The organism is Actinacidiphila sp. bgisy160 (genome assembly GCF_057707815.1).
In genome coordinates, this window is the sequence record NZ_JBYIQW010000044.1 from 1 (window position 1) to 54665 (window position 54665).

The 54665-nt window shown below is 72.7% G+C and carries 52 protein-coding genes and 3 pseudogenes (1 of these 55 running past the window's edge); 30 read left to right on the forward strand and 25 right to left on the reverse strand.

Annotated elements, in window-relative coordinates:
- On the reverse strand, positions 1-356 hold a 356-nt coding region (locus tag AC3EUJ_RS27610), incomplete at its 3' end, for a hypothetical protein (RefSeq protein WP_431965949.1).
- A gap of 131 nt (positions 357-487) precedes the next feature.
- Between AC3EUJ_RS27610 and AC3EUJ_RS27615 the strand changes: the two genes are divergently transcribed.
- The 3 genes from AC3EUJ_RS27615 to tpg are packed head-to-tail and all read left to right on the forward strand — an operon-like array spanning position 488 to position 3487.
- A complete protein-coding gene (locus AC3EUJ_RS27615) occupies positions 488-844 on the forward strand; it encodes a hypothetical protein (protein ID WP_431965951.1) in 357 nt (118 codons plus the stop codon).
- 24 nt (positions 845-868) lie between these two features.
- Positions 869-2923 carry a telomere-associated protein Tap gene (gene tap, locus AC3EUJ_RS27620; protein ID WP_431965953.1) on the forward strand — a complete coding sequence of 685 codons (2055 nt, stop codon included), beginning with the start codon at positions 869-871 and terminating at the stop codon, positions 2921-2923.
- 15 nt (positions 2924-2938) lie between these two features.
- On the forward strand, positions 2939-3487 hold the full coding sequence (tpg, locus tag AC3EUJ_RS27625; protein WP_431966057.1) for a telomere-protecting terminal protein Tpg: 549 nt from the start codon (positions 2939-2941) through the stop codon (positions 3485-3487).
- Positions 3488-3533: 46 nt separating this feature from the next.
- On the opposite strand, the gene AC3EUJ_RS27630 is transcribed toward tpg, so the two are convergent.
- The 3 genes from AC3EUJ_RS27630 to AC3EUJ_RS27640 form a co-directional block, all read right to left on the reverse strand.
- Complete coding sequence (locus AC3EUJ_RS27630) at positions 3534-5432, reverse strand: TnsA-like heteromeric transposase endonuclease subunit (RefSeq protein WP_431965955.1); 1899 nt, start codon at positions 5430-5432, stop codon at positions 3534-3536.
- 82 nt (positions 5433-5514) lie between these two features.
- Entirely contained in the window at positions 5515-6009 is a 495-nt protein-coding gene (locus AC3EUJ_RS27635) for a hypothetical protein (RefSeq protein ID WP_431965957.1), read from the reverse strand.
- The gene (locus tag AC3EUJ_RS27640) at positions 6006-6659 is read right to left on the reverse strand and encodes an SMI1/KNR4 family protein (RefSeq protein ID WP_431965959.1); all 654 of its coding nucleotides are present in this window, start codon (positions 6657-6659) and stop codon (positions 6006-6008) included. Before AC3EUJ_RS27640 ends, AC3EUJ_RS27635 begins: the two co-directional genes overlap by 4 nt.
- 298 nt (positions 6660-6957) lie before the next feature.
- Between AC3EUJ_RS27640 and AC3EUJ_RS27645 the strand changes: the two genes are divergently transcribed.
- Positions 6958-7479 carry an AAA family ATPase gene (locus AC3EUJ_RS27645; RefSeq protein ID WP_431965961.1) on the forward strand — a complete coding sequence of 174 codons (522 nt, stop codon included), beginning with the start codon at positions 6958-6960 and terminating at the stop codon, positions 7477-7479.
- A gap of 486 nt (positions 7480-7965) precedes the next feature.
- Here the strand turns inward: AC3EUJ_RS27645 and AC3EUJ_RS27650 are convergent, their stop codons facing one another.
- Both AC3EUJ_RS27650 and AC3EUJ_RS27655 read right to left on the reverse strand, forming a co-directional pair.
- Positions 7966-8535: a GNAT family N-acetyltransferase gene (locus AC3EUJ_RS27650; RefSeq protein WP_431965963.1), complete on the reverse strand. Its 570-nt coding sequence runs from the start codon at positions 8533-8535 to the stop codon at positions 7966-7968.
- Positions 8536-8692: 157 nt separating this feature from the next.
- Positions 8693-9796, reverse strand: a complete 1104-nt coding sequence (locus AC3EUJ_RS27655) for an NADH:flavin oxidoreductase/NADH oxidase (RefSeq protein ID WP_431965965.1) — start codon at positions 9794-9796, stop codon at positions 8693-8695.
- Between the two features lie 355 nt (positions 9797-10151).
- On the opposite strand from AC3EUJ_RS27655, the gene AC3EUJ_RS27660 reads away from it, so the two are divergent.
- Together AC3EUJ_RS27660 and AC3EUJ_RS27665 are read left to right on the forward strand one after the other, a co-directional pair.
- Positions 10152-11162 (forward strand): aldo/keto reductase, encoded by a 1011-nt coding sequence (locus AC3EUJ_RS27660; protein ID WP_431965967.1) that lies wholly within the window; start codon positions 10152-10154, stop codon positions 11160-11162.
- Between the two features lie 49 nt (positions 11163-11211).
- Positions 11212-11631, forward strand: coding sequence for an SRPBCC family protein (locus AC3EUJ_RS27665; RefSeq protein ID WP_431965969.1), 420 nt, complete (start codon positions 11212-11214; stop codon positions 11629-11631).
- Between the two features lie 276 nt (positions 11632-11907).
- Here the strand turns inward: AC3EUJ_RS27665 and AC3EUJ_RS27670 are convergent, their stop codons facing one another.
- Together AC3EUJ_RS27670 and AC3EUJ_RS27675 are read right to left on the reverse strand one after the other, a co-directional pair.
- Positions 11908-12732, reverse strand: a complete 825-nt coding sequence (locus tag AC3EUJ_RS27670) for an aldo/keto reductase (RefSeq protein ID WP_431965971.1) — start codon at positions 12730-12732, stop codon at positions 11908-11910.
- A gap of 168 nt (positions 12733-12900) precedes the next feature.
- Positions 12901-13371: a MarR family winged helix-turn-helix transcriptional regulator gene (locus AC3EUJ_RS27675; protein WP_431965973.1), complete on the reverse strand. Its 471-nt coding sequence runs from the start codon at positions 13369-13371 to the stop codon at positions 12901-12903.
- 160 nt (positions 13372-13531) lie between these two features.
- Here AC3EUJ_RS27675 and AC3EUJ_RS27680 point away from each other — a divergent pair, with 160 nt between their 5' ends.
- Complete coding sequence (locus AC3EUJ_RS27680) at positions 13532-14746, forward strand: MFS transporter (protein WP_431965975.1); 1215 nt, start codon at positions 13532-13534, stop codon at positions 14744-14746.
- Positions 14747-14955: 209 nt separating this feature from the next.
- On the opposite strand, the gene AC3EUJ_RS27685 is transcribed toward AC3EUJ_RS27680, so the two are convergent.
- A complete protein-coding gene (locus AC3EUJ_RS27685) occupies positions 14956-17295 on the reverse strand; it encodes a glycoside hydrolase family 65 protein (RefSeq protein WP_431965977.1) in 2340 nt (779 codons plus the stop codon).
- Positions 17292-18035, reverse strand: coding sequence for an HAD family hydrolase (locus AC3EUJ_RS27690; protein ID WP_431965979.1), 744 nt, complete (start codon positions 18033-18035; stop codon positions 17292-17294). The genes AC3EUJ_RS27685 and AC3EUJ_RS27690 overlap by 4 nt, the downstream gene beginning before the upstream one ends.
- Positions 18036-18268: 233 nt before the next feature.
- Between AC3EUJ_RS27690 and AC3EUJ_RS27695 the strand changes: the two genes are divergently transcribed.
- Positions 18269-18727, forward strand: a complete 459-nt coding sequence (locus AC3EUJ_RS27695) for an SDR family NAD(P)-dependent oxidoreductase (RefSeq protein WP_431965981.1) — start codon at positions 18269-18271, stop codon at positions 18725-18727.
- Here AC3EUJ_RS27695 and AC3EUJ_RS27700 read toward each other — a convergent pair.
- On the reverse strand, positions 18699-19388 hold the full coding sequence (locus AC3EUJ_RS27700; protein WP_431965983.1) for a FadR/GntR family transcriptional regulator: 690 nt from the start codon (positions 19386-19388) through the stop codon (positions 18699-18701). The two genes, AC3EUJ_RS27695 and AC3EUJ_RS27700, sit on opposite strands and share 29 nt — an antisense overlap.
- Positions 19389-19583: 195 nt before the next feature.
- On the opposite strand from AC3EUJ_RS27700, the gene AC3EUJ_RS27705 reads away from it, so the two are divergent.
- From AC3EUJ_RS27705 to AC3EUJ_RS27735, 7 genes and pseudogenes are all read left to right on the forward strand, one after another.
- On the forward strand, positions 19584-20177 hold the full coding sequence (locus AC3EUJ_RS27705; RefSeq protein WP_431965985.1) for a hypothetical protein: 594 nt from the start codon (positions 19584-19586) through the stop codon (positions 20175-20177).
- Positions 20178-20179: 2 nt separating this feature from the next.
- Positions 20180-20842: a DUF5987 family protein gene (locus tag AC3EUJ_RS27710; protein ID WP_431965987.1), complete on the forward strand. Its 663-nt coding sequence runs from the start codon at positions 20180-20182 to the stop codon at positions 20840-20842.
- On the forward strand, positions 20839-22488 hold the full coding sequence (locus AC3EUJ_RS27715; protein WP_431965989.1) for an FAD-dependent oxidoreductase: 1650 nt from the start codon (positions 20839-20841) through the stop codon (positions 22486-22488). The genes AC3EUJ_RS27710 and AC3EUJ_RS27715 overlap by 4 nt, the downstream gene beginning before the upstream one ends.
- Positions 22489-22545: 57 nt before the next feature.
- A complete protein-coding gene (locus AC3EUJ_RS27720) occupies positions 22546-23496 on the forward strand; it encodes a MerR family transcriptional regulator (protein ID WP_431966059.1) in 951 nt (316 codons plus the stop codon).
- Between the two features lie 174 nt (positions 23497-23670).
- Positions 23671-24648, forward strand: coding sequence for an ABC-2 transporter permease (locus AC3EUJ_RS27725; RefSeq protein ID WP_431965991.1), 978 nt, complete (start codon positions 23671-23673; stop codon positions 24646-24648).
- A 147-nt stretch (positions 24649-24795) separates the two neighbouring features.
- Positions 24796-25872: pseudogene (locus tag AC3EUJ_RS27730) on the forward strand (amidase); the annotation flags it as partial.
- Between the two features lie 5 nt (positions 25873-25877).
- Entirely contained in the window at positions 25878-26447 is a 570-nt protein-coding gene (locus AC3EUJ_RS27735) for a TetR/AcrR family transcriptional regulator (protein WP_431965993.1), read from the forward strand.
- A 48-nt stretch (positions 26448-26495) separates the two neighbouring features.
- On the opposite strand, the gene AC3EUJ_RS27740 is transcribed toward AC3EUJ_RS27735, so the two are convergent.
- Positions 26496-27056 carry an ester cyclase gene (locus AC3EUJ_RS27740; protein WP_431965995.1) on the reverse strand — a complete coding sequence of 187 codons (561 nt, stop codon included), beginning with the start codon at positions 27054-27056 and terminating at the stop codon, positions 26496-26498.
- A 131-nt stretch (positions 27057-27187) separates the two neighbouring features.
- On the opposite strand from AC3EUJ_RS27740, the gene AC3EUJ_RS27745 reads away from it, so the two are divergent.
- From AC3EUJ_RS27745 to AC3EUJ_RS27760, 4 genes are all read left to right on the forward strand, one after another.
- Positions 27188-27802, forward strand: coding sequence for a TetR/AcrR family transcriptional regulator (locus tag AC3EUJ_RS27745; protein ID WP_431965997.1), 615 nt, complete (start codon positions 27188-27190; stop codon positions 27800-27802).
- A gap of 148 nt (positions 27803-27950) precedes the next feature.
- Positions 27951-28220, forward strand: a complete 270-nt coding sequence (locus tag AC3EUJ_RS27750; protein ID WP_431965999.1) for a hypothetical protein — start codon at positions 27951-27953, stop codon at positions 28218-28220.
- A gap of 207 nt (positions 28221-28427) precedes the next feature.
- Positions 28428-28571, forward strand: a complete 144-nt coding sequence (locus tag AC3EUJ_RS27755; RefSeq protein ID WP_431966001.1) for a hypothetical protein — start codon at positions 28428-28430, stop codon at positions 28569-28571.
- 49 nt (positions 28572-28620) lie between these two features.
- A complete protein-coding gene (locus tag AC3EUJ_RS27760) occupies positions 28621-29199 on the forward strand; it encodes a chloramphenicol phosphotransferase CPT family protein (protein ID WP_431966003.1) in 579 nt (192 codons plus the stop codon).
- On the opposite strand, the pseudogene AC3EUJ_RS27765 reads toward AC3EUJ_RS27760, so the two are convergent.
- A pseudogene (locus AC3EUJ_RS27765) lies at positions 29189-29353 on the reverse strand (transcriptional regulator); the annotation flags it as partial. The gene AC3EUJ_RS27760 and the pseudogene AC3EUJ_RS27765 sit on opposite strands and share 11 nt — an antisense overlap.
- Before the next feature lie 228 nt (positions 29354-29581).
- On the reverse strand, positions 29582-29836 hold the full coding sequence (locus AC3EUJ_RS27770; protein WP_431966005.1) for a hypothetical protein: 255 nt from the start codon (positions 29834-29836) through the stop codon (positions 29582-29584).
- A 319-nt stretch (positions 29837-30155) separates the two neighbouring features.
- Between AC3EUJ_RS27770 and AC3EUJ_RS27775 the strand changes: the two genes are divergently transcribed.
- Positions 30156-31130: a D-cysteine desulfhydrase family protein gene (locus AC3EUJ_RS27775; RefSeq protein WP_431966007.1), complete on the forward strand. Its 975-nt coding sequence runs from the start codon at positions 30156-30158 to the stop codon at positions 31128-31130.
- Positions 31131-31363: 233 nt separating this feature from the next.
- Here AC3EUJ_RS27775 and AC3EUJ_RS27780 read toward each other — a convergent pair whose 3' ends face one another.
- Complete coding sequence (locus AC3EUJ_RS27780; protein WP_431966009.1) at positions 31364-31801, reverse strand: Fur family transcriptional regulator; 438 nt, start codon at positions 31799-31801, stop codon at positions 31364-31366.
- Positions 31802-32113: 312 nt separating this feature from the next.
- On the reverse strand, positions 32114-32740 hold the full coding sequence (locus AC3EUJ_RS27785; RefSeq protein WP_431966011.1) for a TetR/AcrR family transcriptional regulator: 627 nt from the start codon (positions 32738-32740) through the stop codon (positions 32114-32116).
- A gap of 172 nt (positions 32741-32912) precedes the next feature.
- On the opposite strand from AC3EUJ_RS27785, the gene AC3EUJ_RS27790 reads away from it, so the two are divergent.
- The gene (locus AC3EUJ_RS27790; protein WP_431966013.1) at positions 32913-33935 is read left to right on the forward strand and encodes an aldo/keto reductase; all 1023 of its coding nucleotides are present in this window, start codon (positions 32913-32915) and stop codon (positions 33933-33935) included.
- A gap of 74 nt (positions 33936-34009) precedes the next feature.
- Here AC3EUJ_RS27790 and AC3EUJ_RS27795 read toward each other — a convergent pair whose 3' ends face one another.
- A complete protein-coding gene (locus AC3EUJ_RS27795; protein WP_431966015.1) occupies positions 34010-34498 on the reverse strand; it encodes a carboxymuconolactone decarboxylase family protein in 489 nt (162 codons plus the stop codon).
- A 125-nt stretch (positions 34499-34623) separates the two neighbouring features.
- Between AC3EUJ_RS27795 and AC3EUJ_RS27800 the strand changes: the two genes are divergently transcribed.
- Both AC3EUJ_RS27800 and AC3EUJ_RS27805 read left to right on the forward strand, forming a co-directional pair.
- A complete protein-coding gene (locus AC3EUJ_RS27800; protein ID WP_431966017.1) occupies positions 34624-35550 on the forward strand; it encodes a pirin family protein in 927 nt (308 codons plus the stop codon).
- A gap of 612 nt (positions 35551-36162) precedes the next feature.
- Positions 36163-36999: an IclR family transcriptional regulator domain-containing protein gene (locus tag AC3EUJ_RS27805; protein ID WP_431966019.1), complete on the forward strand. Its 837-nt coding sequence runs from the start codon at positions 36163-36165 to the stop codon at positions 36997-36999.
- Between the two features lie 19 nt (positions 37000-37018).
- Here AC3EUJ_RS27805 and AC3EUJ_RS27810 read toward each other — a convergent pair whose 3' ends face one another.
- Genes AC3EUJ_RS27810 through AC3EUJ_RS27820 form a run of 3 tightly spaced genes read right to left on the reverse strand, consistent with a single transcriptional unit; the run spans position 37019 to position 39892 of the window.
- Positions 37019-37876: a dioxygenase family protein gene (locus tag AC3EUJ_RS27810; RefSeq protein WP_431966021.1), complete on the reverse strand. Its 858-nt coding sequence runs from the start codon at positions 37874-37876 to the stop codon at positions 37019-37021.
- A gap of 2 nt (positions 37877-37878) precedes the next feature.
- Positions 37879-38709 (reverse strand): citryl-CoA lyase, encoded by an 831-nt coding sequence (locus AC3EUJ_RS27815; RefSeq protein WP_431966023.1) that lies wholly within the window; start codon positions 38707-38709, stop codon positions 37879-37881.
- Complete coding sequence (locus AC3EUJ_RS27820) at positions 38702-39892, reverse strand: CaiB/BaiF CoA transferase family protein (RefSeq protein WP_431966025.1); 1191 nt, start codon at positions 39890-39892, stop codon at positions 38702-38704. Before AC3EUJ_RS27820 ends, AC3EUJ_RS27815 begins: the two co-directional genes overlap by 8 nt.
- A gap of 255 nt (positions 39893-40147) precedes the next feature.
- Between AC3EUJ_RS27820 and AC3EUJ_RS27825 the strand changes: the two genes are divergently transcribed.
- The 4 genes and pseudogenes from AC3EUJ_RS27825 to AC3EUJ_RS27840 all read left to right on the forward strand — a co-directional run bounded on the left by AC3EUJ_RS27825 (position 40148) and on the right by AC3EUJ_RS27840 (position 44759).
- Positions 40148-41599, forward strand: a complete 1452-nt coding sequence (locus AC3EUJ_RS27825; RefSeq protein WP_431966027.1) for an amidohydrolase family protein — start codon at positions 40148-40150, stop codon at positions 41597-41599.
- A gap of 54 nt (positions 41600-41653) precedes the next feature.
- Positions 41654-42181, forward strand: coding sequence for a DoxX family protein (locus tag AC3EUJ_RS27830; protein WP_431966029.1), 528 nt, complete (start codon positions 41654-41656; stop codon positions 42179-42181).
- 105 nt (positions 42182-42286) lie between these two features.
- A pseudogene (locus AC3EUJ_RS27835) lies at positions 42287-43503 on the forward strand (phospholipase D-like domain-containing protein).
- A 221-nt stretch (positions 43504-43724) separates the two neighbouring features.
- On the forward strand, positions 43725-44759 hold the full coding sequence (locus AC3EUJ_RS27840) for a serine/threonine-protein kinase (RefSeq protein ID WP_431966031.1): 1035 nt from the start codon (positions 43725-43727) through the stop codon (positions 44757-44759).
- A 3-nt stretch (positions 44760-44762) separates the two neighbouring features.
- On the opposite strand, the gene AC3EUJ_RS27845 is transcribed toward AC3EUJ_RS27840, so the two are convergent.
- Both AC3EUJ_RS27845 and AC3EUJ_RS27850 read right to left on the reverse strand, forming a co-directional pair.
- Positions 44763-45914: a right-handed parallel beta-helix repeat-containing protein gene (locus AC3EUJ_RS27845; protein WP_431966033.1), complete on the reverse strand. Its 1152-nt coding sequence runs from the start codon at positions 45912-45914 to the stop codon at positions 44763-44765.
- A 453-nt stretch (positions 45915-46367) separates the two neighbouring features.
- A complete protein-coding gene (locus tag AC3EUJ_RS27850; RefSeq protein WP_431966035.1) occupies positions 46368-47087 on the reverse strand; it encodes an SDR family oxidoreductase in 720 nt (239 codons plus the stop codon).
- Positions 47088-47207: 120 nt separating this feature from the next.
- On the opposite strand from AC3EUJ_RS27850, the gene AC3EUJ_RS27855 reads away from it, so the two are divergent.
- The 3 genes from AC3EUJ_RS27855 (at position 47208) to AC3EUJ_RS27865 (ending at position 51222) form a co-directional block, all read left to right on the forward strand.
- A complete protein-coding gene (locus tag AC3EUJ_RS27855; protein WP_431966037.1) occupies positions 47208-47756 on the forward strand; it encodes a GNAT family N-acetyltransferase in 549 nt (182 codons plus the stop codon).
- A gap of 59 nt (positions 47757-47815) precedes the next feature.
- On the forward strand, positions 47816-48778 hold the full coding sequence (locus AC3EUJ_RS27860) for a WGR domain-containing protein (protein ID WP_431966039.1): 963 nt from the start codon (positions 47816-47818) through the stop codon (positions 48776-48778).
- Between the two features lie 74 nt (positions 48779-48852).
- Entirely contained in the window at positions 48853-51222 is a 2370-nt protein-coding gene (locus AC3EUJ_RS27865; RefSeq protein ID WP_431966041.1) for a SpoIIE family protein phosphatase, read from the forward strand.
- 333 nt (positions 51223-51555) lie between these two features.
- Here the strand turns inward: AC3EUJ_RS27865 and AC3EUJ_RS27870 are convergent, their stop codons facing one another.
- The 3 genes in view from AC3EUJ_RS27870 to AC3EUJ_RS27880 are tightly spaced (each overlapping or abutting the next) and all read right to left on the reverse strand, a layout consistent with a single transcriptional unit that may run on beyond the window.
- Positions 51556-53223, reverse strand: coding sequence for a glycoside hydrolase family 13 protein (locus tag AC3EUJ_RS27870; RefSeq protein WP_431966043.1), 1668 nt, complete (start codon positions 53221-53223; stop codon positions 51556-51558).
- On the reverse strand, positions 53220-54416 hold the full coding sequence (locus AC3EUJ_RS27875) for a Gfo/Idh/MocA family protein (protein ID WP_431966045.1): 1197 nt from the start codon (positions 54414-54416) through the stop codon (positions 53220-53222). Before AC3EUJ_RS27875 ends, AC3EUJ_RS27870 begins: the two co-directional genes overlap by 4 nt.
- A protein-coding gene (locus AC3EUJ_RS27880; protein WP_431966061.1) for a glycoside hydrolase family 130 protein crosses the window boundary here: on the reverse strand, positions 54413-54665 show its end. The gene runs 764 nt beyond the window's last position; only the last 253 of its 1017 coding nucleotides appear in the window; its start codon lies beyond the right edge, outside the window — the gene reads right to left on this strand; its stop codon occupies positions 54413-54415. The genes AC3EUJ_RS27875 and AC3EUJ_RS27880 overlap by 4 nt, the downstream gene beginning before the upstream one ends.

The window sequence follows — 54665 nt, forward strand, 5'->3', positions numbered from 1 at the left end:
CCCCCCCCGCCCCCCCCCCCCCCCCCCCCCCCCCCCCCCCGCCGCCGCAGTCGGCGGACCCAGGTACGCGGCCCTCGTGCCGGGCGTGCGTCCGGGCGGGCCGGGAGGGCCGCCCGAGCCGGGCGCCACGGCTCGTCCGGCGACTCGAAGGGCAGCCTGCGTTCGGCCTGGACGCGGGTCTCCTGATGCGCTTCGTAGGAGGTGACGCGAAACGCCTCCTCGTAGGAGGCCAGGGCGGCGGCGACCGCGTGCCCGGCGACACCGCGGCGCCGGATCACACGAGCCAGCCAGCCGAACGCGCCCATGATCGCGGCCAGTACGGCCGCCAGGATCAGGCAGCCCAGCACGTCATCCACGGACCACACCCTACGATGGGGCCCTTCCGGGCGCGTCGCTGTCCACGGACCGCTTTATCGGCCGATAAAGTCAGTCGAAGCGGGCTTGGAACGGGCCCGGGGCCGGACGCGACGGCGGAGGGAGGGCCGGGATGCTGGCGGTGGACGTGCGGCAGGCACTGCGCGACGGGCGCACCGTCGAGGAGAGCGCGGCCCGGGCCTGGCGCTTCTCGTCCCGGACGGTCGCCCAGCACGGGGACTTCTTGCTGGCGTTCGTCGACGGAGGGGTCTGCGTCGGAGCGTTCGAGATCCGCGGCAGCCGCACCGACGACCGGAGCGGCGGCAAGTACGTGTTCGACCTGGCACCCGCGGGACGCTTCCGGTGGGCGCTGGGCCGCAGGCTTCCGCTGCCCCCGGGGCGCAACCCGGCCCGTATCCTCACGGGGCAGCACCTGCGCGAGTTCCTCGACGCGGAACCCCGTCGTGTCCCCGGAACCGGCCAGGACTGAAGCAGTGAAGGAGCCCACCGCCGCATGGCCAGCACGTCCGATCCCGTCGATGCCCTCCTCAAGCCGGGGCCGCGGCGGACCCGCCTGCCCGAGCCCGCCGAACGCTCCCGGCTGCGCACCGAGTACGGCCTGACCCAGGCGGAGGTCGCCGAGGCGCTCGACGTGACCCGGACGACCGTGGCCGGCTGGGAGGCCGGCCGCAGCGAGCCGCAGGGTGCCACCCGTGCCGCGTACGCCAAGCTCCTGGACGGGATCGCAGCGCAGCTCGGCGCCACGGCTCCCACACCCGTGCCCAAGTCCGCACCCGTGCCCAAGTCCGCGCCTGTTCCGGAGTGCGCGCCTGTTCCGGCGGCCGTCACCAGGCCCGCCCCTGCCGTCGCGCGGAGGGAAGCGGCACCCGCGCCCGCCGCGGCGGATCCGCGCTTCGCCCACGGCCCCCTCGCCGTGCTGGACGGTGACGGCACCGCCTACTGCGCCGGCGGCCTCGTGCTGCCGTGCCCGGCGACCGACGTCCCGTCGCTCGTCGAGTGGACCCTCACCAAGGCGAAGCTCGGTGCGCCGCGCCTGCACCGCAACGGCAAGGACGCCGACCCGCTGATCGTCCTGACCGCCGCGGCCGCCGAACGCCTCGGCCTGCCCGCCGTCCTGGAGGACCGCAGGGCCCTGCGGCTGCCCGCGGACCACGACGTCGTACGGCGGATCGCCCGCGCCAAGTGGCAGCTCACCCGGCGCGGATTCGGCCCCTGGGCCCGCGTCTACCGCCCGGCGCAGGACGGCAGGCGCCAGTGCGTGCAACTCGCCGTCCTGTCGTGGGGCGCCCTCGACACCCGTTCCTGGGGCGACGCCGAACACCTGCCGCCCCCCGAACTCGCCCAGTTGCTCGCGGACTACGCGCAACGCGTCATCACCCCGCGCGGCTCCACCGCCGTGAGCGGTCTGGAGCTGATGACCGCCCTGCGTCCGCCGACCCGCGCCGTCAGGGACGAGGCGACCGGCGCCTGGGTCTCCGGACCGAACCCCGGCGCCCTCACACAGCCCGTGGACCCGGCACCCCCCGAGGCCCCCGACGAACACCCCGTCGTGGCCTCGCTGTTCGCACGCGGACACCGCCGCACCCCGGACGAGGTCCTCGACGAGGAGGCCTTCGAGTGGATCCGGGACCCGCAACTGCTCACCGACCACGAGTGCGCCCGGAAGTTCGCGGTCGGGATCGACGTCAACATGGCCTTCGCCGCCGCGGCGAACCGCCTCAACGTCGGCCTCGGCGCCGCGGTCCACGTCCGCGCACCGCAGTTCGACAAGGCGCTGCCCGGGTCCTGGCTCGTCGACCTCTCGCACATCGACGTCGACCCGCGCCTGCCGAACCCCTTCACCCCCGACGGCGCCCGCCCCGAGGGCCCGGCCTGGTACGCCACCCCCACCGTGGCCTATGCCGTCGAACTCGGCCACGAGGTGCGCCCGACGGAGGCGTACGTCCGTCCCGAGCACGGTGCGTACCTCGACGCCTGGTACGGCCGCCTGCGCGACGCCTACATGACCACCATGGCCGAACTCGGCGTCGTCCCCGGCATGCCCGAGGCCGACTTCATCGCGGCGATGGAACAGCACAAGCAGGCCGACCCGGCGCGCGCCGCCCTCCTCTCGGCCGTCAAGGCCACCGTCAAGGGCGGCATCGGCAAGCTCCGCGAACGCCCCCAGGGCGCCGGCTACCGTCCGGGGGAACGCTGGCCCGCCCTCGACCGCCCCACCTGGCGCCCCGACATCCGCGCCGCCGTCATCGCCACCGCGCGCGTCAACATGCACCGCAAGATGGTCAGGTTCGCCGGCGCGGGCCTCTTCCCGGTGGCTGTGCTCTCCGACTGCGCCGTGTACCTGTCGGACGGTCCCGGTCCGCTGGACTTCCTGCCGCGCACCCCGGAGGGCAAGCCGCTGCCCGGCGGTTTCCGGCTCGGCGTCTCGCCCGGGATGGTCAAGCACGAAGGCACGCAGTCCCTCATGTGGGCCGTGGAGTTGCTCGAGGACGGCCACAACCCCGCCCGCCACATCAAGGGCGGCGACGCCGCACTCGACGGAGAGTAGGAGAGCCCGGTGGGCATGCTCGGCGACGGCCTCGACAAGGCCACGGCGAAGACCCTCACACGGCCCGTGCCCAAGTCGGCGCAGGCCCAGATGCGGTTCCTGGTCAAGCAGGAGAAAGGCACCAGGGCCGTCGCCGCCCTGCTCGGCGTCTCGCAGCGCACCGTCGAGCGCTACCTGACCGGCCAGATCAAACGGCCCCGCAAGGACCTCGCCGGCCGCCTCGAGGACGAGGTCCGCAGGCGGTGGCAGCCCCGGGTCCGCGAGCGCGCCCGCCGACGCGCCGCCACCACCGGCGGCATCGTCATCGAGACCCGTGCCCGCTTCGGCTTCACGGCCGCCCCGGGCTCCACCGACGACGCCCGCGTCCGCCTCGTCACCCAGGCCCTGCCCCCCGACTTCGCCGCCCGCCTCTTCGCCGCCCAGTCCACGGGCGCCGGCGAGGACCAACTGCGCGCCATCGCGGCGGAGGGCCTCCAGGAGATCTACTTCAAGGACCGTGGCCGACGCGCCCAGGGATTGCAGGTCGACTTCACCGACATCGACTACGTCGAGTTCGAGTTCTGATCCCGCGTCCCGAACGCTGACGCACCGCCTCTTATGACTGAGCGCTTTATTTGGCGAGTGAGCGTGTGAGTTGGCGAGTTGAGTGGGCGGCGTCGGCGGCTCGGGTGAGCCGGGCGGCGTAGGCGTCGAGAAGCGGCTTCATCTGCTGGTAGAAGGGGACCTTGTTCTGCCGGAACCAGCGACCGATGGTGAACCGGTCCTGGTCCATGCAGCGTCGAGCTCGGGGTCGTTTCGGGCTTCGGCCGGTTGTGGGGCAAATTGGGTTTCGCCGTGTGTGACCTGGGTCCAGATGCCGGCGACGGCCGTGGATCTTGACGAAGTGAGCGGGCAGAAGGCGATGGTAGAGGCTCGCGTCCGGGATCTGCAGAGCGATCCCGTCGCGGGCCGCCGCTGTGGCGAACAGAGTGTTCGGGCTGTGCCGACCGTCGGGGTCCCAGGCGGGCGCATACTGGTCCAACCTGCGGTTTTGCCAGATCCCCACGATCCAGGTAGCCAGCAGATGCTCCATCTCGTCCAGGGTCCAGACCGCGTCGCCCTCCGGGTCGGCACCCCGGTCGGCAACATCCCGCCCGCGGTAGCCGAGAAGCAGTTCCAGCAGCAGCGACTGGATCCCCAAGAACGCGCGTTCGCAGGCCGCCTTGTCCTGAGCTCGCATCGCCCTCGCCGGCAGCACCACCGTCCCCAGCGTGCGGGCGACCTGCACCAGGTGGTGGTTCTTGTAGACGCTGCCGTGATCGCTGGTCACCGTCTCGGGCGCGAAGAACGGCCGTCCGGCGACCGGATGGCCGGCGATCTTGTGGTGCCCCCGCAGCACCGGGGTGAGGCGGCCGTCCGCCAGCCCCATGATTCCCTGCTCAGGCCAGGCGGCAGACCACCGTTGCAGCGTGCGCTCGCTGACCTGCCCCGGACCCAGCTGACGGGCGTCGTGCGGGTGCAGAGCCTTCAGCTCGGCCACCTTCGGCCGCCGCCGCTCGGTCAGCGTGGTCCGCTCCGGTTCGTACTCGGGCCGGGGCTCACCCTCCTGGGGCCAGTGCCGGCTGCCGCTGCGGAAGCCGCTCTCGGCCTCCAGGAAGTGGGCCACCCTTAGCCGGAGCCGCCTCTGGTCATCCATCACGGCCTCCCGCCGGATAGACCCAGGCCGCATCCCGAACGGCAGAGCCAGGTCGACGGCCATCCGCCGGTGCCAGAGGAGATGGACCGCGTGCGTGCGGGCCACCGCCGGAACGTGTGTCTGATCCACCAGCTCCGCGAACCGCCACGGACGCTGGCCAACCGCAGCCAGCAGATGCCGCTCAAGCCCGAGCGGATCGGCCATCGGACGGCGCCGCACCGACAACGCGTCGATCCCCACCAGCACCTGCCGGCGCCAGCCGGTCACCACCATGTAGCGCCAGCCTGCGGCGGCCGCCACCTGCGCTCCCGCCGCGAACCGCACCTCGTCCTCCTCGACGATCAGGCCCCCGGGACGCACGTCCACCAGCCACGAGGCTCCCGCCGCGAGCATGAGGAAGTCCGGAATATGCGAGCCCTTGCCCTGCGAGGAGAGAAACCGCAGACGGAACGGCTGGGACAGCACCTCGTCGAACCCGCCGACGAAGTCCAGGACCAGCAGCAGCCAGCGTTCGGCCAGACTCTCGAAGCCGTGCTGCCGACCGGTCGTCACCAGGCACTCCAAACCGGGCCGGTGACGCTGACCGGTCCGCCAGGAGAACCGCCGCACCGGCACCGATGCCATCGCCGGCCCTGCCGACAGGTCCTTCACCGGGACGATGACATCGGACTTCCCGACCTTCCACGTCACCGTCCACGTACGCGACCATCCCGGCCCCAGATCCAGGCACTCGGTGGCCCGCTCGGGCAGCGCGTATGGCAGCGCAAGGTCGTCCAGCCGGCAGGCATGGGACCACACCGGCACCGGAATCTCGACGACCTGTACGTCACCCATGACGAGAGCACACCGCAGAGCACGCGCCGTACGCGGGGAAAGCCAAAACAACATCAACAACTGGGCCGTACCAGTACCCTGCTCAACAGCTCCGGTCTTGCGCGTACTGAGCCGCGTACCAACTGGAGTCGATGGCGGGGTTGCGCAGCGCCCCCCAGAATCGGTCGTCAGGTATCGGTGGCAGTGGCGGATTACCTAGGTCCGCATGCAGATCCGCACGCCAGTCGACAGTGAAGTGACTCCGGATCTCCGCGCTCTCGCACACGGACCTGTAGGGGGACCCCCAGATCCCGAGGGCTATCTTCTCCGCGGCCCACCTACGAATGCTGTCTCGGTCGGTGTCGGCCTGCGCGAGCACCGCGCGGAGTCGCAAGGCGAGCGGGCCGGTCTGGTCCGGCTGTGGCGGGGCCACACCGCGCTCCCAAGCGTCCAGGGCTGCCTTGACCTCCGGGTAGTTGTTCAGGCCCGTTTCGACCGCCAGTCTGCGCAGCTGCTTCCGCGCGGCGTCGACCACCCGCTCATGCGGCAGGATCGCGATCAGCGCACCGAGTTCCTCATGCCCGTCCAGGTGGCTCACGTGGAGCAGGTCGGTGGGACTGTAGGACAGGTCCAGCTCAGCTGCTCATCCGGTCCGGGAAGGGGCTCGTCGGCACTGCACTGTGGCCTGGCAGGCAGAGGCCCCTCCCAGAACAGCCGGCCGTTGAACGTGACGACACCAGCGTCCTGGCCGCGCTCAAGCTTGCCGGCCAATTCGGCCAGATACTCACCCAGCGAGTCGGCCTCCCCGAAACTGGTGCCGGTCTCGTCGAAGAACCGCCCGATCGCACCGAAGGAGTCCCGCCCAATACGGCAATCCATCAGAAGACCGTCCGACGTCACGTCGTATGAACCGAACTTCACGTAGTCGTGAAGCCAGTAGCCCTCGGTCTCCCCGTCGAGGCCTTGGTCGATGCCGCGCATGAACCCGGTGTCCCCGAGGATTCCGCTCACTCCGAGCAGCCGGTCGCCCGTGCTGAACCGGAAAGCCTCAGGTCCCTCCAACGCCCCGTTGTGCCGGAGGAGTGAAGCGACCAGGTCCGGAGGAAAGGTGACACCGAGTTTCTCTTGCGCTGCCGCGATCTCGTCGTCCCCTGCGGGCGGCCGTAGCGTGGCGAAAGTGCGGGGTGCGTGCTCGCGCAGCCACGCGTCGATGCGAGTCCATGAGGCCTGGACCAGGTCTGCTGTCATAGGGCTGACCCTAAAGTCCGCCACTGACAGTTTGATCGTCGCTCATACGTCTTGTCCGCCGTGGTGGCGTTCAGGCCAGCAAATGCGAGTGGCCCCTTGTCCCGGCTCACCAAGCCGTCGACACCGGATGTTCCGGTCACCGACTCACGTGCTCACTCGCCAGGTGAAGCGCTCAGTCACACCTCTGTGACGGGGTAATCAGGCAGGCGAGTCGACGCCATGCCGAGAATCGCCCAGGCCGTACCGGATGCCCGCTGCGCCCGTTTCCGTGGCCCGCGTAGCGCTAGCATCAAGCCCCATGATCGTATGGCTCAACGGCACCCATGGCGCGGGCAAGACGACGACCAGTGCGCTCGTACAACAGCTGATCCCGGATTCACGGGTGTTCGACGCCGAGAAGGTCGGCGAGACGCTCATGGACATCGCGCCAGGGCTGCCAGGGACGGACAACTTCCAGCACTGGCCGCCGTGGCGGCCGCTCGTCGTCGAGACCGCCCGCCGCGTACTCGACTACACCGGCGGCACCCTGGTGATGCCCATGACCGTCCTGGTCGAGCAGTACTGGCGCGAGATCACCGCGGGCCTGGCCCAATATGCCATCCCGGTACGGCACTTCGTCCTCCACGCCGACCAGGACACCCTCCGCGGGCGCATCGAGGGGGACACCGTGATGGGCCCCTCCCCGTTCCGGTTCAAGTACCTTGAGCCCTACGCCGAGGCGGCCCGTACCTGGTTGCACGCCGAGGCCGAGGTCGTCGACACCACGCACCTCACGCCCGCCCAGGCCGCTCTGCGGATCGCGGAGGCCGTCAAGAGCTGAGGCGCCGGCGCACCTGTTCGTCGGGCGCACTCGCACGCGACGGACGTGCCATCGCCGCCGGCGACCGGGACGGACCGGCGGCCGCCGCGCTCGTCATCTGCCGGTCCTCGTCCGCGCGGAGTTCGGCGACGACCGAGGGCGGCAGCGCCGGATGGCCCGCCGCAGCGCGCCTTGCCCGTTCGTCAGCCAGGCATGTGATCGACGCCGCGGCCGTCGTGTGCCGGTGCCGGGCGATCAGGCGCAGCGCCTCGCCGGCCGTCGCCGGGCCGGGAGCCTCCGTACGGCCGGGTTCGGCGAGGCGAGGAGTTCCGCGATCTCGATGGGGGCGGCCGAGGCGATGTGCGGCGGCTCGCCCGGACCGATCCGGGCGTCGGCCGATGCCGGACGTCCGGGGGTGGCCGGGTGCTGCGCGAGCCGTCGCCGGACGTCATGGTCGCTGTCGACGGCCGGGCTCAGGACCGGCGGGCGTCGTTGGTCGCCGGGGTCTCATGTCGCCATGGAGAAGCGCCGGCACACGTGCACCCGGCTGAACTCCGTGCGCAGGCGGGCCTCGTCCTCCAGCTTCGCGTGCAGGAAGGCGGCCATGAGGCGCAGGCCGGGGCGCGGGGTGAGGATCGCGCGGTCCGGTTCGCCGGGTGCGGTGTACTGGTGGGCGTGGACGTGCAGGTAGTGGTCGCCCTCCGCGAAGCCCATGGCGCGGTACCAGGCGAGGGTGCCCGGGTCGTCACGGGTCCAGGCGTCGAGGGTCGTCGCGCCGCGTTCGCGGGCCTCGGCGCGGGTGCGGTGCAGCAGGGCGCGGCCGAGGCCGCGGTGCTGGTGGTCGGGGTGGACGGCGACGGTGTCGATCGTCGCCAGGGCGGCGTCGACAACGGTGTCCATGATGCCGACGACCGTCCCCGAGGTGTCGACGGCGACGAGTTCCAGGCCGGGGGCCGGGATCGGTGGTTTGGCGCGGTCGACGTCGTCGTAGTAGGCGGTGCCAAGGAACGAGAGCACCCTGCAGCGCAGCCAGGAGGTCTCGTCGGCCGGGGTGTACTCACGCAGCGTGTAGGTCACGTACCGGAACCTCGTGTGCCGTGGACGGATGACGCACGTGATGGTGTCCGGCCGGGCGACGCCGTGCAAGGCGTTTTCGTGCCCACACACGCCGTCCCCGTCGCACGACGGTGCGACGGGGACGGCGCGGTCCGGGGGACGGGGTGTGTTACGCCGGTCAGGCGCGGTGGTACTGAACCGGGGTGTCGACCTTGCCCCCCAGCGCGGTGGCCGCGTGGCGCGCCCAGTACGGGTCGCGCAGCAGCTCGCGGCCGAGGAGGACGGCGTCGGCGCTGCCGGAGCCGACGATGGCCTGCGCCTGGTCCGGCTCGGTGATGAGGCCGACGGCGGCGACGGGCATACCGGTCTCGTTGCGGACGCGCTCGGCGAACGGCACCTGGTAGTCGGGCACGGCGACGATCTTGGCGTTCGGGGCGTTGCCGCCCGTGGAGACGTCCATCAGGTCCACGCCGCGGGCCTGCAGCTCCTTGGCGAGGCGAACGGTGTCGTCGGCGGTCCAGCCCTCGCGGTCGTCGTCGGCGTTCTCGCTCAGCCAGTCGGTCGCGGAGATGCGGAAGAAGACCGGGAGGTCCTGCGGCCACACGGCACGGACCGCGTCGACGACCTCCAGCGCGAAGCGGGTGCGGCCCGCGAAGTCCCCGCCGTAGCCGTCGGTGCGGTGGTTGCTGTGCGGGGAAAGGAACTGGTTGATGAGGTATCCGTGGGCCCCGTGGATCTCGGCGACCTGGAAGCCGGCGTCAAGGGCGCGCCGGGCGGCGTCGGCGAAGGCGGCCACGACGCGGCCGATCTGCTCGGTGCTGAGCTCCTCCGGCGTGGTGGAGCCGGTGTCGAACGGGACGGCGCTCGGGCCGGCGGGCGTCCAGCCGTGCTGCTCGCCTGGGGCGATGGGGGCGCCGCGGTCGACCCAGGTCCGCTCGGTGGAGGCCTTGCGCCCGGCGTGGGCGAGCTGGATGCCGGGCACGGTGCCCTGGGACTTCAGGAACGCGGTGATCCGCCGGAAGGCCTCGACCTGCGTGTCGTTCCAGATACCGAGGTCGTACGGGCTGATCCGGCCCTCCGGGACGACCGCGGTCGCCTCGGTGATGATCAGTCCGGTGCCGCCGGTGGCCCGCGCCGCGAGGTGCGCGAAGTGCCAGTCGTTCGGGACGCCCGCCTGCTCGCCGTCCGGCGCGGCGCTGTACTGGCACATGGCGGCCATCCAGATGCGGTTCGGAATGGTCAGCGACCGGAGGGTGAAGGGCTCGAACAGGGTGGTGGTCACGAAGCTGTCTCCTCTGGGGGCGGTCGGGGCCGGGCCGCGCGGCGTCGAGTCGGTTCATCGTTCATGCGCCTGCGCCTTACAGGCTGAGTCAATAATTGCACACGCGGATTAATTCCCGCACGCCGAACGGTCGGCGATTCATGGAAGGCGCCGATATTAAGCGTTTGCATTAGCCAGCGTCTGCAAGTAATATAAGTTCCCGCAAGGCGCTCCGGCGTGGCGCACGCCTCGCCCGGGCGCACCTCCCGCGGACACCGGGGCCGGCCCCGGCATCCCGGAGGCAATCCCCTCACAGCGCGGCCACGCGGCGGAGTACCCCGCGCACCCCCGCGCACGGTCGTCGAAAGGCACCATCATGTCGCTCAAGGAACTCATCCCCGGCCGTCTCGGCTTCGGTACCGCCCCCCTCGGTAACATGTTCCGCGCCATCCCCGAGGAGGAGGTGAGCGCGACCCTGGAGGCCGCCTGGGACCAGGGCATCCGCTTCTACGACACGGCGCCCTTCTACGGCGCGGGTCTCGCGGAGCTGCGGCTCGGCGAGCTGCTCTCGCGGCGGCCCCGCGACGAGTATGTGCTGGCCACCAAGGTCGGGCGGGTCGTCCTGGACGAGCCCGAGCCGGGCGCCCGCGACCTCGGCGAGAAGGGCGGGCTGTTCGAGCACGGCCGTCCGAACGCGATGCTCCACGAGTGGACCGCCGACGCCACCGAGCGGTCGATCGAGGGCAGCCTCAAGCGCCTCGGCGTGGACCGCCTGGACATCGTCTGGGTGCACGACATCGCCCAGGACTTCCACGGCGACCTCTGGCTGAGCAAGTTCGAGGAGGCCCGCACCGGTGCCTTCCGCGTGCTGTCCCGGCTCCGCGACGAGGGCGTCATCAAGGCCTGGGGCCTCGGCGTGAACCGGGTCGAGCCCATCGAGCTGACGCTCGACCTGGACGAGCCGCGGCCCGACGGCTTCCTGCTCGCCGGCCGCTACACGCTGCTGGACCACGCGCGCCCGCTGGAGCGGCTGCTGCCCGAGGCGCAGGAGCAGGGCGTCGGCATGGTCGTCGGCGGCCCATACAGCTCCGGCGTCCTCGCCGGCGGCACCCACTTCGAGTACCAGGACGCGCCCCCGGAGATCGTCGAGCGCGTACGGCGCATCAGGGAGCTCACCGAGCGTCACGGGGTGAGCGTCAAGGCCGCGGCCCTGCAGTTCTCCCTCGCGCACCCGGTGGCCGTCGCGGCCGTCCCCGGCGCGACCAAGCCGGGCCGCATCGCCGAGGACATCGCCGCGCTGCAGGAGGACGTCCCGGCCGCCTTCTGGGCCGATCTGCGTGCCTCCGGCCTCGTCAGCCCCGCCGCGCCGCTCCCGAACGGCGCCTGAACCGCTCCCGCCCCACCCCGCCCCCCACCACAAGCCAAGGAGGAAGACCATGGCGTCCACTTCGATCAGCCGTGTCGTACCCGCGTCGCCCGAACGTGTCTGGAACCTGATCGGCGGCTTCCACGCGCTGCCCGACTGGCTCCCGTTCATCCCCGAGAGCACCCCGCTGGAGGGCGGACGGGCGCGCGGCCTCCGCACTCCCGAAGGCGACGTGATCGTGGAACGCATGGTGGCGTTCAGCGAAGCCGAGCGCCACTACGCGTACGCGATCCTGGAGGCGCCCTTCCCCGTGACCGGGTACGTCTCCGACCTTCGGGTCCACGCCGTACCCGGGCAGCCTGAGGTCTCGGAAGTCGTGTGGAGCGGCCGGTTCGTTCCCGACGGCGCCGACGAGGCGGAGGTGGTCGAGCTGTTCTCCGGCATCTACCGCGACGGCCTCGAAGCGCTCCACGCCACGCTCACGGGCTGAACGCGTGCCGGCGCTCCCCCCTACCTGACCACGCCCGAGGACGGGGCCCGTACCGCGAAGCAGATCCGCGGCGCCGAGTTCATCGAGATGAAGGAGATCGGGCACTTCCCGATGAGCGAGAACTACCCGCGCTTCGCCGGATACCTCAAGCAGGCGCTCAGGCGGATCGAGGAGCGCACCGCTTCGTGAGCCCCGCAGGCCGCCCGCCGGACCGCCCGCCGGGCCGCGGGGTGCGGTCGGCGGCCCGGCCGACGGGACGGCCCCGGCCTTTGACGGTCAGTTGAAGGCGTCGGGGTCCGGGCCGATGCGGGTGCCGTTGTCAAGGGCGGTGATCGCCGCGACGTCGGCGTCGGAGAGCGCGAAGTCGAAGACGTCGATGTTCTGGCGGATTCGCTCGGGGGTCACCGACTTGGGGATGACCACGTTGCCGAGCTGCAGGTGCCAGCGCAGGATCACCTGGGCCGGGGTCCTGCCCAGGCGGCCCGCGATGCCGGTGATGACCGGGTCCTTCAGGACGGCGCCCTGGGCGAGCGGGCTCCACGCCTCCGTGGCGATGCCGTGCCGGGCGTGGAAGGCGCGCAGCTCGGCCTGCTGGAGCTGGGGGTGCAGCTCCACCTGGTTGACGGCGGGCACGACGTCGCTGTTGTCGATGAGGCGCTGCAGGTGCGCGGGCCGGAAGTTGGAGACGCCGATGGCGCGGGCCCGGCCCTCGGCGTGGATCTTCTCGAAGGCGCGCCAGGTGTCCAGGTACGTGTCGCGGGCCGGGGCCGGCCAGTGGATCAGGTAGAGGTCCACGTGGTCGAGGCCGAGCTTGGCGAGGGAGGCGTCGAAGGCGGCGAGGGTGCTGTCGTAGCCCTGGTCGCCGTTCCACAGCTTGGTGGTGACGAAGAGTTCGTCGCGGGCGATGCCGGAGGCGGCGAGGGCCTGGCCGACGCCGGCCTCGTTGCCGTAGATCGCCGCGGTGTCGATGCTGCGGTAACCGCTCTCCAGGGCCGAGGTGACGGCGGCCGCGGTCTCGGCGTCGGGCACCTGGAAGACGCCGAAGCCGAGCTGCGGCATGGTGACGCCGTTGTTCAGCGTGATGTCCGGGGGGGTGGTCATGGTGCTGATCCTTTCGCGTCGCGGTCGGCGACGGGCGCCGGTGCGAGTGCGTACGGGTGAACGTCCCGGGAGGGGCGGGGACGCGCCCTTCCCGTGCTCCACGGCCACGCTAATTGCATGCGCAGTTAATTGCAAGCGCCGTATAGCTTCGTGCGCGGATGGTCCGCGTCAGGAAGCCGGGACCTTCGCGCCCTGCAGGTCCTCCACCGCCTTGACCAGAGGGGCGAGCTCCGGGACGAGTGCCGCCTCGTCCATCGCGGCACGCAGGGCGGTGTTGTTCGTCGGTCGTGCCTCCTCCAGCAGCTTCAGGCCGGCCTCGGTCACGTCCGTGTAGATGCCGCGCCGGTCGGTGGGGCAGAGGTAGCGGGCCAGCAGGCCGCGGTCCTCCAGCCGGGTGACCAGGCGGGTCGTGGCCGACTGGCTGAGCACCACCGCGTCGGCGACCTGGCGCATCTGCAGGTGGCCGCCCTCGCCGTCGTGCTGCCGGCTCAGGACGTCGAGCAGGGAGTACTCGCGCACGCTCAGGTCGTGGTGGGTCTGCAACTGCTTCTCGATCCGCCCCTCGATCCGTCCGTGCAGCAGTGACAGGGCGTGCCACCCCTGGGCGAGGGCGGTCAGAGCCGGATCGGTGGCGGTCATCGAAGTCCCCTTCGTGTGGCGGCTGCGGGCGAAGGCTGTTCGCCGTCACTGGCCATGGTAAGCCGCCACCCGAAGATGTCCAGCGTTTGACGTTATCGCGCGTATGCAATTATTGTTTGCGCCTGTTAGATGCCGCTGCAACATCTGGAAGGTCTCTGCCATGCCTCTCGCGCTCCTGGCCCTCGCCATCGGGGCCTTCGGGATCGGAACCACCGAATTCGTGATCATGGGTCTGCTGCCGGAGGTCGCCACCGACTTCGGGGTCTCCGTCCCTACCGCCGGCCTGCTCGTGACCGGCTATGGTCTCGGTGTGATGACCGGCGCGCCGATCATGACGCTGCTCGGCACCAAGGTGTCCCGCAAGAACATGCTGATGCTGCTCATGGGCCTGTTCGTGCTCGGCAACCTGGCCTCCGCCCTGGCGCCCTCCTTCGCCGTGATGATGGCGGGGCGGATCCTCGCGTCCTTCACCCACGGCGCCTTCTTCGGCATCGGCTCGGTCGTCGCCGCCGAACTGGTGGCCCCGGAGAAGAAGGCGCGCGCGATCTCGATGATGTTCGCCGGCCTCACCGTGGCCAATGTGATCGGTGTCCCTTTGGGCACCTTCATCGGTCAGAGCGCCGGGTGGCGTGTGACCTTCTTCGTCGTCGCGGGCCTCGGAGTCGTCGGCCTGGCCGGCATCCTCAAGCTGGTGCCCGACGTGCCGAAGCCGCAGGGTGTGCGCCTCCGCCACGAACTGGGCGCCTTCCGCAACGTCCAGGTCCTGCTGGCCATGGCGATGACGGTGCTCGGCTTCGGCGGCGTCTTCGCGGCCATCACGTACATCGCGCCGATGATGACCGAGGTGACCGGGTTCGCCGACTCCTCCATCACCTGGCTGCTGGTCCTCTTCGGCGTCGGCATGGTCGTCGGCAACCTGGTCGGCGGCAGGTACGCCGACCGTGCCCTGATGCCGATGCTCTACACGGCGCTGGGCGCCCTGGCCGCGGTGCTGGCGCTGTTCACCCTCACCGCGCACAACGAGGTCACGGCGGGCGCGACGATCCTCCTCATCGGCGCCCTGGGCTTCGCGACCGTGCCGCCGCTGCAGAAGCGGGTCCTGGACCAGGCGTCCGGTGCCCCCACCCTGGCCTCGGCCGTCAACATCGGTGCCTTCAACCTGGGCAACGCCCTGTCCGCCTGGCTCGGCGGGGTCGTCATCGCCGCGGGTTTCGGCTACACCTCGCCGAACCTCGTCGGGGCGGTCCTGACCGCCTCCGCGCTCGTGCTCGCGGTCCTCTCCGCGGCACTGGAGAAGGGCCGCGGCGGCCGGCGCAGCCGCGTCGTCACCGGGGCCGCGCCCGCCGGGGAGCCGGCCCTCACCTCCCGGCACTGACCGCGGGGGCGGGGACGCCGGCAATGCCGGTCCCCGCCCACACCGCACCCGACGACGGTCCCCGCCATGACCAGCACCGCCCTCACCCGCCTCACCGGGCCGCACCGGCGGCTCACCTGCCCCGCTTCCCCGGCCGCTGACCCGGCGCCGCGCCTGTCGCCGGCGCGCGACGCCGGTGAGCCGGTGGGCCCGGTCGGCGAGCGCGGCGGTCAGCGGCGCCGGGGACTGCGGCCCGGCGGTTGCTCCGGGGCCGTACGCGGGGGCAGGGCCGGCACCTTGCGCGTCTGAGGGCGGTCGATGGCGACGGTGAACAGGTCGTCGTAGTGGCGCAACTCCAGCGGCTCCCCTTCCAGCAGGGTGTACGTCGCCGCGGCACCGGTGATCTCCACCTTGAGCCGCCGCCCCAGCACCTGCACCGTGAAGGCGAGCCGTCGCAGCTTCTCCGGCAGCCGGGGGGCGAAGGCGGCGCAGCCGTAGCGGTACCGCATGCCGCCGAAGCCGCCGACCAGGGCGGCCCAGGTGCCGGCGAGGGAGGCGATGTGCAGGCCGTCGCGGGTGTTGTTCTCCAGGTCGTGCAGGTCCATGAGCGCCGCCTCGCCCAGGTAGTCGTAGGCGAGGCGCAGGTGCCCGACCTCGGCGGCCATGATCGCCTGCGTCGACGCCGACAGGGACGAGTCCCTTACCGTCAGCGGCTCGTAGTAGGCGAAGTTCCTGGCCTTCTGCTCTTCGCTGAAGGCCTGCGGCTGCTTGACCATGGCCAGTACGAGGTCCGCCTGCTTGACCACCTGCCTGCGGTACAGGTCGAAGTAGGGGAAGTGCAGCATCAGCGGGTACTGGTCGGGCCGCGTGGAGACGAAGTCCCACGCCTGGTGCCGGGTGAAGCCCGCCGACTGCTCGTGGACGCCGAGCGCCCTGTCGTACGGGACCGTCATGGCCGCGGCCGCGTCCCGCCAGGCTGCCGTCTCCTCGTCGTCGACGCCGAGGGCCGCGCCCTCCTTGGTGTGGCGTTCGACCATGTCGGCGGCGGCGCGCAGGTTCGCCTGGGCCATGAGGTTGGTGTAGACGTTGTCGTCCGCGATGGCGCTGTACTCGTCGGGCCCGGTGACACCGTCGATGTGGAAGTTCCCGTGCGGATCGTGGTGGCCGAGGGAGTGCCACATGCGGGCGGTCTCCACCAGGATCTCCACGCCCGTCTCGCGTTCGAAGTCCTCGTCGCCGGTGAGGGAGACATAGCGGATGACCGCGTCGGCAATGTCCGCGTTGATGTGGAAGGCGGCCGTTCCCGCAGGCCAGTAGCCCGAGCCCTCCGAGCCGTCGATGGTGCGCCACGGGAAGGCGGCGCCCTTGAGGCCGAGCTGGCGGGCGCGTTCCCGGGCGGCGGGCAGCGTGGCCTGGCGCCAGCGCAGGGCCTCCGCGACGGAGTCCGGCGAGGTCAGGGTGAGCAGCGGAAGGACGAAGGTCTCGGTGTCCCAGAAGGAGTGCCCGTCGTAGCCGGAGCCCGTCAGTCCCTTCGACGGGATCGCCCGCTGCTCGGCACGCGCGCCCGCCTGCAGGACGTGGAACATGGCGAAGCGCACCGCCTGCTGGATCTCGGCGTCGCCGTCGATCTCCACGTCCGCCCGCGCCCAGAACGCGTCGAGGTAGTCGCGCTGCTCGTCGCACAGCCCCTGCCAGCCGGTGCTGCGGGCGCCCGCGAGCGCCGCCTCCACCTGGTCGCGCACGGCGGGCAGCGAACGGACCTGGGACCAGCTGTAGGCGACCATCTTCTCCAGGCGCAGCTTCTCCCCGGCCGCCAGGGAGCTGGTCACGGTGAGCCGGCTGGTGTCGTCGCTGCTCTCGCTGAAGCTCCGGGTCGACGGCGGTCCCTCCACGGTGTGGTCGGCCGCCACAGCGACCCGCAGCCCGGTGACCGAGGTGGAGTGCACCAGGCGCAGACGGTTGTCCAGGCCCAGGTTCTCCTCCGGCTGCAGGGGGGACTCCAGCACGGCCGAGACCCGGGGGTCGCCCGACGTTGTCGGCAGCTGCTCGTTGGCCACCAGCTCGGACTGCACGACCAGCCGCACGTCGTCCACGGCCTCCACCTCGTACACCACCGCGGCGATGGACCGCTGGGTGAGCGAGACCAGGCGGGTCGAGGTCACCCGGATGGTGCAGCCGGCTGGGGAGGTCCACTCGCAGGTGCGGCGCAGAACCCCGGCGCGCAGGTCCAGGACGCGCTCGTGCGAGACGAGCCGCCCGTAGCGCACGTCGAAGGGCTCGTCGTTGACGAGCAGCCGGATGATCTTGCCGTTGGTGACGTTGATGACGGTCTGGCCGGCCTCCGGGTAGCCGTAGCCCGCTTCCGCGTACGGCAGCGGGTGCCGTTCGTGGACACCGTTCAGATAGGAGCCGGGCAGACCGTGGGGCTCGCCCTCGTCGAGGTTGCCGCGCCAGCCGACGTGTCCGTTGGACAGGGCGAACACCGACTCGCTCTGGGCGAGCACATCGAGGTCCAGTTCGGTCTCCCGCAGGCACCACGGTTCGACCACATAGGAGGAGTGGGTGATCACGCGTCCGCCTCCAGAAGTTCGGCGAGGTCCCGTACGACGATGTCGGCGCCGTGCGCGCGCAGCGCGTCGGCCTGGCCCACCCGGTCCACGCCCACGACGTACCCGAAGTGGCCGGAGCGGCCGGCGTCCATGCCGGCCAGCGCGTCCTCGAAGACCACCGCCGCCTTCGCCTCCAGCCCGAACTCGCGGGCCGCCTCCAGGAAGGTGTCGGGACGCGGTTTCCCGGGGAGCTTGCGCTCGGCGGCGACCACGCCGTCGATACGCACGTCGAAGAGGTTCTCGATGCCGACCGAGATCAGAATGTCGCGGCAGTTGGCGCTGGACGACACCACGGCCGTCCGCAGGCCGGCCGCGCGTACGGCCTTCACGTAGCGGACCGAGCCCGGATACGCCTCGACGCCCTCGGTGCGGATCTTCTCCAGCAGGATCGCGTTCTTGCGGTTGCCCACCCCGTGCACCGTGTCGCGCTCGGGCGGATCGTCCGCTGACCCCTCTGGCAGTTCGATGCCGCGCGAGGCGAGGAAGGACCGCACGCCGTCCGCGCGGGGACGGCCGTCGACGTACTCGTCGTAGTCGGCCACCTTGTCGAAGGGGCGGAAGTCCGCGCCCTCCCGGCGCCGCAGGAAGTCGTCGAACACCTCCTTCCAGGCGGCGGCATGCACGACCGCGGTCTTGGTCAGGACTCCGTCGAGATCGAACAGGCAGGCCCGGATGCCCTCCGGGAGACCGGTCTTCGTCATGCAACGCGCTTCCCCGCAGCGGACCGCCCGCATGCCTTCCGCGGCCATGGACCACCGGGACGCGGGAACAATCCGGGCCGGCGCGGGGTTGGACCACATGCGGGTGCCGTGAGTGGGCCAGTGACCCCGGGCCTCATCCCTTCGCCCGTGGGGACGATCGTCCGGCTGAAGCCCCACGGAGCCCCTTGCCGGGGGCGACCGCCACCGCGGCCCCGCATCGCCGGTGTACGCGGGTGCTCGCCGCCCTGCCCCACCTGCTCGAGCGCAAGGGCGCAGTGGTCCAGGTCTCCTCGACCTCGGGACGTACGGCGACCGCCGCGAAGTCCGGCGTCACCGCCTTCGCGGAGTCGCTCCGTCAGGAGGTCACCGAGCGGGGCGTGCGGGTCGTCGTTGTCGTACCCGGCTTCGTCTCGACCGAGCTGACCAGCCACATCACCAACCCGGCCATCCAGGCCATGGCGAAGACCGTGGCCGAGTCCATGCGGACCCTCCAGCCCGAGGACATCGCCGCCGCCGTCCCGTACGCAGTCACCCAGCCCGGCCACGTCGCGGTCAACGAACGAGATCCTGATCCGCCCCGCCCACCAGGCCCGCTGACCCCGCCCCACCGGCCCGCCCCAGCCCCCGTTGCGCACCGGGTGGACCGGAGTACGGGGGAGTGTCTCAGGACGTCTCCAGCGCCCCCAGCATGATGCGCTGCGTCTCGGCCAGGTACGCCCGGGCCGCCGTGCGGGCCGCGCTCGCGTCGCCGTGGCTGACGGCGGTGACGAGGGGTTCCAGGCGGGCGGCGGCCTCGGCCGGGTCGCGGAAGGGGGCGACGAGGCGGGAGCGCAGCGGCAGGTAGGCGGCGAAGAGGGTGTTGGTGAGGAGCACGTAGACGCGATTTCCCGTGGCCCGGGCGAGGGCGCGGTGGACCTCGGCGTCGGCCAGCTGCACGGCGTCAGGGTCGGCGGCAGCGGCGACGGCGTCCAGGAGGGTGCGCAGCCGGTCGCGTTGCCGGGGGGTTCCCCCGGCGGCGCGTTCGGCGATCAACGCACCCACTCCGGCGCGCACTTCGAAGATGTCGGCCAGCCATTCCGGATTGTGCCGTACGAGCATGGGCAGCAGGTCCGCGCCGCCGAGGCGCAGGTAGTCGCGGACCCGGGTGCCGACGCCGTGGCGGGTCTCCAGTAGGCCGGCCTGGGTGAGCCGGCCGAAGGCGTGTTTCACCGTGGTGCGGGTGACGCCGTAGCCCTCGGCGAGGCGGTGTTCGGGGGGCAGCAGGCTGCCTGCCGGGTGGGTGCCGCCCAGGATGTCCTCCTGCAGGCGGCGTTCCAGTACGTCGACGATGGTCTCGCGGGGCAGTGGCTCCACCGTGGTCGTCCTCTCGAAGCGGTCCGGCCCAAGCCCACCGAGCGACGGGGCCAAGCGTCAACACACTCAGGCAGTGGATGAGCCACTCATTCAATGAGTCTGTGTGCAACCTCTTGCCCTGATGGCCCGTCACCGGCATCCTGCGTGGTGCCCAGGCCCCGCACCCCCCGTCCCCACGACAGCCGGAGTCTGCCCATGCCCCGCTTCCGCCGTCCCTCACGCCTGCTCGCTTCCGCCGCGGCCGCCCTGCTCGCCGCCACCGCGGCCACGGCCGCCGCCACGCCGGCCTCCGCGAACGCTCCCGAGCCGTACACCGAGCCGCCGTTCGCCGCCGCCTGCGACTGGCACGCCTACGGGGAGGGCGAGACGCCCGACCCCTGGCTATGGCTCTCCGACCCGGTATGCGTGGAGTACTCCAAGCGCGACATCACCCTCGACAACGGCGGCGCCGTCCGCTTCCTGCTCGCCGAACCGGCCCGCTTCGCGCTCGCCCTCCCCGTGTGCCGCTACTACCAACGCGACCACTGGAGCGTGCAGTCCACCACCGGCGCCGTCCCGTACGTCTCCTGGGACGGCCGCTACTGGTTCGACAAGCGGGGCCGCCGTGCGGCGATGCTCCTGACGAACTTCAAGGTCGGCGGAGCCACCGCCGGCATCGGCGACCTGGTGACCGCGTTGCGCCCGCACGTGCCCGAACTCGCCGACGCCCTCGAGGCGTACGGCGACGAGGCGGGCGAGACGGGACTGGCCGTCACCCTGCCCTTCAGTCTGCTCTGCGCGGGACGATGACGATGCCCCCCACTCCTCCCATCGACCGGCGCGTCGTGCTGCGCGGCCTGGCCGCCGCCGTCGCCGCCCTGCCCACGCTCGGCACGGCCGCGGCAGCGCCCGCCGCGGCCGCCGCGCTCGGCTCCTGGCCCGTCTCCACTCTCGAGGCCTTCGCCGACACCCTCGTGCCCGGGGAGCGGCGCTCGTCCTCCGACCGCGCCGTCGCCGGCGCCGCACCCGGCCCGGGCGCCGTACAGGCCGGCGCGATCGCCCTGCTGGCCTCGCCCGACCTCCCGCTGAACCCGCTCCTGCCAGGTATCGCGGCGCTGCTCGACGCGCGCGCCACCGCCTACGCGGTCAGCCGGCTCATCCTGCTCCCGCTCGACCGCCCGCCCTTCGTCGGGCTCTCCTTCGACCACCGTACGAACCTGGTCGCCGGGCTCTTCCAGGCCGACGACCTCGACCGCGCCGTCTGGCAACTGCTCGCATTCCTCGTCGGCCTGGCCTTCGACACCGCCGCCCACCGTCACACCGCGCAGGCCCTCGCGGAGGGCCACCCCGGCCTGGTCTGGACCGGCTTCCCACCGCCCGACGCCGACGGCCTGTGGCGCTATCCGTCCCACTCCTACGGCACGGCCCTCGCCGAGCCGCACCCCGCCACCACCCCCTCCGGGAGCCCCGCATGAGCCCCCAGACCACCGATGTCCTCGTCATCGGCAGCGGCTTCGGTGGCGCGATACCCGCCTACCAGCTGGCTGCCGCGGGAGCCCGGGTCACCGTCCTCGAACGCGGACCGCGCCTGGCCACCGAGGACTTCACCCACGACCTCAACCTGGGTGCCTACCCCCGCATCGTCGACGTGATCAAGGGCGACGGCATCTCGGTCGTCGCGGGCAACTGCGTGGGCGGCGGCAGCGTCGTCTACTTCGCCGCCTCACTGCGCGCGCCCTCCTTCGTCTTCGACCGGCGCGACACGTCCGGGCGGCGCCTGTGGCCCGCCTCCCTCAGCCGCGCCGCCCTCGACCCCTGGTACGAGCAGGTCGAGCAGGCGCTGCCCGTGACGAAGCTCGACTGGCCCGATGTCTCGTACGCGGGCGGCGTGCTGGCCGCCGCCTGCGACCGCGCCGGGCACACCTGCAACCCGGTGCCCGTCGCCGTCGACCGGGCCCGCTGCACCGACTGCAATTGGATGCTCTCGGGCTGCCGCTTCGGCGCCAAGCGGTCCATGCTGCTCAACTACCTGCCCGCCGCGGAAGCCCACGGTGCCGAGATCCGCCCGCTGCACGAGGTCCAGCTGATCCGCCCGTCCACACTGCCCGGCTACCGATACGCCGTCGACCACACCACCGTCGACCCGGCGGACTACACCTGCCCCACCGGGGCGGGCACCTTCCACACCAAGGTCCTGGTGCTGGCCGCGGGCGCGGTCGGCACACCGGTCCTGCTGCAGCGGTCGGCGCTCGCCCTGGGCGGGGTCCCACCGGCCGTCGGCGGCTACTTCTCCGGCAACGGCGACCGGGTCAGCGTCGCGGAGATGGACGAGGGCAAGGTCCGCTCCCTGCTCGGGCTGTCGCGGAGCGCGACCGTGGCGTACGAGGCGCTGCACATCGGGATGCCGATCACCGCGGCCTCCTTCGACCGCCTCGACCCGCGGGCGCCGGAGTTCACCCGCTTCACCCTCCAGCAGATCTACTTCCCGGCCGTCACCAACACCCTCGCCCAGACCGCCGGGCAGCGCTGGTCGGGCGTCGCCAAGAAGCAGCTGCGGGCCCGCTGGCGCTCCTGGCTCACCGTGCTCGCCATGACCGAGGACGAGGCCGAGGGCAGCTTCGGGGTGCCGCCCCTCACCGGCAGTTTCACCCGGCTGGCCAACGGGCTGGGCCTGGGCACCATGCGGTTCGCACCGGCGGCCGGAACCCGGCGCGGGTGGGCCGAGGCCGACGCCCACGCGCGGGCGGTGCTGGAAAGCGACGGCCTCGCCACCGTCCGCCCGTGGAGCGAAGACGTGGCGGGCACGGTGACCGCCCACCCCCTCGCCTCCTGCCGGCTCGGCGACTCCGCCGCGATCTCCGCGCTGACCGAGCTCAACGAACTGCGCACCCACCCCGGCCTGTTCGTGACGGACGGTTCGGCCGTCCCCACCTCCCTCACCGTCAACCCCTCCCTGACCATCGCGGCCCTCGCGGAACGCGCCTGCCCGGCCATCGCCGCCCGGTGCGCCGAGTACGGCGTCGCCGTGCGCTACGCACCGAGCGATCCGCTCACCGGCGCGGCCCGCCGGGGCGACGTGGCAGAGGCGGCACGTGCCGTGGCGGCCCGAGCGGGGGCTTGAGTCTCCCGCAAGGGGAGACGGCAGAGTGGGGGGCGTGAACGCGACGCGCGCTACTCGATCGGTGACCTGGCCCGGCGCACCGGGCTGACGGTCAAGACCATCCGCTTCTACTCCGACCGCGGCATCGTGACGCCGGCCGGCCGCAGCCCGGCCGGCTACCGCCGCTACGGCGACGAGGCCCTGGCTCGGCTGGAGCTCGTGCGGACCCTGCGCGACCTGGGACTCGACCTGGCCACGATCCGGCGGGTCGTGGACCGGGAGCTGTCCCTGCCCGAGGTCGCGGCGGCCCACGTCGCGGGCCTGGACGCGCAGATCCGCACCCTGCGGCGGCGGCGCGCGGTGCTGTCGGCCGTGGCCCGGCGCGGGTCCACCCCGGAGGAGACGGAGCTCATGGACGAACTGGCCAGGCTGTCCGCGGAGGAACGCGGGCGGCTCATCGACGACTTCCTCGACGCCGTCCTCGGCGTGCCCGGTGACCACGGGGACGACCCCCCGCTCGCGGGCCTGCGCCGCTCCCTCACCCCGGCGCTGCCCGAGGACCCCGGCCCGGAACAGGTCCAGGCGTGGGTGGAGCTGGCCGAGCTGTCCCGGGACCCCGGCTTCCGGTCCGTGATGCGCCGGGCGGTCGAGGAGCACGCGGCCGACCGAGCCCGTGCCGGGACCACGCTGCCGCGACGCGATGTCGTCGCCTCGGTCGGCGAACGGGCCGGCCGCGCCGTGGCCGCCGGTGTCGACCCCGCCTCCGTCCGGGCGCGTCCGCTCGTCGCGGCCTTCGTCGCGGAGTACGCGGAACTCGTCGGTGCCGGCGACGGCGACGGCGGAGCGGACAGCGGCGCGGACCACGCCGAGCTCCGGCGGCGGCTGCTGACCCGGCTGCGGACCGCCTCCGACCCGCGCCGGGAGCGGTACGCCCGGCTGCTCGCGGTGGTCAACGGCTGGCCCGTACTGGAGAGCCGCGGGCCCGCCCTCGACTGGGCCGTGCGCGCCCTGGAGGCCGCCGCCGCGTGACCGGACGGCCTCCGCGCCCGCCGTGCCGGTGCGCGGGGGCCCACGTCCCTTCAGGTAGCGGGGGTGGATCACCGGCAGTAATTTGGGCGGCGGGTTCGCCTCATATCCCCGTCCGTGCCGGGACGCCGCCGGGGAGGGGCCCGGCCTTCCGGAGGGCGCGATGAGGGTATGCCGATGACGCACCCCTCCGAGTTGTCACGTTTCCGGCCGGCCGTGGTCATCGTCCTGCTCCTGGCGGTGGGCGCGGGGCTGTTCGCGGGCTCGTACAGCTTCGCCATGGCGCATCCGACGCCGCACAACGTCCCGATCGGCGTCGTGGACGACTCCCCGCAGCTGCAGAAGTTCGTGGCGCGGATGGACTCGGGCCTGAGCACCCGGCTCGTCCAGCGGCGCTTCGCCACGCGGGCGGCCGCCGTCGACGCCGTCGACCGGCAGCGTGTGTTCGCCGTGGCGCAGACGCAGGCCGGGCGCAGTGCCGTCTCGTTCGACCTGGTGCCGGCCGCGGGTGCCTCGGTGGCCCGTGTCCTGGCGGCGGCCGCCCCGACGGCGGCCGAGCAGGCCGGGGTGCGGCTGAGCCTGGGCGACCTCAGACCGCTGCAGGCCGGCGATCCGCAGGGGCTCGCGATCTTCTACATCACGCTCGCCGCGGTCATCGTGGGCTTCCTCGGCGCGGTGCAGCTGACCGTGCACGCGGAGCAGCTGAGACCGCTGGAGCGCTTCCTGACCATCGTCGTCTACTCCGTGCTCGGCAGCCTGTCCATCGTCGCGGTGGTGGACTGGGGCCTGCACGTGCTGCGCCTGCCCTTCCCGCAGTCCTGGGCGATCCTGACCCTCACGATGGTGACCTCGGGGCTGGTGTTCACGGCGTTCTACATGGTGTTCGGCAAGTGGGCCATCCTGCCGACCTGGTTGCTCATGGTGCTGCTGGGCAACCCGTCCTCGGGCGGGGCGGTCTCCTGGCTGCTCCTGCCCCAGCCGCTGGGGGCCGTCGGCCGCTGGCTGCCGCCCGGGGCGTCGGTGAACGCGCAGCACAACGCGATCTACTTCGCGGACAACCAGTACGCCTTCCCCTACCTGGTGCTCCTCGGCTGGGCGGTGGCCGCCGCCGCGGTCGCGTGGATCTGGCGGCGCCGCCAGTATCCGGAGATGTGACTGGAGCTGTGAACGGTCCGGCCGCGCGCCCCAGCGCTGGGCGAACCGGGCGACGAGGAAGAGCCCGCGCCCGCCCGCGCCGGCGCTCTGCGCGTACCGCGGGTGCGGCGAGGTGCTCGGCCGTCGGAGACCCCGCACCATCACCTTGCGGTCGAGCGCGGGCGCGCTCCGGGCGGTCCGCCGGCGAGCGAGTTGGGGCAGTGGCCGTTCACCGAGGGCCCGGCCTTCGGCGCCACCCGCAATCCGTGGGACCTCGGGCGCACCCCCGGGGGCTCCTCGGGCGGTGCCGCGGCGGCGGTGGCGGCCGCAGTGGTCGCCGCGGCGCTGGGCTCGGACGGGGCGGGCTCGGTCCGCATTCCCGCGGCGTGGACGCGTCTGGTGGGCATCAAGCCGCAGCGTGGCCGGGTCTCCACCTGGCCGGACGCCGAGTCCTTCCACGGACTGACCGTCAACGGCCCGCTCGCCCGTACCGTGGGCGACGCCGCGCTGCTGCTGGACGCCGCCGCCGGGCAGCACCCGGGCGACCTCCACCGGCCCCCGGGCATCGCCGCCGTCGAGGCCGCCGGACGCGAACCGGGCCGGCTGCGGATCGCGGTGTCCTGGCGGCCCCCGTTCGTCGCCGCCCGCGCCCCACTCCACCCGGCGGTGCACAGCGCGGTCGGCGATCTGGCCGACGCCCTCGCCCGGCTGGGGCACGACGTGGAGGAGGCCGAGCCGCGTTACGGCCTGATCGGCCTCAGCTTCCTGCCCCGTGCGTTCGCCGGCGTCAGCCAGTGGAGCGACCGTGTCCCGGACCGTACGCTCCTCGACCATCGCACGCTGACCGCCGCCCGGAACGGGCGCCTGCTCGCCGGGGCCGCCCTGCGCCGCGCCCGCCGCGCGGAGGGCGCCCAGCACCGCCGGATCGGGGAGATCTTCTCCCGCTTCGACGTGCTGCTGACCCCCGCAACCGCCACCCCGCCCCCGGCCGTCGGCGCCCTGACGGAGCTGTCCGCCCGGCGGACCGACCAGGCCGTGATCGCGGCCTGCCCGTACGCCTGGCCCTGGAACGTGCTCGGCTGGCCCGGCATCAGCGTCCCGGCGGGCTTCGGCGACGGTCTGCCGGTGGGCGCCCAGCTCCTCGGGCCGGCCCACAGCGAGCCCCAGCTGATCTCGCTCGCCGCGCAGCTGGAGAGCGATCAGCGCTGGTACGAGCAGCGCGCCCCCGCGGCGGTGGGACAATGACCGGCATGCCCAACCCCGCCGGCACCCGCCAGAACATCATCACCGCCGTCCTGCGGATCATCGGTCAGGACGGTGTCGCGGCGCTCACCAACCGGCGCATCGCCCAGGAGGCCGGGGTGTCCCTCGGCTCGGTCACCTACCACTTCGCCACACAGCACGACCTGTTGCGGGAGAGCCTGCTGCACTTCGTGGCGGAGGAGACCGGCCGCTTCACCGAACTGGCCGCTCAGGGGCAGGAGGAGGGCATCGACCTCAGGGGCGCTGCCGCGCTGGTCGGGCAGGTGGCCGCGGGGACGGGCTTCGACAGCACCCACCTCGCGCCCTTCGAGCTCTACGTCCAGGCCGGCCGCGACCCCGCGCTGCGGGAGGCCGCGGCGGAGTGCTTCGCCGCCTACGACCGCCTCGCCGCGTCCGTCCTGACCGCCCTCGGCGTGCCGGACGCCGAGGAGGCCGCCTCGACGGTCGTGGCCCTGGTGTTCGGCATGCAGATGCGCCGCCTGGCCACCGGCAGTTCCGCGGAGAGCCTGGTGGACGCGCTGCTCCTGCTGGCCCGGGGCGCCTCGGGCACCCGCTGAACCGAGCCGGCCGACCCGGATCGATCCGCCGACCCCAGCGCGCGGGTTCTAGCCGCGCGCCTGCCCGGCAGCCTCGGCGGCCAGCTTCGTGACCTCGTCGGCCGCCCGCTTGGCGCGTCCGGAGACCTTCCAGGCGATCATGCTCAGCGTCACGGCCGGTGAGGGGGGAAAGACACCGAGCTGGCCCAGCATCGTGATGTCGTCGCGCAGTGCCTCGTGCCGGACGACCTTGCCGTCGCGCAGGTCGAGCAGGTGCACCTGCTCGAAGTCGACCTCGCGCCCCGTGGGGGGGATCGCCTGGTCGAGGACGCCGTCGCGGAAGCGGACGAACGGGCCCGTGTGCCGGCCCTGCATGCGCAGCCGGATCCAGACCTGGTCGTCGTTGCGGGCGATGCCCAGCACCGGGAAGCGCAGGTCGCTGAAGGCAGAGCGGAGCCACGCGCCCGAGGCCAGCGTCCCCGCCGGACCGGGTATCGAACAGGCCGCGGGCGAGACGGCCGCCTCACGGTTGTGGTTGCCGGGGTCCACGACCTCGGCGGCCAGGGCCGCGTCGCCCGTCTCCAGGATCCGGAAGAGCCCCTCGGCCAGGTCCTTGGCGTCCATCGCCATCGTTCCCACCTTTCGCCGGCCCGCCCCGCGGGCCGGTCTCGCCGGACGCGCGAGCCGCACGTCCGATGTTGAGGTTAGAGAGGACCGATTGGATAGGTCAAAGCGACATCGATCTCCCGTAGGATGGCGCCATGCCCGCCAAGCGCGCTTACGTCTCCCCGCTCCGTGAACAGGCCGCGGCGCGGACGCGCGCGCTGATCCTCGAACAGGCGGAGCTGCTCTTCGCCGAACGCGGCTACGGACGGGTGACGGTCGCGGACATCGCGGCGGCGGCCGGGGTCGCGTCGAAGACGGTCTTCGCGAGCGTCGGCAGCAAGTCGGACATTTTGGACCGGATCGTGGACAAGGCCGTCGTGCGGTCCGGCTACGAGGAGGCCGTCGCGCGCATCCTGGCCGTGCGGACTCCCGAAGGCGTCCTCCGTGCCCTCGCGGGCGGCACCCGGGCGGGCAACGAGAGCCAGTTCAGGGCCCACGAGGCGATTCACAAGGCGCTTCCCGTGCACGAGAGCGGCGAGGCGCTGTGGGAAAGGGCGACGGCCGACTACCGGGAGGCGCTGCGCGCGGTGGCCCGGCATTTCCTGGAAGTCAGTGAGCCCGTCCGGCGTCACTCGCCCGAGGAGACGGCCGATCTGCTCTGGTTCTGGTTCGGCCCGACCGGCTGGCGCACGCTCGTGGTGGAGAACGGCTGGTCGTGGGACCGGGCCGAGGAAGTCCTGTACCGCACGGCCGCGGCCGCCCTCGCCTGAGACCGCGACTCCGCCTCCGCGGTGGAATTCGGCCGGAAAGGCGTGATGACGCGTCACAATCCCGGCCCGGGTGTCACTCGTTAAGGGGATCCGTGGATTGACGGAGGTTCACCGGGGAATGCGTTCCTGCGAAAGGGAGTGATTCTTCATGGATTTGAAGATTCGCGGGCTCGTTTTCGGTGCGGGGATGCTGGGAGTCGCGCTGGGCGCCGTGGTCGGGGCCGTCTCGGCGGGCACGGTCTACAGCGTCGTCGTGGGTGCGTCGCTGTGCGCGGCGGCCGGTGTCGTCGCGGTCCTCTACTGGGGCGAGCACGGAGGGGCCCGGCGCCGCCGCGCCCGGTGGGCCCAGCGGCCGGAGCAGATCCCGCACCCGCGGCGGTTCAGGCGGCTCGACGGCCCCGACGCCTTCCGCTACTGACCCGACGGGGCGCGGCACCCGGGACCGGGACGCGGGAGCGCAGGGCCGCGCCCCCATACAACGTCCGAAGCGGGGAAGGCGGGCATGCGACGCCAAAGTGGAGGTGCCCATGTCGCCCGTGTCCCCTCGTGCCCACGACCGCCGCCATCCGTCGGACGCCGAGGCCCGCTGCCGGCGAACGCCCCCGCCGCACACGGAGGATCTGCGATGATCGCCGCGTTGGTGCTCGGGCTGCCGGTGTTCCTGCTCGGGCTGATGCTCGTCCTGTCCGCAGTGGAGGACCGGATCGTGAGTCCTCCCCCCACCCAGCCGTCGGCAGGCCCCAACGCGCCCGGCACGCGGACGCCGTAGGGCGCGCCGCCCGTCACGGCCCCGGCATCGCGGCGGCGGAGGAGGCACCTTGCCCGAAGCCGACGCAGCCACCGACGCCGGGTCCGGCGGCCTCATCGTCTTCCTCAACGGGACGTCCAGTTCCGGGAAGTCGAGCATCGCCCGGGAGTTGCTGCGCACTCTGGACGGGACCTACTTCCACATGCCCGTGGACGCCTTCCACGCCATGCGGTCCCGCCACGAGGTGACCCCGGAGGAACTGCCGGGCATACTGCGGCGCACCTGGCGGGGATTCCACCGGGCGGTCGCCGGCATGGCCGCCGGAGGCAACAACGTGGTGGTCGACCATGTGCTCAGCGAGCCGTGGCGGCTGCGGGACTGCCTCGCGCTGTTCCCCCCGCGGGACGTCGTCCTGGTCGGGGTGCACTGCTCGCTCGCGGAACTCCGGCGGCGCGAGCGCGGGCGCGGGGACCGTCCGGAAGGGCTGGCGGCCCGTCAGTTCGGCCTCGTCCACGCCCACGGCCGGTACGACATCGAGTGCGACACGACCGAGGCATCCGCGGCGGAGTGCGCCCGCCGCATCCGTGACTTCCTGCCCCGCAGGCCGTTTCCGACCGCGTTCGAGCAACTGACGGCCGTCACCCGGTGAGTGCCTGTGTGCCGAGGACGGTGAGCAGGGCCAGCCGGTCGGCGTCCTCGGTGCCGGGTGCGGCGGTGTACACCATGATGCGCAGGTCGCTGCCCGTCACGGTGAGCACGCCCCAGTCGTGGGTCAGACATGCCCTCAGTGTGCTGTGCCGGCCGCGTGGATGGCTGGTACCCGGAGTCCCAGGAAGCCCGGGACGCCGCGCCGACCGGCGTCCGGACGGCGGCAACATTTGACTCAGTCCAAACTGGGATTTACGTTGAGGAGCACGAGGGGGCGGATTCCGGGTCCGCTGGGACGTGCGTCTTCCCGGGAGTCGTCCACTCGCCCCGGCGGTGCGGCCGGTGCCGACAGTTGGCCCCGGCGCCCGGCCGCCCCGCCGGACTCACGCGGTGACCATGCGGGACAGCCGGTGCAGGCTGTCGTCCAGCGCCTGGTCGACGATGTCCACCGGCGGCGCGCTGCTCTCGTCGAAGAACGACAGGTGGATGGTGACCTCGCTGGTCCGCTCGTCGGCCCGGTCCACCTGCAGCCACCCTTCGTAGCGGTCGTCCTCGCGGGTGCCCCACTCCAGACGTCTGCGCGTGCGGTCGGCCCGGAACAGCGCGGCCGCGTCTCGTCCCGTGTCGTCGTCGTGCACGGTGACGGCGGACGGTTCGGCGGCGCGGAGCGGACGTGCAGTTCGTCCGGGAGCCAGGAATCCATGCGGCCGAGGTCCTCCGCCCGGTCGAAGACGCGGTCCGCGGAGGCCGTCATGTTCATGGAGCGCTCGAACTCACTCACGGCGATCCCACCTCCTCAGGGAGAGATATTCGAGTGCCCCTCCGCCCCGTGGCCGCAGCCACCGCGCCGCCGCCCGTCCTGCCGGAGCGGAGGGCCGGCCCGCGTCGCCCACAATGGACTCCTCCGGCGCCCCCGAACGCCGGTCACCGTAGCCGTCAGACCCTGGAGCGCAGCCGATGCCCGGCAAGATCACGCTGTCCGCCTGGCCCACCCCCGTCGAGTCCATGCCGCGGCTGGCCGCCGCCCTCGGCCTGGACGCCGACGACCTGTGGATCAAGCGTGACGACCTCATGGGACTGGGCGGCGGCGGCAACAAGGTCCGCAAGCTGGAGTGGACGATCGGCGAGGCACTCGACGCGGGCGCGGACACGCTGGTGACGGTCGGCGCGGCGCAGAGCAATCACGCCCGCCTGACCGCCGCGGCCGGCGCGCGCCTCGGCCTTGACGTCGTCCTCGTCCTCCCCGGCAAGGAGCCCGAAGCCGGCACCGGCAACCTCGTCCTCGACGGCCTCTTCGGAGCCAGGGTCGTCTGGTCCGGCGACGTCGAGCCGGCCGGCCTCGCGGGCGTCGCCGAGGACGTCTGCGGGCGACTGCGCGGCGAGGGCGCGCTGCCCCACCTGATCCCCTTCGGCGGTTCCAGTCCCATCGGTGCGCGCGGCTACGTCGAGGGCGGCGAGGAGCTCCAGGCCCAACTGCCCGGCGTCGCGCACGTGGTGGTGGCACTCGGCTCCGGCGGCACCATGGCCGGCCTGGTCACCGCGCTGGGCGAGGAACGGGTCCTCGGCGTCCACTGCGGGGCCGTGACCGAACCCGCCGCGGTCGTGGCGGACCTGGCCGGGGCGGTCGCCCGCCGTGCCGTCGCCCCGGACTCGCTGCGCATCCGCACCGACCAGGTCGGCGCCGGCTACGCGACGCTCCACGAACCGGTCCTGGAGGCCATGCGGACGACGGCGGCCACCGAGGGCGTCGCCCTGGACCCCACCTACACCGGCCGCGCCATGGCGGGGCTGTTCGCCGCCGTACGCGACGGCGACATCCGCCGCGGACAGCGCACCGTCTTCCTGCACACCGGCGGCCTGCCCGGGCTGTTCGGGCACGCCGAGGCCGTACGCCGCTCGGTCGCCGCGCTGCGGCCATACGAACGGAGCTGACGGGCCCAGACGTTCACGCCCCGTCGCGCAGGACGGCGTCGACGAAGCGGCCGCGCGGCCGCGGGGCCGGTGAACCACAGGGCGAGCCGGTGCTCCGCGTCCGGGTAGGTGAGCCGGGTGAAGCGCGCGCGGGAGCCTCCGAGCGTGAACGCCCTGAGCGGGGCCCTGGACCCGGGGTGCGGATCCAGGGGCCCGGTGCCGGGCGGGCGCGGTGTGCCTGTTGGGCGGATCGCTCACGCGCCGGTGGCCGACTTCCGGCACTCGGCGCATTGGCCCCACCAGGTGATCTCGGCCTCGTCGATGACGAACCCCTTGTCCTCCACGGGGTCCAGGCAGGGCGCCGCCCCGACCGTGCAGTCGACGTCCTCGATGCGGCCGCAGTTGCGGCACACCAGGTGGTGGTGGTTGTCGCCGACGCGCAGTTCGTAGCGTGCCGCGGATCCGGCGGGTTCGATGCAGCGGATCAACTGCGCCCTGGTGAGGTCGTCGAGCACGTTGTAGAGGCCTTGCCTGGACAGTCCTCCCGGGCCCGGGACGCCGGCGCCGATCCTCGCCTCGAGTTCGGCGGCGGTGGAGTGGGGATGGCCCCGCAGGGCGGTGAGGATGGCGCGGCGCTGTGCCGTACTGCGCAGGCCCTTGCTCCTGAGCAGGTCGCCCACAGACTGCTCCATGGCCGGCGTCACGCTCCTTCCGGGTCGCGGCGCGGGCGGCGGCTCGCAGGGGTTGCGGCCGGCCGCCGCCCGACGATGCGCACGAGATTTGACAAAGTCAACTCTAGTCCACGTGCCGTCGTGGCCGCACTCAGGCGGCGGTCTCGGTCGTGTGGCAGGTGGCGCAGACGACCCGGCGTGCGGGCAGCGGCTGGTCGAGTTCGCTCCGGGGTGGGGGAAGGGCTGCGGCTCTCGTCTCCCGCCCCCCGAACGTAAAGGCGAGAATCGACCGCGCCAAATCTTGCGCACGGACGTTCCGCCGTGCAGGACGGGTCAGACCCGCGGCCGCCGGAAAGTGCCGTACCACTGCGAATCGGCGAGGTCGCGGGCCACCGCCTCGTCCCGGTCCGGGTCGCCGATCGCCACCTGGCGTGCGATGACCTGCTCGCCGCCCCAGGCCAGCACCTGGGCGGCGGCCTGCGCGTCCACCCCCTGGTGGAGGCGGCCGGCCTCCTGCTCCTCCTCGATCAGCGAGGCGATGTGCCGGGTGAACCGGTCGATCTCCCGCACCATCGCCTCGCGCATCTGTGCGTCGTAGGCCGCCACTTCCGCGATGGCGGCGAGCAGTGGTCCGCGCTCGCGGTAGTAGCGCAACTGCTCGGCGTAGATCACCGCCAGGCCGTCGGGGCCGCCGCCGGGGCCGGTGGGCCGCCAGTCGCCGCCGATCCGGAACAGGCCTTCCTTCATGTGTGCGGTGAGCCGGATCAGCAGGTCGCTCTTGTCCCGGAAGCACAGGTAGAAGGTCGACCGAGCCACGCCGGCCTCCGCGGCGATGCGCTGGACGCCGAGCTCGGTGAAGGTCGCGCCGGCCTGGAGGAGCCGCTCGGTGGCGGCGAGGATCGCGGCCTCGGAATCCGCGCGGCGCCCGGTCCGGCGGATCGGGCGGGTGATCGATGCCATGCGTGCTCCCTGGTTGACCGGACGCCCACTGTCTTCGTCCGCAGATCACCGTACTGCGTCGGACAGCATGTCCGACACCGTGTCGTGCATACTGTCCGATGTGCCCTGTGAACGGAGCACCGCTGTCCGGTCCGCCAGGCAGTGACACGTAAAAGGCAAGGCAGACGACGACATGCGCTACACGCGACTTGGCAACACCGGACTCCTGGTGTCCCGGCTCGGCCTGGGCACCATGTCCTTCGGCGGGGGCGACCACGACTTCTGGAAGGTGCTCGGCGGCCTCGGCGACACCGAGTCCGGCAAGATGCTGGACGCCGCGCTCGACGCCGGCGTGAACCTGATCGACACCGCGAACGTCTACTCCGACGGCGAGTCGGAGGAGGTGCTCGGGCGGATACTCGGCGGGCGGCGCGACGACGTCGTCCTCGCCACGAAGGTCTTCGCCCGGATGGGCACCGGCCCCAACGACATGGGCCTGTCCCGCGTGCATGTCATGCGTCAGCTGGAGGACAGCCTGCGGCGGCTGGGCACGGACCGGATCGACCTGTACCAGATCCACAGCTTCGACCCGCTGACGCCGCTCGAGGAGACGCTGCGCACGCTCGACGACGCGGTCCGCCAGGGCAAGGTGCGTTACATCGGCGCCTCCAACCTCGCTGCCTGGCAGCTGATGAAGTCGCTGGGCGTCTCGGCCTTGCACGACCTCGAGCACTTCGTCTCGCTGCAGGCCTACTACTCCCTCGTCGGCCGGGACATCGAGCGCGAGATCCTTCCCGCCGTGCGCGACCAGGGGCTGGGGCTGCTGGTCTACAGCCCCCTCGCGGGCGGCTTCCTGAGCGGCAAGTTCCGCCGCGACGCGGAGCGCGACCTGTCGACGCGCTGGGGCAAGGGCTCGAACCCGCCGGTCGACGAGACACGCGGCTACGACGTCGTCGACCGCCTCGACGAGATCGCCGGGCGGCACGGTGCGACGGTCGCCCAGGTGGCCCTCGCCTGGGTGATGCAGCAGCCCGGGGTCAGCAGCGTGCTGGTCGGCGCGACCCGTATGGACCAGTTGCGGGACAACCTCGCCGCGGCCGGGCTCACGCTCACCGAGGACGACCTCGCCGCGCTCGACGAGGTCAGCCGCCTCGCCCCGGAGTACATCGAGCGGGTGCAGAGCGGCCCGGGTGCCCAGCGGGAGCCGATGGGCTGATCCCGGCGCAGCGGGAAGGGCGCGGTCCTGCCGTCATCAACGGCGGGCCGCGCCCCTTCGCCCACGGTCGTGCCTCACTGCTTCGGGCCGGGACGGACCGGGTGCTTGCTCATGATGGAGACCCGGTTGAAGGAGTTGATGGTGATCGCCACCCAGATGAGGGCCGAGAGCTCGTCGTCGCTGAACACCTCGCGTGCGGCCTGGTATGCCTGCTCCTGGGCGGTGGCGTCGGTGGGGTCCGTGGTCACCTCGGCCACCGCGAGCGCGGCCCGCTCGCGCGCGGTGAACAGCTGGGTGTCGCGCCAGGCCGGCAGCACGGTCACCCGCTGCGGGGTCTCCCCCGCGCCGAGGGCGGCCCTGGTGTGCCGGTCGAGGCAGAAGGCGCAGCCGTTCAGCTGCGACACGCGGATGTTCACCAGTTCCACCAGGTCGTGTTCGAGCCCGGCCTCGGCGGCCACGGCCCGCACGGTCTCGGCGGCCGCCAGCATCGCCTTGTAGGCGCGCGGACTCTGCTTGTCGATGAAGATCCGCCTGCCCTGCCGAACCGCCGTGGTGTCGCTCACCAGCACTCCTTCGCCGGGCCGTCTCCGGCCACCGAGGGATGCCCCGTCGTACCTCGCGGGCATCGCCGTATCATCACCTCTATGATTGTTGAAATTCGAAGCAGTCGTTGTGTGAGAAGCGCGACATGAGCCAGTCCCAGGCGAGAACCCCCGTGGAGATCCTGTCCGCCCGCGACGTCCCGCTCGGCGGACCCCGCGCGATGACGGTGCGGCGTACCCTGCCGCAGCGGAACCGCTCGCTGATCGGTGCCTGGTGCTTCGCCGACCACTACGGTCCGGACGACGTCTCCGACACCGGGGGCATGGACGTCGCGCCCCACCCGCACACCGGGCTCCAGACGGTGAGCTGGCTCTTCAGCGGCGAGATCGAGCACCGCGACAGTCTCGGGACGCACGCCTACGTGCGGCCCGGCGAGCTCAATCTCATGACCGGCGGGCACGGCATCAGCCACTCCGAGGTCTCCACCGAGGGCACCACGGTTTTGCACGGCGTCCAGCTGTGGGTCGCGCTTCCCGAGCGGCACCGTGACACCGCCCCCGCCTTCCAGCACTACGTCCCGCAGCCCGTGGTGCTCGGCGGCGGCGTGGCCCGGGTGTTCCTCGGTTCCCTGGCCGGCGACACCTCGCCGGTGACGACCTTCACCCCGCTGCTCGGCGCCGAGCTCGCCCTCGATCCCGGTGCGACCGTCACCCTGGCGATCGACCCTGCCCACGAGCACGGCCTGCTCGTCGACAGCGGCGACGTCGAGATGGCCGGGACGCGGCTGAGCCCGGCCGAACTCGGCTACCTCGCTCCCGGCGGCGACACCCTGACCCTGACCAACCACGCCGACGCCCCCGCCCGGGCGGTGCTGCTCGGAGGGCCGCCGTTCGGCGAGCAGATCATCATGTGGTGGAACTTCATCGGCCGCACGCAGGAGGACATCGAACAGGCCCGCTCCGACTGGATGAAGGGCACCCGGTTCGGTGAGGTCAAGGGCTACGACGGCGACGCGCTGCCCGCCCCCGAACTGCCGCACGTGCCGCTGAAGCCGCGAGGGAACACGCACTGACCGGCCCGGTCCGGCGGCGGCCACCCGTGCCCGCCGCCGGACCGTCGGGTGCCGCTCGGACCGGGACGGTCTCCGGCGTCTCCATGGCGGCGGGCCCGCCGGCGGCCGTTCCCGGCCCACGGCCCACGAACGCGTACGCCGCGCCGACCAGCGGACCGCTGCCGACGAGGTTGCCGAGGCCCACGAACAACAGGTTGCGCGCGAAGCCGGCGGCCGTCGCGTCCGGCACGTGCTCGAAGCCGGAGCCGGCGAACGCGCGGAGGAACAGTGCCCCGCCGGACTGCGCGGCCTTCGTCTTGAGCAGGGCGGTGAGCAGGGCGTGAGCCGGCGCGGTGTGCCCGGGAGCGGTGCCCGCGGTGTCGACTTCCGCTGCCGTGCACCACGAGCGCGAAGAGGGCCGACCCGATGAGGTTGCCCGCGAACGGGCCGACGACGGCGCCGCGGGTCGCGTCGGCCTCGGACGATCGTCCGTATAATGGCCACCGAGAGGATGCCTGCGCAGGCGGGGGCCGGTGAAGGGGATCGGACGCAGGCGCGACGCCGTCTGCGGGCGGTCCGCCCTGCGGTCACCGGCGGGCCGGGCATCGCCGTCGTGGACGCGGGAGGCATCGGATGGCAGGGCGCGGAAGCGGTCCGGATTTCGTGGAGGCGCTGGCCCGCGGGCTGGACGTGCTCGGCTGCTTCGACGCCCGGAACCGCCGGCTGTCACTGAGCGAGATCGCCACCGCGACGGGGCTGGCGCGGCCGACCGCGCGCCGCCTGCTGCTGACGCTGGAGGAGCTCGGCTACGTCCGCGCCGACCAGGGCGCGTTCACCCTCACGCCGCGCGTGCTGCGCCTGGGCATGTCCTATGTCGGCTCGCTCGGCCTGTGGGACGTGGCCCGCCCCCACATGGAGGCGCTGGTCTCCCGGACCGGGGAGTCGTCCTCGATGGCGCAGCTGGACGGTTCGGACATCGTCTATGTGGCCCGGGTATCCGTGCCGAAGATCATCGCGCTGCGGGTGGACATCGGGACCCGGTTCCCCGCGCCGCAGACCTCCCAGGGCAAGGTGCTGCTGGCCGCCCTGGGGCCGCAGGAGCTGGAGGCCGTCCTGGCCGAGCCCAGCCGCTCGGGGCTGCCGGAGTCCACGCGGCGGCCGCCCGGGGAGCTCGCCGCGGAGCTGCGCACCGTCCGGGCCCGCGGCTGGGCGCTGGCCGACGAGGAACTCGCCCCCGGCGTACGCTCGGTCGCCGTGCCGGTGCGGGACGGCGACGGGGTGGTCCGCGCGGCGATGAACGTCACCGTGCACGCCGCCGAGACCAGTGTGGAGGTGCTCACCGGCACGTACCTCCCCCTGCTGCTGCGCGCGGCCGGGGACGTCTCGGCGGACTGGGCGCTGTGGCAGAGCCGCCCGCACGGCGAGGTCCGGCCGGCGGCGTCAGCCCCCGGCGGTATTACCACGGGCTGACGCGTCCGTCCGGGGCCGCTCAGCCGGACTGCAGGACGAAGTCGTACTCGGCCTGCAAGTACGGCGCGTCCAGGGCCGTTCCGTCGGGCGCGGGTCCCGCCGGCCGTTCGGTGAACCGCACCACCAGCGCCTCCTTCGTGCCGAAGACGACGTCGCTGTCCAGGTAGTCGCTGCCCTCCTGGAACAGATGGGTGATCAGCCGCTCGTACCCGGGCTCGTCGATGAGGAAGTGGACGTGCGCGGGCCGGTAGTGGCTGATGTCGGTGGTGCCGATCAGGTCGCCGACCGGTCCGTCCATGGGGATGGCGTAGCCGAGCGGGGCGATGGTGCGGACGCAGTAGGTGCCGTCCTCCCGGGTGCGGTACTTGGCGCGCAGCCGGGCTTCGTCGATCTCGGGGAGCTGAGCCTCGTAGGCGCCGTCGGCGTCCGCCTGCCACACGTCGAGCACGGCCCCGGGAACGGGCTTGCCGTCGAGGTCGATGACCTTGCCGGTGATGAACAGCGGCGTTCCGGGGATGCCGTCGGACATGTCGAAGCCGTACGGGGCGGCGGGCGATCCGTCGATGTGGAAGGGGCCGAGGACGGTGGCGGGGGTGGCCTGCGGCGCGAACCTGTTGTTCAACTGCACGACGAGCGTGCTCAGCCCGAACACGTCGGAGGCGAGGATGAGTTCCTGACGTTTGTCGTCGCTGATCCGGCCCGCCTCGGTCAGCCACTGGATCGCGGCCATCCATTCGTCCTCGCTGAGTTCCACCTCGCGGGCGAACGCGTGGAGGTGCCGGACCAGGGCCGACAGCAGCTCCGCCTGGCGGGGGTCGTGCGAGGTCGCCCAGCGCTGGGCCGCCAGCTCGGTGAGGTTGTCCTCGTTGACGAACATGGTCACTCCTTGGTGTTCCCTGCGGATTCGGTGTCCGGCTGGGGCGGGACGGGCCGGTTGTTCAGGTCGACGGAGAGGAAGATGTCGTTCGCGACCGGGCTCCGCATCTCCTCGGCGAGCTGGCCGATGAGCCCGGCGGTGCGCGCGAGCAGGGCGAAGCCGCGCAGTAGCGGCAGCGGAAGCCCGAGGTCGGCGAGCGCGGCGCCGCACACGCCGGCGCCGTTGAGCGGCAGGGTCCTGCCGAGGACCTGGGGGTGCACGCGGCCGATGGCGGCGAACAGCGACAGGTGCGGGCCGAACAGGCCCTCCTCGGCGGCGATGCCCATGAGGCGGGGCGTGCGCGGGTCGCCGTCCTTGTGCACATGGTGGCCGAGGCCCGGTACGAACCGGCCGGCGGCCCGCTCTTCGCGCACCAGGCGCAGCGCCAGCTCGTCCCAGGCGGCCTCGTCGACGGGCGGTTGCCCGTGTGCGGCCAGGGCCTCGTGGAGGAACCTCCCGGTGTCCTCGGTCACGCCGAGGAAGCGCGAGCCGCCGCCGAGCAGGCCGGCGGCGAGCGCGCCCTGGACGGAGTCCGGCGCGGACAGGTAGGTCAGCCGGGTGACGATGGCCGTGGGCGTGAAGCCGTGGTCGGCGAGGGCGGCGAGCACGGCTTCGAAGACCCGGGTCTCGCCGCGGCCGGGCCGGCGTTGTGCCGCGAGCCAGAAGGCGAGTTCGCCGAAGCCGACCGTGCCCATGATGTCCTGGGCGAGGTCCTGGCCGAGCAGGGTGATGCCGGCGCGGTCCGAGGCGCCCAGCGCGGTGGGGTAGCCGGCGGGCGCGGACGGGTCAGTCACGGGTGTCCTCCGGGTCCTGGGCCAGCCACGCGCGCAGTTCGGCGCCGTGCTCGTCGAGCTCCGGCGGCGGCAGACGGTACACGGCGGGAGTGGCCGAGAAGGTGACCGGGTGGCGCGTGGTGGGCACCGCGCGGTCGCCCTCGCCGACGGTGACGACCGGGTCGAGCCCGAACCGCTCGGCCATGGCGAAGCCGCCGTCGATGGTGTTGATCGGCCCGCTCGGCACGCCGGCCTCGACCAGCAGCTCGAACCATTCGTTCGCGCCGCGCTTGACCAGTTGCTCCACCAGCAGCGGCCGCAGTTCCTCCCGGTTGGCGGTGCGGTCGTCGTTGCGCGCGAACCGCTGGTCGTCGGGGACCCCCGGGATGCCGAGGACCTCGCACAGCCTGCGGAACTGGCCGTCGTTGGCGGCGGTCACGATCAGGTCGTTGTCGGCCGTGGGGAAGGGCTCGTACGGGAACACGCTCGGGTGCGCGTTGCCCATCCGGTACGGGACCTCGCCCCCGGCCACGTAGGCCGAGCTGTGGTTGACCAGTCCGGTCAGCGCCGACGACAGCAGGTTGACCTCGACGTGCTGGCCCTCGCTCGTGGCGTCGCGGTGGCGCAGCGCGGCGAGGATGCCGATGGCGGCATGATTGCCCGCCATGACGTCGAAGACCGAGATCCCGGCCCGGTACGGCGGGCCGTCGGGCTCCCCGGTGAGGCTCATCAGCCCGGAGACGGCCTGCACCATCAGGTCGTAGCCGGGCACGTCACGCCCGGCGCCGGAGCCGAAGCCGCTGATGGAGGCGTAGACGACGGCCGGGTTGCCGGTCCGCACGGACGTGTAGTCCAGCCCGTACTTCACCAGGCCGCCGGGCCGGAAGTTCTCGATGACGACGTCCGCCCGGCGCGCGAGTTCGCGCGCCGCCCGCAGATCGGCCTCGTCGCGCAGGTCGAGCGCGATGGAACGCTTCCCGCGGTTGATGCCGAGGTAGTAGGTGGACACCTCGTCGCGCACCGGGGGCGTCCAACTGCGGGTGTCGTCCCCGCGCGGGCCCTCGACCTTGACGACGTCCGCGCCGAGGTCCGCCAGCAGCATGGTGGCGTACGGCCCGGCGAGGATCCGGGAGAAGTCGGCCACCAGCAGCCCGGACAGCGGGCCCAGCGGGCCCGGTCGCGCGGGCGCGGTGCTCTCTGACATCCAGTGTCACCTTTCTTCTGACCGCAGGACGGACAATCGTCCGCCACTCGATTCTGTTGCGGTACGGCGGGGGCGTCAAGGGTGATCAGCCACGCCAGGGCCCGCCGGGGGCCTGCCATCGCCGAGGGTGTCTCGTTTTGCGACAGACTCCGGGCCGGTCCGGGAGTGCGCGCCTTCCGAACTGCGTCGCGAGGCTAGCGCTCGCTTCGATGGCCGAATAGCGTACTCGTGTCCGTCAAGCGGCCAAGGGAGTTCATGATGGATAAGGTCGAGACATTCACCCCGGGGCGGCCCATCGTTCTGCGCGGTGGGACCGTGCTGCCCGTCAACCGTGAGCGGGAGGTCCTCGCGGACACCGACGTGCTCGTCGTGGACGACCGGATCGCGGCGGTCGGTCCGCGACTGGCGGTACCCGACGGGACGGTGGAGATCGACGCCGCGGGTGGCATCGTCATGCCGGGCATGATCGACACGCACCGGCACATGTGGCAGACCGCGATGCGCGGCTACGGCGCCGACTGGACCCTCACCCAGTACTTCGTCTGGTACTACCTGGAGCACGGCAGGAAGTTCCGGCCCGAGGACGTCCACGCCGGAAACCGGCTCGCGGCCGTGGAGGCCCTCGACGCCGGCGTCACCACCGTCGTCGACTGGTCGCACGGCCTGCAGACCGTGGACCACGCCGACGCCGCCGTGGACGCCCTGCGGTCCGTGCCCGGCCGCTTCGTACTGGCCTACGGCAACATCCAGCAGGCGCCCGCGGACTGGACCGCCGCGCCGGAGTTCCGCGACTTCGTCAGCCGCCGCATCGAAGGCGACGACATGCTCGGCTTCCAGCTCGCCTTCGACGTCACGGGTGACCCCGCCTTCCCCGAGAAGCCCGCCTTCGAGGTGGCCCGCGACCTGGGCGTCGCCGTCACCACCCACGCCGGGGTGTGGGGCGCCACCAACGACGACGGCATCCGCCTGATGTACGAGAACGGCTTCATGACGCCGCAGACGGTGTACGTCCACGCCTCGACGCTCAGCGCCGACTCCTACCACCGCATCGCGGCCACCGGCGGTTCGGTGTCGGTGTCGACGGAGAGCGAGCAGAGCGCCGGCCAGGGCTACCCGACGACCTGGGCCATCCGCTCGCACGACATCCCCGTCTCCCTGTCGATGGACACCAGCGTGTGGTGGAGCGGCGACCTGTTCTCCGCGATGCGCACCACCCTCGGCGCCGACCGCGCCCGTGCGCACCTGGAGGCGCACGGCAAGGGCGAGACCGTCACCCACTGCGCGCTGCGCGCCGACCAGGTGGTGGAGTGGGCCACCCTCGGCGGGGCCCGGGCCCTCGGCCGCGAGCAGGACCTCGGCAGCCTGGAGGCCGGCAAGAAGGCCGACATCGTCCTGCTGAAGAACGACCACTCGCCGGTCGCCTTCCCGCTGCTCAACCCGTACGGGCAGGTGGCCTTCCAGGCGCAGCGCGGCGACGTGCACACCGTGCTCGTGGACGGACGGGTCGTCAAGCACGAGCACCGCCTGCTCGGCGTCGACCTGGCCGCCGTGCGGCGCGAGGTCGAGCAGACCGTCGACCACCTGCGGTCCGCCATGGGCGAGGAGGAGTGGCGCAAGGGGATGAACCCCGACGTGCCCGAGACGAAGGTGCTCGACAACCCCTACACCTACACCGACTACCGCAGCGCCTCGACGCACGGCCAGTGACGCGGGTGACCCGGGGAACACGGTGACAGTGGTGACACGAAGGAGAACCCGGACATGAGCATGGGGCTGCTGCTGCTCCGACTGCTGCTCGCCGCCCTGCTCTTCGGCCACGCCACGCAGAAGCTGCGCGGCTGGTTCGGCGGGGCGGGCCTGGCGGGCACCGGCGCCGTCTTCGAGCGCTACGGCATCCTCCCCGGGCCGCGGATGGCCCTGGTCGCCGGGGTGACCGAGCTGACCGGGGCGGCGTCGGTCGCGGCGGGACTGCTGACGCCCGGCGGGTGCTCGGTCGTCGTCGGGACGATGACGGTGGCCGCCGCGTCGACGGCGCCCAACGGCTTCTGGGCTCTGAAGGGCGGCTGCGAGGTCCCGTTCCTCTACGGAGCGGTCGCCGCGTGCCTCGGCTTCACCGGACCGGGCGAGTGGTCGCTCGACCACGTCCTCGGCCTGAGCTGGCGGCCCGCCCCCGCCTGGGGCGCGGCCGCGCTGGTGGCCGGGAGCCTCGCGGCGACGGTGCCGCTCGCCGGCCGCGCCAAGGTGCTGCGCGGCAGGAGGGAGTCACCCGAGCCCCACGGGAACCCATAGTCACTCCGGATAAGCCGGCTGCGGACGGGCATACGGCTGGAGTACGCCACGCGACGCCGCGGCCGGACGGGCCGCGGCGGCACCGGAACCGGGGGGCACGACGGCATGGGCGCTTCACTGGAGGAGACCGACCGCACGGACGGAGGCCGGCCGGAGCGCTCCGTCGCCGACCGCAAGCAGGAGTTGCGCCGTCGCCTGGAGCGGCTGATTGGCATCGCCGCGACCGAGGGCAACTGCCTGCAGGCGCTGCGGAACGGGGACGAGATCTTCCCCGCGATGCTGGACGCGATCCGCGCGGCGAAGCACACCGTCGACATGACGACCTTCGTCTACTGGCGCGGCCGGATCGCGCGCGACTTCGCGCACGCGCTGGCCGCCAAGGCGGCGGAGGGGGTGCGGGTGCGGCTGCTGCTGGACGGCTTCGGCGGGCGGCTGATCGAGCAGGAGTTGCTGGACGGCATGGACCGGGCCGGTGTGGACGTCGCCTGGTTCCGCAAGCCTGTGCGGCTCTCGCCGTTCAAGCAGAACCACCGCTGCCACCGCAAGGTCCTGGTGGTCGACGCCGAGGTGGCCTTCACCGGTGGCGTCGGCATCGCCGAGGAGTGGTGCGGCGACGCACGGCACCCGGCGAATGGCGTGACACCCACGTCCGGGTCACCGGCCCCGCCGTGGACGGGCTGGCCGCGGCGTTCGCGCAGAACTGGGCCGAGTGCCGGCAGGGCGGGCTCTTCGACGACCGCGACCGCTTCTGTGATCACGAGCAGAGCGGAGGCGCGATCGTGCAGGTCGTACGGGGCTCGGCGAGCGTCGGATGGCAGGACATGCGCACCCTGCTCCGCGTGGTGATCGCCTCCGCCGAGCAGCGGATCCGGCTCGCCACCGCGTACTTCGCGCCCGACCCCTACTTCGTCGGCCTGCTCTGCCACGCGGCGGCGCGCGGGGTGGAGGTCGAGATCCTGCTGCCGGGCCCGTACACCGACAAGCGCGTCTGCCAGCTGGCCGGGCAGCGCTACTACCAGCGGCTCCTCGACTGCGGCGTGCGGATCTGGCACTACCTGCCGACCATGATGCACGCCAAGGTCATCACCATGGACGGGGTCGCCACCCTGACCGGCTCGACCAACTTCAACCGCCGCTCCCTCGACCACGACGAGGAGGTGATGCTGGCGGTGCTCGACGAGAACTTCACCTCCGTCCTCGACGCCCACTTCGACGAGGACCTGCTGCGCAGCGCCCCCGTCGACGGCGACCGCTGGCGTGCCCGCTCCACGCTGGAACGGGCCCAGGAGGTGGCGACCGCGCCCATCCGCCGCTTCCTGTGAGCATCATGGTGACGCCCCACGGGAAGGCTGCCGACTGCGCGCGGTGATCGCGGATCTCGGACGAGCGACGCCCACCTCCATCGGAGACGACAGAGCCCCGGAACCGCACCTCAACTCGCGGGGGAACCGCGCGGCCGCGAATCGCCGGGGCCCGGTCGATACAATGCAGAAAGGGGGCGGGGAAAGTTCTCCGACGTCCGGCCGCGTGACGGTGGTACGCGATGAATTCGATTCCGCATGACGTGAGTGTGTACGCCGGGCGGTCCGCGGGGCTCATCGGGGCCCAGATCGCCGGTTACCGCGTGGAGCGGGAGATCGGTCGTGGCGGGATGGCCGTGGTGTACTGCGCCCGGGACCTCCGGCTCGACCGCACGGTGGCGTTGAAGCTGCTCGCCCCCGAGCTGGCCCGCAACGACACCTTCCGCCGCCGATTCACGCACGAGTCACGGGTGGCCGCCGCGATCGACCACCCTCACATCGTGCCGATATTCGAGGCCGGGGAGACCGACGGTGTCCTCTACATCGCGATGCGTTACGTCTCGGGCCTCGACCTGCGGGCGCTGTTCGACCGGGACGGTCCGCTCCCCGTTGCCACCGCCCTGCGCATCGCCACCCAGGTGGCCTCCGCGCTGGACGCGGCGCACGAGCACGACCTGGTGCACCGCGACGTGAAACCGGGGAACGTGCTCGTGGCCAAGGGCACCGACAGCGAGCACCCCGAGCACGTCTACCTCACGGACTTCGGGCTGACGAAGAAATCGCTGTCACTGACCGGATTCACCACCGTCGGCGAGTTCGTCGGCACCCTGGACTACGTGGCGCCGGAGCAGATCTCCGGGCGCCCGGTGGACGGCCGCTGCGATCTGTACAGCCTGGCCTGCGTCGTCTACGAGAGCCTGACCGGGGGCCTGCCCTTCGAGCGCGAGGAGGACATGGCCCTGCTGTGGGCGCACCAGTACGACCAGCCCCCGCCGCTCACCGAGCGGCGGCCGGACATCCCGCCGGCCATGGACGGCGTGATGGCCAAGGCGCTGGCGAAGGTCCCCGAGGACCGTCACGACTCCTGCCTGGAGTTCGTGGGCGCCCTGCGGGCGGCCGCGACCGGGCCGGACGAGGGGCCCTCGCGGGACAGTTCCCCCGACCACCAGGTGACCCGGGTGACCCCCCGGGCGGTCGTGGTCCCCGCACCGCCGGGACCGCCGCCGGACCCGCCGATGTGGGCCCGGGCGGTCTTCCGTCGTCTGCCGGATCTCTGAACGTCAGCTGCTGGGCGCGACGCTGGGCGCGGTGCTCGACGCGCCGCTGGGGGAGCTGTTGGGCAGCTGTTTGGGCTCGGTGGTCTCCAGGGTGTTGTTGACGAACGTGTTGCCCTTGCCCTTGAGGTCGCGGTTGGCGAGGTCGGCCGGCTTGTTGCCGCGGGCGACGTTGTCGCGGATGGTGTTCTCGGAGTTGGACGTCCCCACGACGCTGCTGAACAGCACGATGCCGCCGGACATCGGGGACTTGCCGCTGTTGTCGCGCACCTCGTTGCTGGTCACGACGGTCTTCTCGACGCCCGTGAGCAGGATGCCCGTGCCCTGGATGAACGGTAGGCGGGCGCTGGGCGCGCAGTACTTGTTGTTGCCCGTGACCGTGTTGTGGGTGACGGTCAGCGCGCCGCCGCGCGGGACGCCCTCGTCGCCGACGACGAAGACACCTCCGCAGTTGCCGGTGACCTGGTTGCTCTCGACCGTGACGCCCCGGACGCGGCGCAGACCGATGCCGATCCGGTTCTCCGTCAGCTTGTTGCCGTCGATGACGGCGCCCTGGGTGTCGAGCGCACCGCCCTCGGTGTCCATGGAGTTGGCGAGGAAGATGCCGGAATCGGCGTTGTTGCGGGCGGTGTTGTCACGGAAGACGGTGCGCACCGACTTCTCCACGAGGATGCCCTGCACCTTGTTGTCCCGCGCCGTGACGCGGACGACCTGCAGCCCGTCGGCCTGCGTCGCGTGGATGCCGGCCTTCTTGAACCCGGCGACCGTCAGCGATTCCAGCGTCACGTCGGACGCCTTCTTCTGCGCCGTACCGGTGACGCAGATGCCCTCCCCGGCCTTGGCGCAGGCGTTCTCGTCGCGTTTGGCGCTCGGGGAGATGACGGTGCCCGTGCCCGCTCCGCGCAGCGTCAGCCTCGGCGTGCTGATCTGGACGCTCTCGTGGTAGGTGCCGGCCGCGATGTCGATGACCTGGCCGGGCTTGGCGCGGTCCACCGCCGACTGGATGGATTCCCCCGCGCGGACGGAGATCTTCTGCTGCGCGTCCGCGGACTGCGAGGCCGTGGGCTGCGACTCGCCGCCGCACGCGACCGCGCCTCCCACGATGGTCGCCGTGGCGGCCGCCGCGACGACGGCCCTGCGGGACCGACAGAGCTTCATGTGTGTGCACCTGCTTTCCGTGATACGTGATCAGCCGAAAACAGACGCTATGGACGGATTTGACGCCCCGCCACTCCAGAGCGCTCGCCGCGCGGGCGATGATCGCCGGATCGGCCGATGGGCCCGGGGTCACGGGGGCGCCGGACGCGGTGGCCGGGAATCGGCCCGGTACGGCTGATGGGGTGGCCGCGGGGGCATCAGGGCCCGCGCCCCGGGCGGGCGCATCGTCATGGGAGCGCTGAAGATGTGGGAACGGTGATCGGGCACTGGGAACAGGTGCTGGTCGCGAGGCTGCTCCATGGGAGCCGGTGGAACTGCTGGACGCTCTGTGCCGCGAGTGCGACCGACGGGCGGTGGTGTGCGGCCCCACCCGTGTGGTGGTGCCGAACGTGTGCACGGCAATTCAGTCGTTGTCGTGGCGGTGGCCGCCGGGCGACCTGCTTCCGTCCCCGGTCAGAGGGCCTTCGGTGCGGGCAGGTCGGGGTAGAGCAGTTCGAGACCGCCGGACAGGGCGGCCCTGACGCCGCGGCTCCGGTCGTCGACGACGACCTCCAGGGCCCGCTGCTCGATGCCGTCCAGGGCCAGGCGCGCCACCCACGCGGGGTCCACCTTGTCGGAGGGGGCGACGTGGTCGGCCATGTCCGTGTCCATGTAGCCCACGTGGAGCGCGGTGACGTCGATCCCGGAAGAAGCGAGCTCCCGCCGGACGACATTGGTCATCGCCAGCTCGGCGGCCTTGGCCGCGCTGTAGCCGCCGTATTCCGGGAGGTGGATCCAGGACAGGATGGACAGGACGTTGAGGACGGCTCCGCCGCCGTTGGCGGCGATCACGGGTGCGAAGGCCCGCGTGACGCCGAGAGAGCCGAAGAAGTGGGTCTCCATCTCCAGGCGGATGTCGGCCATGTCCCCGTCGGCCAGCCCCACCTGGGTGCTGATGCCCGCGTTGTTGATCACGAGGGTGGCGTCGGAGGCGGCCCGGGCGGCCCTGGCGATCGACTCGGGGTCGGTGATGTCCAGCCGGAGCGGCTCGACACCCGGCAGGTCGAGGGCGTCGGGGTTGCGGACCCCGGCGTAGACCTTGGCGGCCCCCCGGTCGAGCAGCTGGGTCGCCAGGTGGCGGCCGAGGCCGCGGCCCGCGCCGGTCACGACGGCGACGGAGTTCTTGATGTCCATGGGGGCGCTCATTCCTGGGGTTGGGTAGGTGTCTCCAATCTAGGCAGCTGGATTTAAAAAAGCAACTCAGCTGGGAAATCTCCTTGCCCCGGGGCCGCGGGCTCCCGTTGGCTTGGCGGCGTGACCGAACTGCGCACCGAACGCCTGATCCTGCGCCGCTGGCGCGACCGCGACCTCGCGCCCTGGGCGGCGATGAACGCCGATCCCGAGGTGCGGGAGCACCTGGGGGAGCCGCTGACCCGGGAGCAGAGCGATGCCTCCGTGGCCCGGTTCCGGGCCGAATTCGACGAGCGCGGCTACGGCTGGTGGGCGGTCGAGGTCCGCGCGACCGGCCAGTTCGCCGGCTTCGCGGGCCTGGACCGGGTGGACGACGGCCTGCCGTTCACGGGAGTGGAGATCGGCTGGCGGCTCGCCCGCGCGGCCTGGGGCAAGGGCTACGCCACCGAGGCCGCCCTGGCCGTGCTGGCCTTCGGCTTCGGCACCCTCGGGCTCCCCGAGATCCTCGCGGTGACGACCGCCGGGAACCTCCGTTCCCAGGCCGTCATGCGCCGCATCGGCATGACCCGCGACCCCGCCGGCGACTTCGACGACCCGGCCGCCCCTGAAGGGCCGCTGCGCCCCAACGTGTTGTACCGGATCGCAGCGGGCGCGCCCGTCGCGGCGCTCTAACATGGCCGCCGGGAGCCGGCGCGGAGCGTACGGGCGGCGCCGCGGACGTTGGAGGACGGATGGCGAGGTGGCGGCGGTTCGAGTCCCCGGGGGCCGGAGGGACCGAGTACCGGGAGATCCGCCAGGAGGGCATCCGCTGCTTCCTCCGCTGGGGCTCCGTCGGCGCGAACGACACGGGAAGCACCTCGACACTCGACGACGAGGAGCACGCCCGGCGTCATGCCGCGCGCAAGATCGGCGAGTGGCTGCGGAAGGGCTTCACGGAGGTCGATCCGTCGCCCGACGCGGGACTCCACCCGGAGGCGACGGTCCTCGACGTACTGCGGGCGGGCCCCCGTCCGCACTCCCCGGCCGCCGAATACCTGCCGGTCGAGGGCTATGAGGAGGTGTACCGCCGTGTGCTCGCGCCCGGCCGGCCGGGGGGATTCCACGAGTACGTCGTCCTCCGCGACGACGGACGCAGCGCCGTCCGCTTCGCGGTACGGGCCGACCGGAGCGACGCCGCGGCGGTGTCCGCCTTCCTGGACCTCGTCTCCACCCGTCGTGACCTGGCCTTCGACGGGCTCTCGCATCACAAGGTGCCGCTGCCCGAACCGGTCGGGGCGTTCAGCCACGCACTCTTCTGCGCACCGGCGCTCGGACGGGGCTGTGCCGCGTACCCCGCCATCGCCGACCGCGTCGCCGCGGCCTTCCCGGTCTTCGACTGCGAGATCGGCGACGCGGATCCCGAGGTCCTGGTCGACGCGCGGATCCACGGGCACGGCTCGCTGCCCTACGCCGACTGGGCCCGCCTTCCGCGGCCGGTCGTCGACCTCCGCTTCGACGTCCGGCCGTCCCACTACCGCCCCGTGCGGACGTTCAAGGTGTTCGGCACCGCCGATCTCGAGGCACTGATGGCGGCGCTGCCGGGTGCCGACCCCGCCAGCCGGCTGGAAGTGCGCTCCTTCCGCGGTGAGACCCGGCGCCTCACACCCGCCGAGGTCCCGCCCCTCGCGGAGGTGACGGCCTTCCTGCACGGCTGAGGCGGCCCCGAGTGGTGACCCCGGCCGCCTGCGCAAGACTGGGAACCGGAGGACCGGAACGTGATGGGACGGTCATGGGCACTTGGGCATCGCGGGAACGCGGCGAAGAGCGCGACGGGTCGGCCGGGCGCACGGCGGCGCGGATGGTGATCGACGCCCATGGCGCGGTCGTCGCGTGGAACCAGGGAGCCGAGCGCCTCCTCGGCCACCCCGCGGGCGAGGTGCTCGGCCGGCCCGTACTGGACCTGCTCGCCACGGACCCGGGCACCGCAGACGCCGGATCCGGTGGCGTCCTCCTGCGGCACCGCGACGGCCGGACGGTGGCCTGCCGGCCGGCCCTTCGGGCGGTACGCGACGACGGGACGGGCCCCTCCCTGACCGTCGACCTGCTCACCGGGGCGCCGGGGCTCACCCCGGACATCGACCGCGCCCTGCTGGAGACCCTCTTCACCCGCTCGCCCATCGGCCTGTTCGTGCTGGACCCGCAGCTCAGGCTGATGCGCTTCAACCCGGCGGCGGAGGGCATGCAGGACCACCGATCGCAGCTCGCCCTGGGGCGACGGCCCACCGAGGCGTGGCCCGACTTCAGCGCGGAACTCGCCGAGCGCGTGATGGGCCGGGTGCTCAGGACCGGAGAGGCGGCGATCTCGTTCGAGAAGCGCGGCCGTCCGCCCGGCGACCCCGGCCGGGAACACGTCTACTCCGCGTCCGCCTTCCGGCTCGAGGCGGAGGACGGCCGCATCCTCGGCGTGGCCGACGCCGTGATCGACGTCACCGAGCGCCATCTGGCCGAGCAGCGGCTGGCCCTGATGGCCGAGGCGGGCCGGACGATCGGTAGGACCCTGGACCCGATCCGCACGGCTCAGGAACTGGCCGAGGTGGCCGTCCCGGTACTCGCCGACTGCGTGTGCGTGGACCTGCTGGCCCCCCTCCTCGGCGGCGAGGAGATGGCGGCGGGCCCGGTCGAGGACGACACGGGGCTGCGGCGCGCCGCGACCTCCGCCCGCTGCGGCCAGACCGGGGCGTACACCACGGGTGCGGTCAGCGCGCATCTGGTGGGGTCGCCCGCCCTGCAGGTGCTCGCCGACCACGAGCCGCGCCTCGTTCCCCGGCTCAGCCAGGACAGCGCGTGTATCCGGGACGAACCGGTGCGGGGCGGCAGGATGCTGGAGGAGCGGGTGCACTCGCTGATGGTGGTGCCGCTGCTGGTCCGCGACTGCGTGCTGGGCCTGGTCACCTTCCACCGGTGGGACCCGGACCTCGGGCCCTTCGACGAGGACGACCTCGCGCTCGCCGTCGACCTCGCCGGCCGCGGCGCGATGGCGCTGGACAACGCCCACCGCTATGTGCGTGAGCGCAACGCCGTCCTGGCCCTGCAGCGCGGCATGCTGCCCCAGCGGCTGCCCGCGCCCAGCGCCGTGGAGTGGGGCCACCACCTGGTGCGTTCCGGTGCCGGCGGCGACTGGACGGAGGTCATCCCGCTGCCCGGCGCACGGGTCGCCCTCGTCAGCGGCAGCACGCCGGGCCGCGGCATGCGCACGGCCGCCACCATGGGCCGGCTGCGGGCGGCCGTGCACACCCTGGCCAACCTGGACCAGGATCCGGACGAGGTCCTCGCCCGCCTGGACGACCTGGTGCGCAACCTCGCCGAGGAGCACGCGGGCACGGGCTCCGGCTTTCCGGCCGGCGCCACCTGCCTCTACCTCGTCTACGACCCCGTGACCGGGCAGAGCACCATGGCGTCGGCGGGCCATCCGCCGCCCTCGGTCGTGTACCCCGACCACACCGTGTGGACCCCGGCGGCCCCCGCCGGCGAGCCGCTCGGCCGCCCCGGGCCGTCGTTCGGGACGACCACCCTGGAGCTGCCCGAGGAGTGCATGCTGGTGCTCCGCACCCCCGGACTCCTGCAGAGCCACCCGGAGGAGCCCGGCCGGGCGGAGTTCGAACGGCTGCTGGCCACACCCTGCGACTCCCCGCAGGACATGAGCCTGCTGCTCACCGACGCGCTGGTGCCCGCGGACCCGGGCCACGACGCCTCGGTGCTGGTGGCCCGCCCCCGGCCGCTGGGCCCGGACTCCGTCGCCACCTGGAACCTGCCGTGCGACCCCGCCGCGGTGGCCACCGCCCGCACTCTGACGACTCGTCAGCTTTCTGCCTGGGCCCTGCAGGAGGAGTGCTTCGCCACCGAACTGATCGTCAGTGAGCTGGTCACCAATGCCATCCGGTACGCCACACCGCCCATCCAGCTCCGGCTCATCCGCGACCGGGCACTGACCTGCGAGGTCTCGGACACCAGCAGTGCGGCACCCTTCCTGCGGCACGCCCGCACCACCGACGAGGGCGGCCGCGGCCTGCTGCTGGTCTCCCAGTTCGCGGAGCGCTGGGGCACCCGCTACCGGGAGCGCGGCAAGACCATCTGGACCGAGCAGACGATCGCCGTCTAGCCCCGATCTCACGTGACGGTGCGTCGGTTTCTGCGGTGGGCCGTTTCGGGGTTCGGGCTTGATGATGGGCAGTCCGCGGGGCCCGGCTGTCGCGTCGGATGGGCGCCGGGTTCCACGGGTCCGGTCGGGGTGGTGCTGCTCGCGGGGATGGAACGCCGTTGGTCAGCCGGGGTCCGGCAGGGCTGCGAGCCGTTGTGGCGCATCGGTGATCACGCCTGTTCAGGTCGCGGCCGCCGTCGCCCGACGGCGGCGGGGCCCGCGGACACACGTCCCCGGTACCTCCGCGGGCCCCGGCGCGCGCACGTGGACGCTCACGCCCCGGGGACCGCCGGCTCAGGACGCGATCGCGGTCGTGTTCCCGGCGGTGCGGAGCCAGACGGTGGTGTCTGCCGGCACCGAGCGGCCGTCGAGCGGGGTGCTGGCCAGCAGCACCTCGTCCCCGTCCGCGAGGGGCACCGGCTCCGGGCCGAAGTTGGTCAGGCACCGCAGCCCGGGCGCGCGGTCGAAGGCGAACCAGGAACCGTCCGCTGGCCCTTCCACTACCGGCGCCGCGTCCGCCGGGACCGGCGCTCCCCGCCGCAGCCGCAGCGCGCAGCGGTACAGGGCGAGCATCGACGCGGGGTCGTCCTCCTGGGCCCGGACGGTCAGGTCCGCCCAGTCATCGGGCTGCGGGAACCAGCACGCGTCCGGGGCGGCGGTGCTGAACCCGTACGGTGCCGCCGTGCCCTCCCAGGGCAGCGGCACCCGGCAGCCGTCGCGGCCGCGCTCGCGGTGGCCGGAACGCTCCCAGAGCGGATCGCGCAGACGGTCGTCCGGCACGTGGGCCTGCGGCAGGCCCAGTTCCTCGCCCTGGTAGACGTAGGCGGCGCCGGGCAGCGCGAGCATGAGCAGCGCGGCGGCCCGGGCCCGTCGCCGGCCGAGCGGCCCGCCGCCGTACCGGGTGACCGGACGGACCGCGTCGTGGCTGGACAGGACCCAGGTGACGGGCGCCCCGACGGCACGCATCGACGCGGCCGACCGCCCGACGACCGCGCGCAGCTCCTGGCCCTCCCAAGGGGCCTCGAGGAAGGCGAAGTTGAAGGCCTGCTGCATCTCGCCGGGGCTGACGTACCGGGCCAGCCGGGACGGCTCGAACACGGCGGCCTCGGCCACCATCACGCGCTGCCCCGGAGGGACCGCGCCGGGCGGGGCCGGATGGGTGTCCAGGAGCCGGCGCCAGGAACGGAACAGCGGGTGCAGCTCCTCCTGGTCGTGGTACGGCATCAGGTGGTTGCGCAGGATGTCCTGGTGCTGCCCGGGCCCGGCGTCGGGGAGGCCGGGGGCCTTGAAGAGGGTGTGGGCCACGTCGATGCGGAAGCCGTCGACACCGCGGTCGAGCCAGTGGCGGAGGATCCGCTCGAAGTCCGCGACGACCTCCGGGTGCCGCCAGTCGAGGTCCGGCTGCTCGGGCGCGTGCAGGTGCAGATACCACTCGCCCGGGCCGCCTTCGGGCGCGGGGACCCGCGTCCAGGCCGGGCCGCCGAAGGCCGACTGCCAGTCGTTCGGCGGGAGTTCCCCGTCCGCGCCGCGTCCCGGGCGGAAGAGGTAGCGGCCCCTGGCCGCGCTCCCCGGGCCGGCCGCCAGGGCCTCGCGGAACCAGGGGTGTGTGTCGGAGGTGTGGTTGGGGACGAGGTCGATCAGCACCCGCAGTCCCAGGCCGTGGGCGCGCGCGACCAAGGCGTCGAAGTCGGCGTCGGTGCCGAGGTCGGCGGCGACGGCGGTGTGGTCGGCGATGTCGTAGCCGCCGTCGGCCAGCGGGGACGGGTAGAACGGCGTGATCCACACCGCGTCCGCGCCCAGCCGGGCAACGTGGTCCAGGCGGGCGGCGACGCCGGCGAGGTCGCCGACGCCGTCCCCGTCCCCGTCGGCGAACGCACGCGGGTGGATCTCGTAGCAGACGGCGTCCCGCCACCAGGGCGCGGCCGGCTCCGGACCGGTGGTGCTGCTCACGGTGCTCCTCATGCTCCTGGCCGCCCGGCCGGGACGGGCAGGGTCCGGCCGGTCCGCGCGGAGCGGGTGGCGGCCTCGGCCACCGCGACCGCGGTCCGTCCGGACCACGCGTCGGCCACCGGGGTGCCGCCCCCGGTCGCGCAGCGCAGCAGGTCGGTGAAGGCGGCGCGCACGCTCTCGGCGTACACGTGCTGCTTGCGCGCCTCGCCACCCAGGTCGACCACGCAGGTCACCCGGTGCGGGACGGTGCGCTCCACGCCGCGGCCGCGGGCCGGGGCCGCCGGGCCCGCGTCGCGTTCCACCGCGACGGTGATCCGCTCCTCGCCGTGCGGGCGCAGCCCCGGTACGGCCAGCAGGCCGGCGGCGCGCGCGGGCAGCTCCTCCCAGCGGCGGGCGTCCCGCTCGTCCGTCCAGGCCGTGACCGTCGCATGGGTGGGGATCCAGCCGGTGACCCGGGCCTCGGCGAAGCCGTAGTCCAGGCGCATCAACTGCCGTTCGGCGCGGTGGGCGTGGGTGAAGGAGTGGGTGTGGGTGGCGACGGCGCCGCCGGGGTGGACGGCGGTGGCCACGACGATGTCGACCGGGCCGCCGTCGCGGCGGACGGCCGTGCCGTGCACCTCGACGGGCTCGCTGCCCATCAGGGCGCGGGCGGCGTCGAAGAAGTGCACGCCGTGCTCGACGTGGATGCCGCCGCTGTGGGCGGGGTCCCAGAACCAGTGGCCGGGGCCCAGGTCCTCGTCGGCGGCGTCGTTCTCGAAGGCGAAGCGCACCAGCGGGTCCAGCAGCTCCTCCTCGCGCAGCCGCTCGAGCATCCGCAACACGGGGTTGTAGCGCAGGACGTGGTCGACGACCAGCACCCCGGCGGAGCGCTCCGCCTCCGCCTCCACCCGCAGGGCGTCCTCCAGCGTCACGGCCAGCGGCTTCTCGCAGAAGACGTGCTTGCCGGCGCGCAGCGCGCCGACGGCGAGTTCCGCGTGCGTGGCCGGGGGAGTGGCGATCGCCACGACGTCCACCCCGGGCACGCCGGCCAGCGCGGCGGCGTCGGTGTGGACGGCGGCGCCGTGCCGCCGCGCGAGGGCGGCGGCACGGTCACCGTCGGGGTCGGCGCACGCCACGACACGTATGCCGGGCAGGTCGGCGACGGCGTCCAGCAGGTAGGCGCCGAACGCGCCGCAGCCGGCCAGGCCCAGACCGAGCGCAGTCACTCGGCACGGTCCAGGCGGGCGACGCCGATGTGTGCGTCGGCCATGCCGTAGAAGACGTAGCGGACGCCGTCGATCTCCTCGATCGCGGTCGGGAAGACGACGTTGGGCACGGTGCCGGAACGCTCCTCCTCCGTCTCCGGCTCCATCAGCGGCTCGTCGGTGCGGGCGAGGATCCGGGCCGGGTCCTGCGGGTCGAGGATCATCGCGCCCGCCGCGTAGCTGACCTTCTGCTGCTGGGCGAAGGGGTCG

What these genes read in the sequence shown, in the direction of transcription:
- AC3EUJ_RS27670 (WP_431965971.1), bottom strand. Translation starts at nt 12,732, where the DNA reads ATGACCACCCCCCCGGACATCACGCTGAACAACGGCGTCACCATGCCG.
- AC3EUJ_RS27750 (WP_431965999.1), top strand. Translation starts at nt 27,951, where the DNA reads ATGGATTTGAAGATTCGCGGGCTCGTTTTCGGTGCGGGGATGCTGGGA.
- AC3EUJ_RS27745 (WP_431965997.1), top strand. Translation starts at nt 27,188, where the DNA reads ATGCCCGCCAAGCGCGCTTACGTCTCCCCGCTCCGTGAACAGGCCGCG.
- AC3EUJ_RS27740 (WP_431965995.1), bottom strand. Translation starts at nt 27,056, where the DNA reads ATGGCGATGGACGCCAAGGACCTGGCCGAGGGGCTCTTCCGGATCCTG.
- AC3EUJ_RS27690 (WP_431965979.1), bottom strand. Translation starts at nt 18,035, where the DNA reads ATGACGAAGACCGGTCTCCCGGAGGGCATCCGGGCCTGCCTGTTCGAT.
- tpg (WP_431966057.1), top strand. Translation starts at nt 2,939, where the DNA reads ATGCTCGGCGACGGCCTCGACAAGGCCACGGCGAAGACCCTCACACGG.
- AC3EUJ_RS27820 (WP_431966025.1), bottom strand. Translation starts at nt 39,892, where the DNA reads ATGTCAGAGAGCACCGCGCCCGCGCGACCGGGCCCGCTGGGCCCGCTG.
- AC3EUJ_RS27865 (WP_431966041.1), top strand. Translation starts at nt 48,853, where the DNA reads ATGGGCACTTGGGCATCGCGGGAACGCGGCGAAGAGCGCGACGGGTCG.
- AC3EUJ_RS27630 (WP_431965955.1), bottom strand. Translation starts at nt 5,432, where the DNA reads ATGGGTGACGTACAGGTCGTCGAGATTCCGGTGCCGGTGTGGTCCCAT.
- AC3EUJ_RS27810 (WP_431966021.1), bottom strand. Translation starts at nt 37,876, where the DNA reads ATGTTCGTCAACGAGGACAACCTCACCGAGCTGGCGGCCCAGCGCTGG.
- AC3EUJ_RS27705 (WP_431965985.1), top strand. Translation starts at nt 19,584, where the DNA reads ATGCCCCGCTTCCGCCGTCCCTCACGCCTGCTCGCTTCCGCCGCGGCC.
- AC3EUJ_RS27645 (WP_431965961.1), top strand. Translation starts at nt 6,958, where the DNA reads ATGATCGTATGGCTCAACGGCACCCATGGCGCGGGCAAGACGACGACC.
- AC3EUJ_RS27640 (WP_431965959.1), bottom strand. Translation starts at nt 6,659, where the DNA reads ATGACAGCAGACCTGGTCCAGGCCTCATGGACTCGCATCGACGCGTGG.
- AC3EUJ_RS27825 (WP_431966027.1), top strand. Translation starts at nt 40,148, where the DNA reads ATGATGGATAAGGTCGAGACATTCACCCCGGGGCGGCCCATCGTTCTG.
- AC3EUJ_RS27840 (WP_431966031.1), top strand. Translation starts at nt 43,725, where the DNA reads ATGAATTCGATTCCGCATGACGTGAGTGTGTACGCCGGGCGGTCCGCG.
- AC3EUJ_RS27780 (WP_431966009.1), bottom strand. Translation starts at nt 31,801, where the DNA reads ATGGAGCAGTCTGTGGGCGACCTGCTCAGGAGCAAGGGCCTGCGCAGT.
- AC3EUJ_RS27675 (WP_431965973.1), bottom strand. Translation starts at nt 13,371, where the DNA reads ATGACCGCCACCGATCCGGCTCTGACCGCCCTCGCCCAGGGGTGGCAC.
- AC3EUJ_RS27790 (WP_431966013.1), top strand. Translation starts at nt 32,913, where the DNA reads ATGCGCTACACGCGACTTGGCAACACCGGACTCCTGGTGTCCCGGCTC.
- AC3EUJ_RS27660 (WP_431965967.1), top strand. Translation starts at nt 10,152, where the DNA reads ATGTCGCTCAAGGAACTCATCCCCGGCCGTCTCGGCTTCGGTACCGCC.
- AC3EUJ_RS27715 (WP_431965989.1), top strand. Translation starts at nt 20,839, where the DNA reads ATGAGCCCCCAGACCACCGATGTCCTCGTCATCGGCAGCGGCTTCGGT.
- AC3EUJ_RS27725 (WP_431965991.1), top strand. Translation starts at nt 23,671, where the DNA reads ATGACGCACCCCTCCGAGTTGTCACGTTTCCGGCCGGCCGTGGTCATC.
- AC3EUJ_RS27680 (WP_431965975.1), top strand. Translation starts at nt 13,532, where the DNA reads ATGCCTCTCGCGCTCCTGGCCCTCGCCATCGGGGCCTTCGGGATCGGA.
- AC3EUJ_RS27800 (WP_431966017.1), top strand. Translation starts at nt 34,624, where the DNA reads ATGAGCCAGTCCCAGGCGAGAACCCCCGTGGAGATCCTGTCCGCCCGC.
- AC3EUJ_RS27785 (WP_431966011.1), bottom strand. Translation starts at nt 32,740, where the DNA reads ATGGCATCGATCACCCGCCCGATCCGCCGGACCGGGCGCCGCGCGGAT.
- AC3EUJ_RS27860 (WP_431966039.1), top strand. Translation starts at nt 47,816, where the DNA reads ATGGCGAGGTGGCGGCGGTTCGAGTCCCCGGGGGCCGGAGGGACCGAG.
- AC3EUJ_RS27845 (WP_431966033.1), bottom strand. Translation starts at nt 45,914, where the DNA reads ATGAAGCTCTGTCGGTCCCGCAGGGCCGTCGTCGCGGCGGCCGCCACG.
- AC3EUJ_RS27775 (WP_431966007.1), top strand. Translation starts at nt 30,156, where the DNA reads ATGCCCGGCAAGATCACGCTGTCCGCCTGGCCCACCCCCGTCGAGTCC.
- AC3EUJ_RS27735 (WP_431965993.1), top strand. Translation starts at nt 25,878, where the DNA reads ATGCCCAACCCCGCCGGCACCCGCCAGAACATCATCACCGCCGTCCTG.
- AC3EUJ_RS27710 (WP_431965987.1), top strand. Translation starts at nt 20,180, where the DNA reads ATGCCCCCCACTCCTCCCATCGACCGGCGCGTCGTGCTGCGCGGCCTG.
- AC3EUJ_RS27755 (WP_431966001.1), top strand. Translation starts at nt 28,428, where the DNA reads ATGATCGCCGCGTTGGTGCTCGGGCTGCCGGTGTTCCTGCTCGGGCTG.
- tap (WP_431965953.1), top strand. Translation starts at nt 869, where the DNA reads ATGGCCAGCACGTCCGATCCCGTCGATGCCCTCCTCAAGCCGGGGCCG.
- AC3EUJ_RS27615 (WP_431965951.1), top strand. Translation starts at nt 488, where the DNA reads ATGCTGGCGGTGGACGTGCGGCAGGCACTGCGCGACGGGCGCACCGTC.
- AC3EUJ_RS27805 (WP_431966019.1), top strand. Translation starts at nt 36,163, where the DNA reads ATGGCAGGGCGCGGAAGCGGTCCGGATTTCGTGGAGGCGCTGGCCCGC.
- AC3EUJ_RS27830 (WP_431966029.1), top strand. Translation starts at nt 41,654, where the DNA reads ATGAGCATGGGGCTGCTGCTGCTCCGACTGCTGCTCGCCGCCCTGCTC.
- AC3EUJ_RS27870 (WP_431966043.1), bottom strand. Translation starts at nt 53,223, where the DNA reads ATGAGGAGCACCGTGAGCAGCACCACCGGTCCGGAGCCGGCCGCGCCC.
- AC3EUJ_RS27850 (WP_431966035.1), bottom strand. Translation starts at nt 47,087, where the DNA reads ATGGACATCAAGAACTCCGTCGCCGTCGTGACCGGCGCGGGCCGCGGC.
- AC3EUJ_RS27665 (WP_431965969.1), top strand. Translation starts at nt 11,212, where the DNA reads ATGGCGTCCACTTCGATCAGCCGTGTCGTACCCGCGTCGCCCGAACGT.